Source organism: Mumia zhuanghuii (assembly GCF_042681565.1).
Lineage (GTDB): Bacteria > Actinomycetota > Actinomycetes > Propionibacteriales > Nocardioidaceae > Mumia.
Map to the genome: position 1 here is coordinate 279,318 of NZ_JBHUFT010000002.1, position 55,873 is coordinate 335,190.

Here is a 55,873-nt window from a genome sequence, read left to right on the forward strand (position 1 = left end):
GCGACGGCGGCGACGCGGACTCGTGAAGTCATGGGTCCTCCTAGTGTCGCCTCAGCGTAGTGGAGGGCCACATCGCCCCGGCAGGCCGAAGCGTGATTCCTACGCAGCAGGCTTGAGCAGCCTGCGCAAGGACCGCGAGAGTAGGCCGGGACGTGTCCGGATCCGTTGCCACGGACGCCGCACGTAGGCCGTCGCGAGGGCGGTGCTCGAAACGCCGTCGAGGCCGAGTCGTACGGGCAGACGTCCCGACACCGTCGCCGCGACCGCTCTCACCGAGGGGACCTTCCCAGTGACGTCCAGCGAGGCGGGCACCTCGGTGCCCCCGACAACGATGCTCAGCGCGGCGGCGTCGGGGTCGCGGAGATGGAGGTGAGGGAGATCGACGCTTACGGTGAGGTGGTGGCCGCGTCCCGACACGGCCACCGTTCCGGCGACGTCGTCGAGCAGTCGACGCGTCGCGCCGATGAACAGGGCGAGCCGGCCCTGCTCGTCGTTGACTGGGCGTACGGCGAGGCCGTCGACAAGCGCCGGCGGCGGTGCGGGAGCCTCGAGGCGCCGGCGGCTGGAGTACCCCAGCGCGCGTGTCCGCAGCAGCATCGTCCACCGCCCGGGCGCGAGCGGGGACCCGAGTGCTGCGGTGCCGGGATCGAGCCAAAGCGTTCCCGACGTCACGAGCTCGGTGACCCCATCCCGCTCGGTCGGTTGTAGCCGGAGGCGACCCGGAACGCTCCACTCCGTGCCGACCGTGGCCTGGCGGACGTACAGCTCCACGTCTGCATCCGAGAGGAAGGGGACGACGTCGTGCCGCCTGTCCACGTCGTCGGGCAGATAGAGCGCCTCGCCGCCGGCGACCAGGGCGAGTGCGGAGCCCGTGGCGTCGGCGAGCGTTCCCGTGACGGCGAGGCCGAGACGACCACCCGACCAGATGACCTCGGCGTCGTCGACACGAAGGTGAACGCCTCGGTCGACGTCGGCCAGTGCGACGAGCCCGTCCGCGTCGCCCGCTCGCAGCAGCGCGGCCCGTCGCGCGAGGACGGGCTCGAGACCGTCGTCGAGCGCTGCCGGGATCCGCTTGGCGGCGAGGTCGCCGATGATCCTGATCGCTTCGTCGCGGTACTCAGGGGTCCACTGATCGAACCAGTACGGCCCGAGGCGCTTGAGCATCCGCGTGGAGTACCAGAACTGGACGAGACGGGCACGCTTGGAGCGCTCGATCGGTGCCTGCTCGAGGACGTCGAGCACCTCGGCGAGGCTGTGGAAGTAGACGTCGAGGTCCCCGAGCGAGTCGGAGTTGTTGCTGCCGTCGGGGTAGATGACCCAGCGGTAGCACGGATAGCTCGCGAGGACCGCGACGCGATCGGTCAGGGAGTAGACGTGGGCGAGGAAGACATGGTCCTCCAGCCGCCGCCTGCCCTCGGGGAAGCGGATGCCGTGCTCGCGCAGGAAGGAGGTCCGGAAGAGCTTGTGCGGCGTGATGATAGCCAGCACGTGGTCGTCGAACAGGCCAGCACGGTCGTGGTCGGCGAGGAACGCCTCCGCGCCGATCGTCGCTGCCCCAGCGCGCACCTCCTTGCCGACGACCACGTCCGCGGTGGCCCGGTCCGCAACGGCGACCATGCGCTCCAGCGCTTCGGGGAAGAGCTCGTCGTCGTGGTCAGCGAAGAAGACATAGCGCCCGCGTGCAAGATCCATCCCGACGTTGCGCGGGCGTCCCGGCCATCCGGAGTTGGGGATCCGCTCGATCTGTAGGTTCTTCAGATGTCTGGCCGCCTCGACGAGCCGCTCCCAGGTGTCGTCGGTGGAGCCGTCGTCGACTATCACGATTTCGAACCGATCGGGAGGCAGCGACTGCGCGGTCAGGGAGTCGAGGAGGGGGGCGAGCTTGGGTCCCGTGTTGTAACTCGCAACGACCACGCTCACGTCGATCGACATCGTTTCCTCTCGCGCCGCGGCCTAACAGGAAGCGCCCCGATGGCACTCCCGGGTTCTACCCTAGTCGCGTGAACCTCGGAGCCGGAATGGTGCGCCGTCGTGCGTCCCGCACGCTCGGCCTCCTCCACGGCTGGTGGCGTGAGCACGCTGCCCCGCGCCCCGACGGCCTGCCTAGCGCGCTCGTCCTGTACGGCTTCCCCGTGCTCGTGCTCGTTGTGTTCGCGGTCGCGGTGGTGCTGGGGATCTCGGGGAGCTCGACCGGGATGTGGTGGCGACTGTTCGGGGAGGGCCCCGACCCGGACCTGATCGCGGGTGATCCGCGCGCGATCCGCAGCGACGAGTGGCTCGTCCAGGGCAGCTGGTTGCTCTCGCAGACCAGCCAGGGGTTCCCGGCGACAAACCACGTGTTCCCGGGAGGGATGGACGCGACCGTGATGAACGACGCGCCGTCGTGGGATTGGTCGACCGCGTTCCGTCCGCACCTGTGGGGATCTCTGGTGCTCGGCGTCGACCAGGGCATGGCGTGGCGCTGGTGGCTCCCGGCCTTCGCGCTGCTGGTCGCCGTCCATGCCTTCGTCGTCTCGATGCTTCCACGACAGGCGCTGCTCGGACCTCTCCTTGCGCTCGCCGTGCTATTTCAGCCGCTCGTCCAATGGTGGTGGCTGCCCGTGACGACACTCGCCGTCTCCTTCGCGTTCGCCGCGATGGTCGCGGTCGTGTGGGGGCAGCGCTCCGCGACCCTCACCGGTGTCGTCATCCCGGCGGCGCTTGCGGGTCTCAGCGCCGTCGCCGTGGCGATGAGTATCTACGTTCCGTACATCCTCGCGGTGGCCTACCCGGCATTGGCGTTCGCAGTCGGGTACTGGATGTACGAGTGGCGGGTGACGGGCACGGCGCTGCGGCGCGTGGCCCGACGCGCGATGCCGCTCGTCGGTGCCGCGCTCGTAGTGGTCGCGGTGATGGGCTTGTGGGTGTGGACGCGTCGCGACACGGTCGAGGCGCTGCTCACCACGGTCTATCCCGGGAACCGCCTGACTCCGACCGGCAGGGCAGACCTCGACTACCTCGTCGGTCTGCTCAGCGGCCCGTTCCAGGCGTCCCTCGCGGACGGGCGCTTCGAGGGTCTCGGGACCAACCAGTCCACGTCGTCGGTGGTCCTGTTGCTTAGCTTCTACCTGACGGTCCCGCTCATCTGGGTCGCGTGGGCACAGTGGCGCGGCCGCCGCGTCGTCGACTGGCTGGTGGTGGCGATTGTCGCGGTGCACGTCCTCGTGGTCGCGTTCCTGTTCCTGCCCGGGTGGGACGCGGTAGCGAAGATTCTTCTTCTCGATCGCGCACAGTTCGTGCGCATGCGGGCGGCGTTTCTTCCGTTGCTGGTGGTGGCGGTCGTCGTGCTCGCGGCGCGGCTCGGCAAGCTCGACCGAAGGGCGCCGTGGTGGGCGGCGACAGCCGCGGGTGCCACGGTCGTCCTTCCCACGGCGTGGGTGTGGGACAGGCTGGACGCGGCGGGATCGCCCGTGGTGCCGTCGACGAGCGCGCTTGTCGTCACAGCCGTGCTCACCCTCGCGGTAGTTCTGGTCTGCCTTCAATGCACGCGGGCCGGTGCGGTCCTCGTCCTCGTGGCGTCAGCCGTGATCGGCGCCGGCGTGAACCCGCTGTACCGCGGGGTGTTCGACCTGCGTGACGACACGGTGTCCGGCCGCGCTGTCGAGGAGATCGCTGCCCGCGACCCGCAGGGAGCGTGGGTGGGGGTGGGCTCACCGACGGCGATGGCGACCGTCTTCGCTGCGGGGGTCCGCGGCTACAGCGGCGTCCAGACCTACCCGTCGCGGGTGATGTGGAGTCAGATCGACCCGATGGCCTCGAACCAGCAGGCGTGGAACCGCCTCGCGCACATGCACTGGTCGAAGGGGCGCGGTGAACCTGACCCGCACCAACCCGCGCCCGAGCGGGTAGATGTCATCGCGATGACGCTCGACCCGTGTGGTCGATTCGCGCAGCGGTACGTCCGCTACGTACTTGCTGACAACGTACCGATGCGCGGCCGGTGCGTGGAGGAGCTCGGCGCCTACGCCCAAGGGAGGATGCGCCAGTGGATCTACCGGGTCGTCCCGTACCCCCGGCCGCGTCAGGCGACCGGCGTTGACCGTTCGCGCGAGGCGAACACCCATCGGCGGTAGGCCAGGGCGTTGAGGGGAAGCAGCACCAGCGTGGTGATGAGCTTGCCGCCGAGGAGCGCGGCGCCGCTGTCGCCCAGGAGGTGCTCCAGAGCCGCGGCGAACGCCGGGACCAACAGTGCGACCGCGACGGTGTTCGCGCCGAACAGCGCCATGTAGCGGATGATCTCGCCTGTGTCCGTGGGGGCACCGCCGCCGCGGAACACCGCACGGTTCATGAAGAAGTTGACGACACCCCCGGTCGCGAAGCCGAAGACGGCCGCGAGCGGGATCGCGACGCCGAGACCTCGGCCCAGGCCCCACAGGACGGCGGTGTCCACTAGCCAGCCGAAACCGCCGGCCGTTGCGACACCGGCGACCATCCCGAGCCGGGTGCGCCGCAGGTCGTCTAGGACACGCGATAAATCCAATATCCCGTCCCTTCGTTTCGTACGCGTGCCGCCCCGGTCAGACAGTCAGCCGAGAGCCGGCGGTCCGCGACAACCCAGCCAGGGTCGACCTGGTCGTGGACGACCGGATCGCAGAGGTCGACCGCGAGCCGCATGACGGCGCCTCTGAGCTGCGAGATCGTAACGTCCGTGCCCGGCGGAGCCGGCTCCCAGAGGTACTGCGCGTAGTTGTTCCACAACCGCTCATCGGCAGGCGCGAGGCGGTTCATGAGATCGGTATCAGGGTACGGCGTCGTGCCTGAGACGCTCTGCAGACCCGCAGCTCGGACGATCGCCACCGTGTCCAGCCCGCCTACCACGGCTACTCGCGGGTTCGTCTCGGCCGCCCCGAGGCGGTCGAGTGTCCTCGCCAGCGGGTGCGCGGTGAGCGGAGCGGTCCCTAGCTGGAGAGGGTTCACGATGATCCAGCTGGTGACGGTGTAGGCGGCAAGAAGGGCGGCCGCGGCCGCTGTCCGTCGTGCGGTGACCACAGCCATGAGCGCGCCGCCGAGGAGGGCCCCGCTGACGACCACCTCGAGGGCCGGCGCGAGCGTGTCGTCCCACGGCAGCGCGCGGGCCGACCACGACGCCGTGACGCCGGTGCCGGCCGCGGCAACCGCGACCACGGCCCAGCGGACGCGCGCCGAGAGGCGGGTATCGCCGGCCGCGACCGCGACCAGGAGAACCTGTGCGAACCCGAGCGCGAGCGCCGTCCTCGTCGGCTGGACCCGGTTGAGGGCCGTCACCTGGCCAAGCAGGTCGGGCAGCGGCAGGAACGTCCAGGCCAGGAGAAGCCCGATCGCGGCGAGCAGCAGCACGAGCGTCCAGTGCGCCGGTGCTGCATGGCCGGAGAGCCCGCCGACGGTGGAGTCCTCCGCAGTTGGCGGCCGCAGTCGGTGCCTGCGGACCGTCTCGACGAGCACGACCAGGGCGATCACGACGACGACAGGGACGGAGAACCAGCTCGAGGCCGACTCGGAGAGGTTTGCCCAGGGCCCACCTCGGCCGTCCGCGCCGAGCGTCGCCCCGGCATCGCCAGCGAGCCAGAAGTTCAGCGGTGCGTCGAGCAGCACCGAAAGTGAGCCGGAGCCGGCTTCGGTGATCCGCTGTCCTGGGTAGTAGGTACCGATTGTTGCGCTGATAGCGTCGCGGTTCTGCACGAGCCAGGTGAGCAGCGGGACACCTGCCACGGTCGCGGTCACTCCCAGCAACGCGACGACGTGACGCGCGCCTATGCGCTCGTCGATCACACGACCGAGGACCACGGCGCCGACCACCCAGACCAGCGGTACCTGCCACGGCGGGTAGAGGGCAAGCGCGAATCCGGCACCGGCCAGCCCCGCGAGAGCCGCGTACGTGATCCGCCAGGACTGGGTGCGGGCGCGCACCGCCAGCAGGAACAGGCCCCCCGCGAGCGCTCCGTACCCGACGAAGAGTGACGGGGGCGGAGCAGTCCACCACGCCGCGTACGGGGTGAACGTGGCAGCGATCGCAGTGAGCGCTGAGAGCGCGATCCGCCGGGTCAGGGTCAGGAAGAGCACGTACGAGCCGGCGAGCCCGATGGCGAACGACCACCACCAGCTCCACGCGAACCCCCGGTCCGCTCCGAGGAGGAGGTAGCCCCAGTCCTGTGGCTTCAACATAGTCGACCAGTCACGCGTCGGTCCGCCGTGGGCCGTCGCGGCCTGGTTGATCGGAGCAAGACCGATCCAAGGCGCCCTCGGGAAGTCCTGCTTGACCGAGGAGATCGCGATCGGCGTCCTGAGCCGGTACTCGTCGCTGCGCACCGGACGGGGCTCTCCGAGGATCAGGCCCGGCGGGTCGTCGTCCCCGGACAGCACGGCCATGGATGACCCATTGACGTTGGCCGCGACGAGCAGCAGCAGCGTCAGGCCGACCAGGAGAGGGAAGGCGAGGACTCTCGTCCGGGCCCTGCGATAGGAGCGCGCCGCCGGCGCTGAGCTCATTGCGCAGCGCCCTCGTCGTGCTCGACGCGCTCGCGCAAGATGGCGAGCTCCTCGACGAGTCTCTGGAGGCGCTGCTCGACCCGAGACAGTTCGACGCTGAGCTGGAGGGCGATCAGCAGCAGCAGGGATGCGCCCACGGTGAAGAGGAAGTTCGCCGGGACCGCGAACCCGAAGAGCTCCGACACCCATGCAAGGAAACCTGGGATCACCGCGACGACGACCAGGACCACCCCGACGCCCAGCCACAGGGCTGCGTACTTGAGCAGGAGGCGCCGTCGTACGACCAACTGAAGCACAGCCACCGCGATGGCGATCGCCGCGACCGCGCCGAAGACGGTGCTCGTCATGCGTCGGCCTTTCGTCGGATCAGGCGGGGTAGCGACAGGACGAGCATGGTGACGACACGTGCGAGGTAGATCGTCGAACTCAGTGGGTCCTGACTCGGAATGCCGCCCTGGCGCTCTCGCATGGAGACCCCCACCTGCACGACGCGCAGGTGGTGGCGCTGGGCGATGATCAGCGCCTCGACGGTGTCGCCGAGGTACTCGGGAGGGAGCTCCCGGCTGAGGACGCCCACGGCACGGGGGCCGAACGCCCGGAACCCCGACGTGACGTCGGTCAAGCGTGTGCGGTGCAGTCGCGACATGGTGAACGCGAGCAGACCCATGGCCCACTTTCGTGGACCTCGCACGCGGTAGTCGCCTGCTCCCGCAAACCGCGCGCCGATGACGATGTCGGCGTCGCCGAGGTGCTTGACCAGCAGCTCGATCGCCTCGGGCGGATGCTGTCCGTCGGCGTCGCACTGGACGACCGCGTCCGCGCGGCAGCGTGACGCGACCAGCAGCCCGGTACGGAGCGCCGCGCCGACCCCGGAGTTGTAGGGGAGCCGTATGACCCTGGCGCCGTGTGCACGTGCCACCTCCGCTGATGCGTCGGTCGAGCCGTCGTCGACGACGAGGAGTTCAGCCGTCGGAGCCACCGTGCTCAACTCGGCGAGGACACCAGGGAGCGCCTCCTGCTCGTTGTAGGTGGGCAGCACCACGAGCAGCCTCGGCTGTGTTGTGTGCGTCATACGTACTCTTCCGGTTCGTCTGGTTCGTCTGGTTCGTGTGGCATCACGAGGAGGGTAAGGCGTCAACCACCTGTCGTGCTGCCCCTCGCGCAGGCCAGCCACCCTCCTCGCGTTCGCTGTCGGCGAACATTGCCCTCCGTGGTGTTCGCCCTGCGTGAACACAGGAAGCCTGAAGGCCCGCGATCCCTTGTAATCAGGGAAATCCCAGGTGCTCGCGCGTGCCGCCGACGTTGGCAGCCACGACTAGCATGGAACGGACTGAGGGGCCCGACCTGGAGAAGGGTCTCGGATCAAGGGGAGTTGCATGTTCGAGAGGTTCACCGACCGCGCCCGTCGTGTTGTCGTGCTCGCCCAAGAAGAGGCGCGCATGCTCAGCCACAACTACATCGGCACCGAGCACATCCTTCTTGGTCTCATCCACGAGGGTGAGGGTGTCGCGGCCAAGGCGCTGGAGAACCTCGGCATCTCGCTCGAGGCGGTCCGCGAGCAGGTCGAGGAGATCATCGGCCAGGGCCAGCAGGCGCCGAGCGGCCACATCCCGTTCACCCCGCGTGCCAAGAAGGTCCTCGAGCTCAGCCTCCGCGAGGCGCTCCAGCTCGGCCACAGCTACATCGGCACCGAGCACATCCTGCTCGGCCTGATCCGCGAGGGCGAGGGCGTCGCCGCCCAGGTCCTCGTCAAGCTCGGCGCCGACCTCAACCGAGTGCGCCAGCAGGTCATCCAGCTGCTGTCGGGCTACCAGGGCAAGGAGACCGCGTCCGCCGGGGCTCCTGCCGGCGAGTCCGCGCCGAGCAGCTCACTTGTCCTCGACCAGTTTGGTCGCAACCTCACGCAGGCTGCCCGCGAGGGCAAGCTCGACCCGGTCATCGGGCGTGAGAAGGAGATCGAGCGCGTGATGCAGGTGCTCTCGCGCCGCACCAAGAACAACCCGGTGCTCATCGGTGAGCCCGGCGTCGGCAAGACGACGGTCGTCGAAGGCCTCGCGCAGGATATCGTCCGCGGCGACGTCCCCGAGACGCTCCGCGACAAGCAGATCTACACTCTCGACCTCGGCGCGCTGGTCGCCGGCTCGCGCTATCGCGGTGACTTCGAGGAGCGCCTCAAGAAGGTCCTCAAGGAGATCCGCACCCGCGGCGACATCGTGCTGTTCATCGACGAGATCCACACGCTCGTCGGTGCCGGCGCGGCCGAGGGTGCGATCGACGCCGCCAGCATCCTCAAGCCGATGCTGGCCCGTGGTGAGCTGCAGACCATTGGCGCGACCACGCTCGACGAGTACCGCAAGCACTTCGAGAAGGACGCTGCGCTGGAGCGTCGCTTCCAGCCGATCCAGGTCGCCGAGCCGTCGATCGCGCACACGATCGAGATGCTCAAGGGCCTGCGTGACCGCTACGAGGCGCACCACCGCGTGACGATCACCGACGAGGCTCTGGTCTCGGCCGCGACGCTCGCCGACCGCTACATCTCCGACCGGTTCCTCCCCGACAAGGCCATCGACCTCGTCGACGAGGCCGGCTCGCGGCTGCGCATCCGCCGGATGACCGCACCGCCGGACCTGCGCGACTTCGACGACAAGATCGCCGACGTGCGCCGCCGCAAGGAGAACGCGATCGACGTCCAGGACTTCGAGTCCGCAGCGTCCCTGCGCAACGAGGAGCGCGAGCTCCTGGCCGCCAAGACCGACCGCGAGAAGCAGTGGCGCGCCGGTGACATGGACGAGGTGGCCGAGGTCGATGAGGAGCTCATTGCCGAGGTCCTCGCGCTCGCGACCGGCATCCCGATCGTCAAGCTCTCCGAGGAGGAGTCGACCCGGCTGCTCAACATGGAGTCCGAGCTGCACAAGCGGGTCATCGGTCAGGAAGAGGCCATCAAGGCCCTGTCGCGGGCGATCCGCCGTACGCGTGCCGGCCTCAAGGATCCGCGTCGCCCCGGCGGCTCGTTCATCTTCGCCGGGCCCTCGGGTGTCGGCAAGACCTGGCTGTCCAAGGCGCTCGCCAACTTCCTGTTCGGCGACGACGACGCGCTCATCCAGCTCGACATGAGCGAGTTCTCCGAGAAGCACACCGTCTCGCGGCTGTTCGGCTCGCCTCCCGGCTACGTCGGCTACGAAGAGGGTGGCCAGCTCACCGAGAAGGTGCGCCGCAAGCCGTTCTCGGTCGTGCTGTTCGACGAGGTCGAGAAGGCCCACCCGGACATCTTCAACTCGCTCCTGCAGATCCTGGAGGAGGGTCGACTGACCGACTCACAGGGTCGGGTCATCGACTTCAAGAACACCGTCATCATCATGACGACCAACCTGGGCACGCGAGACATCGCGAAGGGCGTCAACCTCGGCTTCAGCCAGGCCAGCGACGTCCAGGGCTCGTACGACAAGATGAAGGCCAAGGTGTCGGAGGAGCTCAAGCAGCACTTCCGTCCCGAGTTCCTCAACCGTGTCGACGAGATCGTGGTGTTCCCGCCGCTGACGCAGGACGAGATCGTCGACATGGTCGACATGATGCTCGACTCGGTCGAGAAGCGGCTCAAGGACAAGGACATGGCGCTCGAGCTCACGCCGGCCGCCAAGCACCTCCTCGCCTCGCGCGGCTTCGACCCGGTGCTCGGTGCCCGTCCGCTTCGCCGGACGGTCCAGCGCGAGATCGAGGACACCCTCGCCGAGAAGCTGCTCTTCGGGGAGGTCCGTCCCGGCCAGATCGTGCTGGTCGACGTCGAGGGCGAAGGCCCCGCCGCGACCTTCACCTTCAAGGGGGAGGCCAAGGCCGAGCTGCCTGACACGCCTCTCGAGGCAACGGCGGGCAGTGGCAACGGCGGCACCAACGGTGGCACCGCAGCCGCCGGCTGACCGACGTCACGACGACCGAAGGGGACCCCGTACGGGGTCCCCTTCGACGTCTCCGGGGTGCGCTGAGACGCGTGGTAGCGTGAGCCACCGCCCCTGCAGACGACTGGCGCCGCGCGCGCCGAGGTGGATTCTCGTGCCTGATCCCGCGACCCCGACCGGCTCACGACTCGTGATCATCCTGGGGCCCGGTCGGAGCGGGACGAGCTCGATGGCGGGCACGCTCGCGCGGTTGGGTCTTCACGTCCCGAAGCCCGAGGTCCCGCCCAACAAGAGCAACCCTCGCGGCTTCTACGAGCCACAGTGGGTCATCGACTTCCACAAAGAGGTCCTCGACGCCGCCAGTGTCCGCACGCTCGACCTCGCCCCCGACGCTCCGGCTCGCGTCGACGCGGTGGTTCGCAGCGGCGACTACGCCCAGCGCCTGCGCACGTGGCTCGCCGATGCCCTGACCCAGTCGCAGCAGATCATCGTGAAGGACCCGCGGACCGTCCTCCTCTCGCGTCTGTGGCTCGAGACGGCCGAGGATCTCGGGATCACGCCGGGCTTCGTGACGATGATGCGGCACCCGGCGGAGGTCTCCGCGAGCCGCACCATGCACTACACGAAGTCGACCGACGACGACCGCCGCCGTGCCTTGGCCGTCCGCCAGATCGGGGGCTGGGTCAACATCGCCCTCGAGTCGGAGCGGGTGACCCGAGGGGCCCACAGGGTGGTCGTCCGCTACACCGACCTGCTCGAGGACTGGCGAGGCCAGGCCGAGCGCGTACGCCGCGGCCTCGACCTCACGTACGAGCCGGACCTGACGACCGAGCCGCACCCGGTCGACGAGTTCCTCGATGCAGGGCTTCGGCGCAACGTCGTCGACTGGTCGGGGCTCGAGATCCCCGCCGCGCTGGTGGAGCTCGGCGAGGGAGTGTGGCAGGCGTACGCAGCGCTCAGTGCCGCCCCCGGTGACCAGGAGGCCCTCACACCCGACCTCGACGACACCTTCGACGCGCTCGGCGCGGCGTACGCCGCCCAGCACGAGGAGGCTGTCGCCTTCGCCGCGGACCACTATCGCCGCGAGCGGGAGGCCGCGGTCGCCCGCGCACGGCGTCGGTCGGGCCGCGAGAGCGGACTGCGCTCGGTCGCGCGGCGCATCCGTCCTCCGCGGGCGAGCTGAGCTCAGCCGGGCAGACCGTAGACGTCGTCGTCGACCAGGGCCACGAGTCCGTCGTCCAGCAGGCCGTCGAGCGCGCGTTCGCGTTGGGTGGGGTCGTCCCAGACGGCGCGCAGGACCTCACCACCCACGGGCACGTCGGACTCGCGCAGCACGGCGAGCAGACGCCCGCGGCACTGACGGTCCGTGCCTGCATAGGTCTGCACCCGCCGCGCCGGACCCTCGTACGCCGGCCGCCCGGCATCGAACCAGTGGCACCGCGCGCGGATCGGGCAGTCCCCGCACCGCGGCGAACGTGCCGTGCAGACGAGCGCGCCGAGCTCCATCAGTCCGATCGACCAGGTCGCCGCCGTCGAGCGGTCGTCCGGCAGCGCATCCGCCGCGCGTACACGCTCGGCGGCGGTGAGGGCGGGGGAGGGGAGCGCCGACCCGTCGAGGACCCGTGCGAGCACCCGCCGAACGTTCGTGTCGAGCACCGCGTGCCGGTGCCCGTACGCGAACACGGCGACTGCGGCGGCGGTGTACTCACCGACGCCGGGCAGGGCGCGGAGCGTGTCGAGATCCTCGGGGACGACCCCGTCGTGCCGGTCGCGGACCGCGGTGGCGGCAGCATGCAGGCGCAGCGCCCGGCGGGGATAGCCGAGGCGTCCCCAGGCCCGGACCGCCTCGCCGCTCGGCTCGGCGGCCAGCGCCGACGGTGTCGGCCATCGGTCCACCCACTGCTCGTAGACGGGGGCGACCCGCTCCACGGGCGTCTGCTGGAGCATGACCTCGGAGACGAGCACGTGCCAGGCGGTCGTGGACCTGCGGCGCCACGGCAGCTCACGGGCGTGCGTGGCGTACCAGGCGACGACGGCGGTGTGGAGTGAGGAGGAGCTCGGGGCGACCATGGCGAGTCGATCCTGCCACGGCCGTGGTGACGGTTAGCGTGTGGGCGTGAGCTCGGTGATGCGGCCTTCGGGCAAGCTGCCCCCCGGTGTCTACTGGCGTCGACGGATCGTCGTGGCCGTCGTCGTGCTGCTGGTCGTCTGGTTGGTCTCGCGGGTCGTCGGCGGAGGCGACGACGCAGACGCGAAGGCCCCGAAGTCGCCCGCCAGCCCCTCGGCGACGCCGAGCGGGCCCGCGCCGACCACGCCGCCGCCCACACCGCGCAGCCGCAAGGCAAAGGACGTCGAGGTCGGGGTCCGGCTCGGTACGGTCAGCGGGTCCTGCGCCCCTGCCTCGGTCCAGGTCGTCCCGTCGGTCGCCGCCGGGACGCTGGCGGGTCGGGCGATCCCCGTGACCTTGCGGGTCGTCACGTCGGCGAAGGAGCCGTGCACGGTCCGGATCGACCCGACGACCTTCGTCCTTGAGGTGCGTGACTCCGACGGACAGGTCTGGGACACCCAGACCTGTGACCGGATCCGGGGTCTGACGGTCGATGTCCACCCCACCTGGGCGACGGTGGTGGACGTTCCGTGGAGCGGGCGGGCCGACGGTGACGGGTGCGACAAGGAGGGCGCATTCGTGAAGCCCGGAGCGTACGAGGCGAAGGCCGCGCTTCTCGGCGGTGAGCCGGCGATCGGCGAGTTCACGCTCGCCGCGCCTCCGACGCCCACGCCCACACCCACACCCACGCCGCCACCGACGACGAAGCCGACAGCGCCGGCGGCCACGGGCAAGCCCAGCACGAGCCCGTCGACGGCACAGACCCCGTGACGCAGTCCCCGTGAGCGCCCGCGGGGCTGTCGGTCAGACGTAGCGCTCGAGGATGCTCGCCTCGGCGAGGCGTGACAGACCCTCGCGGACACTGCGGGCGCGGAGCTCGCCGACACCCTCGACGGCCTGAAGGTCCTCGATGCTCGCAGCGAGGAGCTTCTGGAGCGTGCCGAAGTGCTCGACCAGACGCTCGATGACGCTGTTGGGGAGCCGGGGGACCTTGGCGAGCAGCCGGTAGCCCCGAGGAGACACCGCCGACTCCAGGTGCTCGCCGGTGCCGAGGCCGAGTGCGCGGGCGATCGCGGCCAGGTCGACGAGGTCGGTGGAGACGATCTCGGAGAGGTCGGCGAGGACCTCGGCCGGGGGCTTGCCCCGACGGCCAGCAGGGGCGTAGTCGCGGACGATCAGCTCGCGCTCGCTCTCCACACCGGTCACGAGCTCGTCGAGCTGGAGCGAGAGGAGGCGTCCGTCCGTCCCGAGCTCGAGCACGTAGTCCTCGATCTCGACGGCGATCCGGGTCACCATCTCGAGCCGTTGTGCGACCGCTGCGACGTCACGCACGGTCACCAGGTCTTCGATCTCGAGCGCCGAGAGTGCGCCGGAGACCTCGTCGAGGCGCAGCTTGTAGCGCTCGAGCGTGGCGAGCGCCTGGTTGGCGCGGCCGAGGATCGCGCCGGCCTCCTCGAGCACGCGGCGGTTGCCTTCGACGTACAGCGCGATGATGTGCATCGACGCCGACACCGAGATGACGGGGACGTTGGTCTGCCTCGCCACCCGGTCGGCCGTGCGGTGCCGGGTGCCGGTCTCGTGCGTGGGGATCGACGGGTCGGGCATGAGGTGGACCCCCGCCTGGAGGATCCGGGTCGCGCCCTTGTCGAGGATGATCGCGCCGTCCATCTTGGCGAGCTCCCGCAGAGCGGTCGGCGTGAACGGCACGTCGAGCACGAAGCCGCCCGTCGACAGGGCGTCGATGTCCTTGTCCTGGCCGAAGACGATCAGTGCGCCGGTGCGTCCTCGAAGGATGCGCTCGAGGCCTTCGCGCAGTGCCGTTCCTGGGGCCACCGAGGCGAGCGTCGCCCGCAGGATCGGCGGCGTGCCGCCCGCTCGATCGTTGATCGACACAGTTCCCCCGCGAGATTGGTTCAATGACTGCGATCAGTGTAGTGGCTGGTCCCCGCACCGACGCCGAGCTCGCGGAGCGCGCCTGCGAGGTCGTCGACCGCGACGACGGACAACCCAGGGACCTTGCGTGCGTCGGGCGTCGCGTCGGCGCCGTCGCGCGGCACGATCGCGCGCCGGAACCCGAGGCGGGCGGCCTCGCGCAGGCGATGCCCCAGGTGGGTCACCCGCCGGACCTCGCCGGCCAGCCCGACCTCGCCGAGCGCGACGAGATCGCTGGGGACGATCGTGTCGGTGGCCGCCGAGGCGACGGCGATGGCGGTCGCGAGGTCAGCGGAGGGTTCGCTGAGCCGTGCCCCGCCCACCGTCGCCGCATAGACGTCGCTGCGCCCGAGGACGAGGCCGCAGCGACGCGACAGCACCGCGAGGATCATCGCCATCCGCGAGCTGTCGAGCCCGCTCGTCGCGCGGCGAGGCTGGGGGAGCTCGGTGGCGGACACGAGCGACTGGACCTCGGCGAGCAGGGGGCGCCTGCCCTCCATCGTCACCGTGATGCAGGTGCCGGCAACCGGCTGGTGGTGGCGCGAGACGAACAGGCCCGTCGGGTCGGGGACCTCGACGATGCCTTCCTCGGACAGGTCGAAGCAGCCGATCTCGTCGACCGGGCCGAAGCGGTTCTTGACGGCACGGAGCAGCCGGAGCCGGGTGTTGCGGTCGCCCTCGAACTGGAGGACCACGTCGACGAGGTGCTCGAGCACGCGGGGACCGGCGATCGAGCCGTCCTTGGTGACGTGGCCGACGAGGACGGTCGGGATGTTGCGGGACTTGGCGACCTGGATGAGTGTCGAGGCGACCTCGCGGACCTGGGTGACACCGCCAGGCACACCGTCGATGCTGCTCGAGCCGATGGTCTGGACGGAGTCGAGAACCAGCAGCGAGGGCTTCACCTCGTCGATGTGGGCGAGGACGGCGCCGAGATCGGTCTCGCTGGCGAGGTAGAGGCTGTCGTGGACGGCCCGCGTACGGTCGGCGCGCAGGCGGATCTGAGCGGTCGACTCCTCGCCGGAGATATAGAGAGTGGTCGCAAGCCCACGGGCCCAGCGCGCGGCCACCTCGAGGAGGAGCGTCGACTTGCCGACGCCGGGCTCACCCGCGAGCAGCACCACCGCCCCCGGGACGAAGCCGCCCCCGAGGACGCGGTCGAGCTCGGCGATGCCGCTGGGACGCGAGCGCGACGACTCGACGTCGATCTGCCCGATCGGGCGCGCGGCTCGGGTGACGGACGTCGGCGTGGTGCGTGCGGTGGCAGGGCCTCCGGTCTCGTCGACCGTGCCCCACGTCTGGCACTCGCCACATCGGCCGACCCACTTCGTGCTCGTCCACCCGCACTCGCTGCACCGGAACGTCGTCGCGCTTCTCGCCATGACGGACACGCTAGGCGAGAGGGGTGACAGGTCGGCAGCGGCTCGCCCGACCTGTGGATCAGAGCCGGCCGCGCCAGGACCGCGCGCTGACGTCTTCGCGGCGCGTCTCGAGGTGGGCGCGGACGGCGGCGTAGATCGGCAGCCACGTCGACGGGACGAGCAACAGCACCGCGCCGATCAGCGGTGGCACGGCGTCGGCGGCCGCGTGGGTGCCGCCCTCGCTGACGAGCAGCCCGGCGGTGAGCACCGCGATCAGCCCGGGGAGATAGCCCCACAGCGCGGGACGCAGCTTGCCCGTCTGGCGCATCAGCGCCAGTGATCCGGCGAAGCAGCACAGCGCCACGACCGCGGCCATGACCGCCGCCGCGTCGTAGCCCGCCGCTCCGGCGCTCTGCGTGACCAGCAGGTTGATCCCCACGACCCCCAGCAATACCGTGGCGGCCATCGACACCACGACGGTTGCGACTGCGCCCAGGTGGCCGGTGATTCCGAGGACACTGCTCATGCTCTCCAGGGTGTGGCGAGCCTGAGCCTCAGACCATCCGTTGTAGTACTCAGTTCAACCAGTTCGGATCTCAATCAGTTCGACCACCTCAGATCCGGACGGTGCCTTCCGGAGTGCCGAAGGTGGCCGCGACGATTCCCGGCATGCCGTTCGGGGCGACCCATCGCACCTCGACGTCGGTCAGCGCGTCGAGGACCGACTCCCCGAGGTACTGCGTCACGCGCGCGGGGTCGCCGGCGATCTCGAGCGAGCCGAGCGACAGTGCCGCGGGGCCCGAGCGTGACGGGTGCTGCTCGTCGGGGACCGCCCACTGGACGACGAACGGCAGCTGAGGGTCCGCCTGCGTTCCTCGTACCCCGATCTGCTTCCACTCGAGGTTGAAGCCGTCGGGGCGTCTGCGGTTGCCGGGCACCGCGTGCCGGCCCATCCGGTGCTCGACCGGCGTCATGTCGTCGACGCGGACGACCCATCCGAGCCAGCCGCCACCGAGCTCGGTCCGTGCGCGCACGGCCTGTCCGAACGGAGCCTTGTCCGACGCGGGGTGGTCGAGCGCGGCCACGACCTCGACGTATTGGTCGCCCACCAACGGCAGGATCATGTTGCGGGTGCCGAAGCGGGGGTGGTTGCCGCCGTCCAGGAACTCCGCGCCGAGAAGCGTGCCGAGCCGGTCGGTGGTCGCGGCGAGGCCGTCTGGCCCGGCGGCGAACGAGAGATGGTCCAGTCGCATGTGCGTCATTGTGACCCGCGACACATACCGCCTCGAGGGTGGGGTCAGGCCCCGGGGTCGGCGCGGTGTCGCGTACGACGGTGCTCGCCGGCAAGGTGCTCCTCGCAGAGCTTGACGAGCTGCTTGTAGCCCTTTGGGCCCATCAGAGCAGTGAGCTCGTCGGCGTTGCTCACGTAGACGGGCTCGAGGCCGACATGCGCCTCGGTGTTGGACGAGCAGTACCAGTCGAGGTCGTGACCGCCCGGCCCCCAGCCGGCCCGGGTGTACTCGCCGATCGCGACCTCCGTGTACGAGGTGCCGTCGCCGCGCTTGACCTCGCGGAACTGGCGGCGGATCGGCAGCTGCCAGCACACGTCCGGCTTGACCGCGACCGGCGACTCGCCGTGGTCGAGGGCCCACTTGTGCAGGGCGCACCCGACGCCGCCGGCGAAGCCCTCACGGTTGTGGAAGATGCACGCGCCCTCGTAAGCGCGGGTCTTGAGCTCGCCGTCCTCGTCGCGCTCGGTCCAGCCGTGCTTGCGCCCCTCCTTGCGGTGCTGCCAGTCCTCGGGGCCGAGCTTCTCGACGTACGGGGCGACCCGCTCGTAGTCCGCCTCGTCGGCGAAGTGCGCACCGAGCGTGCAGCAGCCGACGTCGGGCGCGGAGGCGTAGATCCCGCGGCACCCGTTGCCGAAGATGCAGGTCCAGCGGGACGTGAGCCAGGTGAGATCGCAGCGGAACACCTGGTCGTCGTCGGCGGGGTCCGGGAACTCTGCCCACGTACGGGGGAAGTCGAGCATCACCTCGGGCACGCCTCCACCATAGAACGGATCGCCACATGTGGTCGGTACGCTCGATGTCATGCGCATCGGAGTGCTCGACATCGGCTCGAACACGGGTCACCTGCTCGTGGTCGACGCCTATCGTGGCGCTCCGCCGTTGCCCGCGTTCACCTACAAGGAGCCGCTGCGGCTCGCGGAGCACCTCGACGACGACGGCGCTGTCGACCCGCGCGGGGTCAAGGCGCTGGTGCGGTTCGTGGACGAGGCGCGTGCCGTCGCCTCCGAGAAGGGGTGCTCGGAGGTCATCGCGTTCGCGACGTCGGCGCTGCGTGACGCGGTCAACGCCGACGCGGTGCTCGCGAAGGTCGAGTCCCAGACCGGGGTGCGCCTCGACGTGCTGCCCGGAGACGAGGAGGCGCGGCTGACGTTCCTGGCTGTACGGCGCTGGTTCGGCTGGTCGTCGGGTCGCCTGGGCGTCTTCGACATCGGCGGCGGCTCGCTCGAGATCGCGACCGGGCGCGACGAGACTCCCGACGTCTGCACCTCGCTGTCTCTGGGCGCGGGGCGGCTGACGCGCGAGTGGTTCCCTGACGGGGTCCCCAGCGACGCCCAGTACGACGCCCTGCGGCTGTTCGTCCGCCAGCAGATCGCCGACTCGGTCGGGGCACTGCGCAGGGGTGGCGGGTTCGACCACGTGGTCGCGACCAGCAAGACCTTCCGGTCGCTGGCACGGCTGTCCGGTGCCGCGCCGTCGGAGGCCGGCCCGTACGTCAAGAGGTCGCTGCGCCACGACCTCCTCGTCGCGCACCTCGAGGAGCTGCGCACCATGTCGGTGGCCGAGATCGCCGAGCAGCCGGGGGTCTCGCCGAACCGTGCCCACCAGATGGTGGCCGGTGCGATCGTCGCCGACGCGGTGATGGACCTGTTCGAGCTCCCCGAGCTCGAGATGTGTCCGTGGGCGCTGCGCGAGGGCGTCCTGCTCGAGCGCCACGACCACATGTGAGACACCGCGTAACCTGGAGCAGTGACAGACCCTGTGCCGCCTGTCTCCGTGCCGTCCGCACGGGTGACGCTCTCGACCTCGTCGGTCTATCCCGAGTCGACGGAGGTCGGCTTCGAGATCGCCAAGCGGCTCGGCTACGACGGGGTCGAGGTGATGGTCGGGACGGACGCGACGAGCGCCGACATCGACGCGATCGTCGGGTTGCAGGAGTACCACGAGATCCCCGTCCTCTCCGTCCACGCGCCGTGCCTGCTCATCACGCAGCGCGTCTGGGGGACCGACCACTGGGTCAAGCTCGAGAAGAGCGCGGAGATGGCACGTGCCTGCGGAGCCGGGCTCGTCGTCGTCCACCCACCCTTCCGCTGGCAGCGCGACTACGCGCGCGCGTTCGAGGAGGGTGTGGCCAAGCTGGAGGACAGCACGGGCGTCGTCTTCGCCGTCGAGAACATGTACCCCTGGCGCACCGGCAAGCGGGAGTTCCAGGCGTACGCCCCGGGCTGGGACCCGGTGGTGCTCGGCTACGAGCACGTGACGCTCGACGTCTCCCACTGTGCGACGTCGGGCACCGACCCGCTCGAGATGGCCTCCGACCTCGGACGTCGGTTGGCGCACGTCCACCTCGGTGACGGGACCGGCTCGGCCCGCGACGAGCACTTGGTCCCCGGACGTGGGCACCAGCCCGTCGGCGAGCTGCTCGGCCTGCTCGCCGAGCACGAGTACGCCGGCGACGTCGCCGTCGAGGTGACCACCCGCAAGGCCGCCGACCGCCTCGAGCGCGAGGCCGATCTCGCGGAGGCGCTTGCTTTCACGAGGCTCCATCTGGCCTCTGCGGTCGCCTCGCACGATCTTTGATCGATGCATTTCGGCCCGTCGCGGACCAGTTCCGGTCGTACGCTTCGCCCATGGCGGGAAGGCGGCCGGGCACACCGGACACTCGCGGCGAGATCGTCGCCGCAGCGCGAGCAGAGCTCGCGCAGCGCGGGTACGACGGTACGTCGATCCGCGCCGTGGCTCGCCGGGCCCGTGTCGACCCGGCTCTCGTCCACCACTACTTCAAGGACAAGCAGCGGCTCGTCGCTGCGGCGCTCCAGCTCCCGCACGCCATGAGCGAGGCGATGGAGCCGGTGCTCGAGGCCCCGTACGAGGAGGTCGGCCGCACCTTCGTTCGTGTCCTGCTGACCTCGTGGGACGACCCCGTCAACCGGGAGGCCGTGGTTGCTGCCGCCCGCAGCGGCCTGGGCAGCGCGGAGCAGGGCGAGCTCACCCGTGACTTCGTCCTGAAGGGGCAGATCGCCGCCTTGGTCGAGCGCCACTGCCCGGAGGCCCCGCCGCTGACGTCCGCGCTGCTGGTGTCGCAGATGGTGGGCCTGCTGACGGCACGCTACCTGCTGGCGGTCGAGCCGCTGGCCTCGATGCCGGTCGAGGAGATCGTCGAGGTGGTCGCACCGACAGTGCAGGGCTACCTGGCGCTGCGCTCGTCCGAAGGGGCCGCCGCCACATGACGGACCGGTCGCCGGCCGGACGGAACGACGCCGTGACGGTCGACGGCCTCCGTGTCGTCCGCCAGGGTCGCGAGGTCCTCGCTGACCTTTCGTGCACGGTGCCGGTGGGGACGGTGACGGGGCTGCTGGGGCCGTCGGGCTCGGGCAAGTCCACACTCATGCGATCCGTGGTGGGGGTGCAGACGGTCGACGGCGGCGAGGTCCGCGTCTTGGGCGAGCCTGCAGGGTCCCCGTCGTTGCGCGACCGCGTCGGCTACATGACGCAGAGCCCGAGCGTGTACGGAGGCATCACGGTCGCCGACAACCTGCGCTTCTTCGCGCGGGTCCTGGGGGCCCGTACGGGCGAGGTCGACCGCGTGCTCGACCTCGTCGACCTGACCCGGTACGCCAGCACGCGTGTCGACCGGCTGTCCGGCGGCGAGCGCAGTCGCGTCTCGCTCGCGGCCGCACTGCTCGGATCGCCGCGGCTGCTCGTGCTCGACGAGCCGACGGTGGGCCTCGACCCCGTGCTGCGCGTGCGGTTGTGGGACCTGTTCGCGCGCCTCGCCGCCGACGGCATCTCGTTGCTCGTCTCCAGCCACGTGATGGACGAGGCGCAGCGCTGCGACGGCCTGCTCCTGCTCCGCGACGGGGCCTTGCTCGCCCAGGGCACTCCGGCCGGTCTGCTGCGGCGTACCGGCACGTCCGACGTCGAGGCGGCGTTCCTCGCCCTCGTCGCCGAGAAAGCGGGGTGAGGCGCGATGAACGGCCGCGTCACGGCTGCCGTCACCGTGCGGGTGCTCACCCAGCTCCGCCACGACCGCCGCACGATGGCGCTGATGCTGGTGGTTCCGTGCGTCCTCATGACGCTGCTGTGGTGGGTCTACTCCGACGCCGGGGCGCTGTTCGACGGGATCGGCCCGCAGCTGCTCGGGATCTTCGGTTTCGTCGTGATGTTCCTCGTGACCTCGGTGACGACGCTGGGGGAGCGGACCTCGGGCACGTTGGAGCGCCTGTTCACGCTGCCGATGGCCAAGCTCGACTTCCTCGTCGGGTACGCCTTGGCGTTCGCGGTGGTCGCCCTGGTGCAGGGCGCGCTGGTCGCCGGGCTCTCGGTGTGGCTGCTCGGGCTCGACGTCGCCGGAGGCATGGGGCGGCTGGTCGGGGTCGCGGTGCTCTCCGGCCTGCTGGGGACGGCACTGGGCCTGGCCGTCTCGGCGTTCGCAGCGACGGAGTTCCAGGCCGTGCAGTTCATGCCCGCGTTCGTGCTACCGCAGCTGCTGGTGTGCGGGCTGCTGGTGCCGACCGACCAGCTCCCCGACGTGCTGGAGTGGGTCTCGTACGTGACCCCGCTGACGTACGCGGTGGATGCGGCGTCGCAGGTCGCGGCGCACGCCGACTGGACGAGCGACCTCACCGTCGACGTGCTCGTGCTGGTCGGATTCGTGGTTGCCGCACTGCTGCTCGGCTCGGCGACGCTGCGCCGTCGTACGCCCTGACGCCCGACCGGCACAGGCGGCCGTCCCTCTATCCTCGGATCATGAGCACAGTTGCAGTGGTCGGTGCCGGTGCGATGGGAGAGGCGATCGTCGCCGGGATGCTCGCGCGGGGGTGGCAGCCCGCCGATCTCGTGCTGGCGGTGCGACGGCCGGAGCACGCCGAGGCGCTGCGGGAGTCGTACGGCGTCGAGGTGACCGATGCCGTCACAGCGGCAGCGAAGGCCGACGTGGTGCTCGTCGGCGTCAAGCCGTACGACGTGCACGGGGTCCTCATGCAGATCGGGCCCCGCCTGCGGCCCGATGCACTGGTCGTCTCGCTCGCCGTCGGACTCACGACGGCGCATCTGGAGTCCGCCCTGCCTGAGGGGACGTCGGTCGCCCGGGTCATGCCCAACACGCCGTCGCAGATCGGCGCCGGAGTCTCCGTCATCTCGGCGGGCGCGTCCTGCGACGACGCGCAGCTGGGCGTCGTCGACGACATCATGAGCGCCGTCGGCACCGTGGTCCGGGTGCCCGAGCAGCTCCAGGACGCTGCAGGAGCGGTCTCCGGGTCCGGTCCGGCGTACGTCTTCTTGGCGATCGAGGCGCTGATCGAGGCCGGCGTCCACCTGGGGCTGCCTCGTACGACCTCGACGCAGCTCGCCATGCAGACGTTCGTCGGTGCGTCGCGACTGGCTGCCGAGACCGGTGAGCACCCCGCCGTGCTGCGCGAGCGCGTCACCTCTCCTGGGGGGACGACCGCGGCGGCGCTCGGCGAGCTCGAGGCCCGCGGGATCCGGGCTGCCTTCCTCGCCGCCACGAGGGCCGCTCGCGACCGGTCGACCGAGATCGGCGGCTGACGCGGCCGTCGGGGGACACCGACACGGAGAGACCTGCCTCACACGCCAGGGCTACGCTGGGTGGCATGGATCAGGGACCCGGGAGCGCCAGCGTCGTCTGTGACGATCGCCTGACCGGCTACAACTTCGGGCCCACGCACCCGATGGCGCCGATCCGGGTCGACCTCGCGATGGATCTGGCCACCGAGCTCGGCGTGATCGGCGACGGCCTGCAGAAGGTGGGCGCCGAAGCCGCGTCCGACGAGCTGCTGGCGACCGTGCACACGCCGCGCTACATCGAGGCGGTCCGCGCGGTGAGCGCCGACCCCTCGCGCCCCGACCCTTCGGTCGGCATCGGGACGGACGACAACCCGGCCTTCGCCGACATGCATGCCGCCAGCGCGTTGATCGTCGGCGCGTCCGTTGAGGCCGCGCGGCGGGTGTGGACCGGCGACAGCCTGCACGCACTCAACGTCTGCGGGGGCTTGCACCACGCGATGCCCGACCGGGCGAGCGGATTCTGCATCTACAACGACGTCGCGGTCGCGATCCGCTGGCTGCTCGACCACGGTGCGCAGCGGGTCGCATACGTCGACGTCGACGCCCATCACGGCGACGGCGTCCAGGCGGTCTTCTACGACGACCCCCGGGTCCTCACGGTCTCCCTGCACGAGACACCGCAGACCTTGTTCCCGGGGACGGGCCTGGCCTCCGAGATCGGGGCCGGCGACGCCGAGGGCACCTCGGTCAACGTCGCCCTGCCGCCGGGCACCTCCGACGCCGGCTGGCTGCGGGCCTTTCACGCCGTCGTCCCCCAGGTCGTCCGCGAGTTCAAGCCCGACGTGCTCGTCACCCAGCAGGGCTGCGACTCCCACATGGACGACCCGCTCGCCAACCTCATGCTCAGCGTCGACGGCCAGCGCGCGTCGTACCTCGCGCTGCACGACCTCGCCCAGGAGGTCTGCGAAGGGCGCTGGGTGGCGTACGGAGGGGGCGGCTACGCCGTCCTCGACGTCGTGCCGCGGGCCTGGGCACACCTCATGGCAATCGTCGCGGGGCGCCCGATCGACCCTGAGACCCTCACGCCGGAGGCGTGGCGGCGCCGCGTCGTGGAGATCAAGGGCGGCGGCAGCGCGCCTCTGCGGATGACCGACGGGCGCTCGACGTCGTACCGGGACTGGTCTTCGGGCTACGACCCCGCGAGCTGGCTCGACCGGCAGATCCTCGCCACCCGCAACGAGGTATTTCCGTTCTGGGGCCTCGACCCGATGCCCTGATCTTCTCTCTGCAGGCAGGGGCGTTTGGCGCTCCTGCCCGCAGTGCCCGTACCCTTGGCTGGTCTGCCCCACGCCCGGGGCATGCGTCAGATACAGAGAAGGTGAACCGTGGGTTCTGTCATCAAGAAGCGCCGCAAGCGGATGTCCAAGAAGAAGCACCGCAAGCTTCTCAAGCGCACGCGCGTCCAGCGTCGCAAGCTCGGCAAGTAGCCCTCGGCGCACCGCGATGGGCCGCGTCGTCCTGGTGACCGGCGTCGCGCGCGATCTCGGCTCGAGGCTCGCGCGCCGCCTCGTCGTCACGCCCGGCGTGGACAAGGTGGTCGGGCTGGACGTCTCGCCGCCGAGCGGCGACATGCACGGGATCAAATACGTGCGCGCCGACATCCGCACGCCCGTCGTCGGCAAGGTCCTTGCCGTCGAGGACGTCGACACCGTGGTGCACATGAACGTCGCTCCTCCGCAGCGCCAGCTCGGCTCGCGCAGTGCGGTCAAGGAGATCAACGTCATCGGCACGATGCAGCTGCTCGCCGCGTGCCAGAACTCGCGGACCGTCGAGCGGCTCGTCGTGCAGTCGTCGACGGCTGTGTACGGCACGTCGGCGCGCAACCCGGCGATGTTCACCGAGCAGATGGCGGCGCGCTCCGGCATCGCCGTCGGTTTCCCGAAGGATGCGGTCGACGTCGAGGCGTACGTCCGGGGTTTCGGGCGGCGCCGCCCCGACGTGGCCGTGTCGACCTTTCGGCTGAGCAACGTGCTCGCGGCCGACGTCTTGTCGCCGTTCGGCGAGTACCTCAAGCTGCCGGTCCTCCCGGCGATGCTGGGGTACGACCCGCGGCTGCAGTTCCTTCATCCGTACGACGCGCTCAACGTGCTGGCCCTCGCGGCGACCGGTGACGTCACGGGCAGCTACAACGTCGTCGGGCCGGGGGTGCTCACGCTGAGCCAGATGGCCCGCAGACTCGGGCGCCCGCTGCTGCGACTGCCGTCGGTCGGCTTCAACGGCGTCACCGAGCGCGTGGTGCGGCTGATGAGCTCCGACTTCACGCCCGAGCTGACGAGGTTGTTCATGTACGGCCGGGTGGTCGACGGCAGCAAGCTGGAGCGTGAGCTCCAGTACGAGGTCCTCTACTCCACTCCGCAGACCCTGGACGCGTTCGCCGAGGCGATCGATCCGGGGCTCTTCTCGGCGCTGGGAGGCGCGCGTGGCTGACGTGCCGAAGGACGACGCCCCCCTCGGGACGCGTGGACGCCCAGGGCGAGGGACGGGCAAGGCGACCCCGTCCTCGGCCGCCCGGTCGCTGGCCGGCCCCGCGAAGAAGACGGCTGCCAAGAAGACGGCTGCCAAGAAGACGGCGAAGAAGACCACCGAGGCCGCCGGTTCCCCGGTCGAACCCGAAACGCCCGCCGTCCAGATCGCGCCGAAGGTCGATGTGCCGCCGATCGGGAGCCCGGTCGAGCTCATCTCGGTGACGCCGCAGGAGATGCCGTCGCCGCCCGAGTCCCCGGAGCCGCCCGAGCCGGAGCCGGTCGCGCCACGCCTCGAGCTGATCCGCAACGACGGCGAGGACGACGACGCGGACGCGTCGACCCCCCCTACCGGCATCCCGCTCTCCGACTGGGTGAGCGCGCTGACAGAAGGGGCGCAGAGCGTTCTCGGCGAGGACTGGGAGTCCAAGGCAGCGCAGCTCCTCGCGCAACTGCGCCGACGCCTGACCGGCGACTACGAGATCGACAGCTTCGGTCTCGACCCGCAGCTGCACGCGATCGGGATGGCCGCACTCCGTCCGATCGCCGAGAAGTGGTTCCGGATCGAGGTGCGCGGCGCGGAGCGCATACCGTCCGACGGCGGTGCCCTCGTCGTCGCCAACCACTCCGGCACGATCCCGGTCGACGCCGCGATGACCACGCTCGTCGTGAACGACCACGCGCACCGTACGTTGCGGCTGCTCGGGGCCGACCTCGTCTTCACCCTCCCGTTCGTCGGTGAGCTCGCACGCAAGATGGGAGCCACCCTGGCCTGCAGCGAGGACGCTGAGCGGCTCCTCGCCGAGGGGCACATCGTCGCGGTGTGGCCCGAGGGGTTCAAGGGCGTCGGCAAGCCGTACAGCGAGCGCTACAAGCTGCAGCGCTTCGGCCGCGGCGGCTTCGTGTCGGCCGCGATGCGTGCGGGTGTGCCGATCGTCCCGGTCTCGATCGTCGGGGCCGAGGAGATCTATCCGCTCGTCGGCAACGTGCCGTCGCTGGCGCGGCTGCTCGGGCTGCCGTACATGCCGATCACGCCGTTCTTCCCGTGGCTCGGCCCGCTCGGGATGATCCCGCTGCCGAGCAAGTGGATCATCGAGTTCGGGGACCCGATCCGTACCGACGCCTACCCGCCCGAGGCGGCCGACGACCCGATGCTCGTCTTCAACGTGACCGACCAGGTGCGTGAGACGATCCAGCAGACGCTGTACGCCCTCCTCGTCGACCGCGGCCACCCCTTCATCTGACGCGGGCTAGTGGCGGCGGGCGCGGGCCGCTCCGAGGGCGGCGCCGGTGACGGCCCCCGCGACCGCGGCGCCGACGAGCCCGGCCTTCGCCGCGCGACGCCCCGTGCGGAAGTCGCGGATCATCCAGCCCTCGCGCCTCGCGTGGTCGCGCAGGTGCGCGTCGGGATTGACGGCGCAGGGGTGGCCGACGAGCGAGAGCATGGGCAGGTCGTTGAAGGAGTCGGAGTATGCCGAGCAGCGATCGAGGTCGAGGCCTTCGTCGCGGGTGAGCGCGAGGATCGCGTCCGCCTTGGCGGGGCCGTGAAGCATGTCGCCGACCAGCCGACCGGTGTAGACGCCGTCGACGGACTCCGCCACCGTGCCGAGCGCGCCGGTCAGCCCGAGGCGGCGCGCGATGATGCGGGCGATCTCGACCGGCGCCGCGGTGACCAGCCAGACGCGCTGCCCGTCGTCGAGATGCCGCTGCGCGAGCGCGCGCGTCCCCGGCCAGATCCGGCTCGCCATCGTCTCGTCGAAGATCTCGTCGCCGACCTCCTCGAGCTCGCTGACGCGGTGGCCGGCGATGAACGCCAGCGCCGACGCGCGCGCGGAGTCGACATGCTCAGGGTCTTCGACACCCGCGTAGCGAAAGTATGCCTGCTTCCAGGCGGCGCTGGCGATCTCGCGGGTCGTGAAGAACCGACGCTTGTAGAGCCCGCGGGCGAGGTGGAACAGCGACGCGCCCTGCATGATCGTGTTGTCCACGTCGAAGAACGCGGCTGCCTCGAGATCGGGGGGCACGGCCAGTGTCGACTCGACCTCGGCCGCAGCCGCAGAAGCCTCGCCGGCGAGCATCGAGCGGGCTCGCAGGTTGCGAGGCGGTCGGTACCCGTTCGCGTCCACGGCAAGAGCCTACCGATCGCGTGACCGCGGCAGGCGATCGTGGCTGTGTCAGACTCGTCGCCATGACGGTGAACGTCGCGGAGCTCGCGGGCCGGCTGGCGATGGCCGACCCTCACGGCACAGCATTCGTGGAGGGGTACGGCGCGGAGCGCGCCCTGACCTGGGCGGCCTTCGACGACCAGGTCTCGCGCGTCGCGGCGTGGTTCTCCGGGCAGGGGCTCGTTGCCGGGCAGCGTGTCGCGCTCGTGCTCGGCAACCGCCTCGAGCTGCCCGTCACGTACTTCGCCGCGCTCCGCCTCGGCCTGATCGTGGTCCCGGCGAACCCTCGTGCGCCTCGCGACGAGGTCACCGCGCTGTGCGCCACCACGGGTGTCCGGCTCGTCGTCTGCGAAGCCGAGTGGGCTGACGCGTTCGCCCGGGCCGGGCTGCCGACCGTCGTCACAGGCCACGAGGCCCCGCAGGCTCCCGTACGACCGTTCTCCGAGCTCCTCCAGGTCACGCCCGGCCCCAACGGACTCCCGCCGGCGCCGCCGGATCCCGAGACCACAGCGCTGCTGATGGCGACCTCGGGCACCTCGACCGACCAGCGCGTCGTGATCCTCAGCCATCGCGCCCTGCTGGCCAACATGGAGCAGGTCGCGGCCATCGAGCCCGCACCCGTGCGGCCCGACGACGTCGTCGTGATCATGCTTCCGCTCTTCCACGTCTTCGCGCTCAACGCCGTGCTCGGGCAGGCCGTGCGTCAGGGTGCCTGCAGCGTGCTCGTCGACCGGTTCCACGTCGAGGGGACCCTCGAGGTGCTCGTACGCCACGGGGTGACCGTGGTGCCCCTCGCCCCTCCGGTCGTCGCCGCCTGGTGCGGCCGGCCGGGCGTCCAGGCGGCGCTCGCCGGCGTCCGGCTCCTGCTCAGCGGTGCGGCGCCGATCGAGGCCGATCTCGTCGAGGAGTTCGGCGTAACCTCGGGCCATCCGCTCCAGCAGGGGTACGGCCTCACCGAAGCGGCGCCGGTCGTCACGACCACGCTCGGGCGGCCGCGCGACAAGCCCACGTCGGTCGGTGCTCCGGTCGCGGGCCTCGAGCTCCGCCTGGTCGACAAGGACGGCGCCGATGCCGAGCTCGGTGACCCGGGGGAGATCTGGCTGCGTGGCCCCAACCTGCTCAGCGGGTTCTGGCCCGACGGGTCGGGAGGGCCGCAGGACGACGGCTGGTTCGCCACCGGCGACGTCGGCATCCTCGATGCCGACGGCGATCTGATGCTCGTCGACCGTCTCCGCGATCTCGTCATCGTGTCCGGCTTCAACGTCTTCCCGCGGGAGGTGGAGGAGGTCCTCGCCGACGCGCCCGGCGTGGCGGAGGTGGCCGTCGTGGGTGTCGAGGACCGTGAAACCGGCGAGGCCGTACGGGCGTACGTGGTCGCCTCGCACCCCGATGCCGACGCCGACGAGCTCGCCGCTTCTGCGCTCGAGCACGCCCAGGGCCGCCTGGCTCGGTTCAAGGTTCCTCGTGAGATCGTGGTCGTGGACTCGCTGCCGCACACGACGACCGGCGAGATCTCCAAGAGCCGCCTTCGGGCGGCCGAGGCGCGACGAGGAGTGCTGGGGCTGCAGTGAGCACGGACCCGACAGAGAGCCGGTCAACCGACACGGCACGAGTGGTCGTCTACTCCAAGCCGGGCTGTCACCTGTGCGAGGACGCGGTCGCGCTGGTCGGCCAGGTGTGCGCCGACCTCGGGGTCACGTGGCGCGAGGTCGACATCAGCGGCGACGCCGAGCTGATGCACGTCTATGGCGAGCAGATCCCAGTGACGTTCGTCGACGGACGTCAGCACGACTTCTGGCGGGTCGACCCGACGCGCCTGCGCACGGCCCTCACCGCCTGAGCAGCGAGGACGTGACCCGTCTCACGGTGTCTGGAGCCCGTCCTCGATTTTGTTCTCACGTTCACAAGCTCTTACAGTGGAGCAGCCGGTGTTCACCGGTGTTAACCCGCCGGCAACATTCCGGACCCCCTCCCGCGGTGCCAGGAGCGATGTGAACCAGCTGCGAGCGCAGGCCAACGGCCGGCCCGTCTCGGGAATCCCTGAGGCGACGGTCGCGCGGCTCCCGGTCTATCTACGCGCACTCACCGGTCTTGGTGAGACCGGACTCCGGACGGTGTCGTCCGAACAGCTGGCCGCGGCAGCGGGAGTCAACTCGGCCAAGCTCCGCAAGGACTTGTCTTATCTGGGATCTTATGGCACCCGCGGTGTCGGCTATGACGTGGAGTACCTCCGCTACCAGATCGCGCGCGAGATCGGCGTCAACCAGGACTGGGCCGTCGTCATCATCGGCATCGGCAACCTGGGTCAGGCGCTGTCCAACTACGGCGGGTTCCGCTCACGCGGCTTCCGCATCGTCGCGCTGGTCGACGGCGACCGCAGCCGCGTCGGTGAGGTCCACGGCGACCTCCCGATCCAGCACACCGACGAGCTCGACCGTCTCGTCACCGAGCACGCATGCTCGATCGGCGTGATCGCGACCCCGGGTGACGCCGCGCAAGAGGTCGCCGACCGTCTCGTCGCCGCAGGTGTGACGAGCATCCTCAACTTCGCCCCGGCGGTCCTCGCCGTCCCCGAGGGTGTCGACGTCCGCAAGGTCGACCTGTCGATCGAGCTCCAGATCCTCGCGTACCACGAGCAGCGCAAGCGGGCCCCCGGTGTGGAGGTCGAGGCATGAGCGTCCTCGTCGTCGGCGTCTCGCACCGTAGCGCGCCGGTCTCCGTGCTGGAGCAGGTGGCTCTCGATGGTGAAGAGATCGCCAAGGTCGCCCAGGACGCGCTCGAGGCGAGCCACGTCAGCGAGTCGCTGGTCGTATCCACCTGCAACCGCGTCGAGATCTACGTCGAGGCCGAGCGCTTCCACGGGTCCGTCGAGGACATCTCCGACCTGCTCGTCGAGCGCTCGGGGCTGACCCGCAACGACCTGCTCCGCCACATCTACGTCCACTACGACGACGCTGCCGTCGCCCATCTGTTCTCCGTCGCCGCCGGGCTCGACTCGATGGTCGTCGGCGAGAGCCAGATCCTCGGCCAGGTCCGTACGGCGCTCCAGCGGGGCCAGGACGACGCGACCGTCGGTCCCGCGCTCAACGTGCTCTTCCAGCAGGCGCTGCGCATCGCCAAGCGCGGCCACGCCGAGACCGAGATCGACCGCGCAGGGCCGTCGCTCGTGGCCGCGTCCCTCGAGCTGGTCGCCAAGGCCGGCCACCGCCTGGAGGACATGCGTGTCCTCGTCGTCGGCGCCGGTGCGATGGCGTCCCTCGCTGCGGCCACTGCGGCACGACGTGGCGTGGCGAGTGTGAGCATCGCCAACCGGACCCACGCGAGCGCCGAACGGCTCGCGCTCAGCATCGGCGCCACCGCGGTGCCGTGGACGGAGCTCGACGACGCGCTGGGCGTCGCCGACCTCGTGATCTCCTGCACCGGCGCGACCGGCACGGTGATCGGCGCCGACCAGGTGCGCCGCGCGACCACGGGCCGTGCAGCCCCGTACGTGATGATCGATCTCGCGCTCCCGCGTGACCTCGACGACGACGTCGCCGGCCTGCCCGGTGTCATGGTGCTCGGTCTCGCGGCGCTGCAGGAGATGCTCGCCGACGAGAAGGGCACCGCCGACATCGATGCCGTCCGCGACATCGTCTCGAGCGAGGTGGCGGCGTTCCTTTCGGCGCGGCACGCGGCCAAGGTGACCCCGACCGTGGTGGCACTGCGGTCGATGGCGACCGGTGTCGTGGAGTCCGAGCTCGCGCGGCTCGAAGGACGTCTGCGCGACGTCGATCCCGAGGTGGTCGCCGAGCTGCGTCAGACCGTGCGCCGCGTCGCCGACAAGCTGCTCCACCAGCCGACCGTACGGATCAAGGAGATGGCCGGCCGTCCGGACGCCCTGACGTACGCGAACGCCCTTGCCGACCTCTTCGCGCTCGACCCCGCGTCGATCGAGGCCGTCAGCTCGGTCGACAAGCCGCTCTCGAGCGGAGGTGGTCAGGCATGACCCTCCGTGTCGGTACGAGGGCGAGCGCACTGGCGACGACGCAGTCGGCGCAGGTCGCCGACCGCCTCAGCGAGCTCACCGGCGTCGAGACCACGCTGGTGACGATCTCGACAGAGGGCGACCGCAACAGCAGGCCGCTGACCGACTTCGGCGGTCAGGGCGTGTTCGTGTCGGCGCTGCGCGATGCGTTGCTCGCCGGCGAGGTCGACGTCGCCGTCCACTCCCTGAAGGACCTTCCGACCGCACCCGCCGAGGGCATCGCGCTGGCTGCGGTGCCGCCGCGGGTCGATCCCCGCGACGCCGTCGTGGCGCGTGACGGTCTGACGCTCGGCGAGCTCCCGCCCGGTTCCCGGATCGGGACCGGCTCCCCGCGGCGCGCCGCCCAGCTCAACGCGCTGGGCCTCGGCGTCGAGGTGGTCGGCCTTCGCGGCAACGTCGACACGCGGATCGGCAAGGTCCGCAACGGCGAGCTGGACGCGGTCGTGCTGGCCGCCGCCGGTTTGCGTCGCCTTGGCAGGATCGAGGACGCGACCGAGCTCCTCGACCCGCTGCAAGTTCTCCCCGCACCCGGGCAGGGTGCACTGGCGTGCGAGTGCCGTGCCGACGACAGCGAGGTCGTCGCCCTGCTCGCCCACCTCGACGACGACGCGACCCGCGCCGCCGTCACCGCAGAGCGCAGCCTGCTCGCCTCCTTGGAGGCGGGATGCTCGGCCCCCGTGGGGGCGTGGGCCGAGGTCGTCGACGACGACGGCACCCCCCAGCTGTGGCTCCGCGCCTTCGTCGGAGATCCCTCCGGCGCACCGTCCATCCGACTGTCCGCGACCGGATCCGTCCAGGACCCGGTCGGGATCGGCGAACGTCTCGCTGCCGAGATGCTCGCCGAGGGCGCCGACTCGCTGATGCGAGCCGTGGCCCCATGAAGACACACCCCCGTGAGTCAGTCCCCCTGAGGCAGACGAGGAATGAGAACCGTGAGCACCTCCACCGCCACCCGTAAGCGCAAGGCGAGCGAGCCCGAGCAGGCCGCGCCTGCTGGCAGTGCTGCCGACGACGCGACGGCCCCGGACGCCGTGACGCGTCCCGTCGGCCACGTGAGCTTCGTCGGGGCAGGACCGGGGGACGCCGACCTCCTCACGCTCCGCGCGAAGGAGCTGATCGACGCCGCCGATGTCGTGATCATCGAGTCCCCGGAGCAGGCGGCACTCGTGCCCGAGGGCGCAGATGTCGTCGACGGCGGTCACGGCGAGGACGGCGGGGTGCTGACCCCGTCGGCACGCGGCCGTCTGGTCGTGAAGCACGCCAAGGGTGGCAAGAACGTCGTACGGCTCCTCGTGGGCGACCCGTTCACCTTTGCGACGGGCCCCGAAGAGGCTCAGGCCTGCAACAAGGCGAACATCTCCTTCGAGATCGTTCCCGGCGTCTCGTCGGCGTCGGCCGTCCCGGCGTACGCCGGTGTCCCGCTGACGAGCCGCTCGCACCGCGAGGTCGCCATCGTCCGCATGGGCGAGACCAAGATCGACTGGGCCCCGTACGCCGGTGACCAGACCGTCGTCATCCTCAGCGCCGTCAACACGATCAAGGACGTCGCGAACGGCCTCATGGAGGCCGGCCGTGCCCCCGAGACCCCCGTCGCGATGACGCGGGTCGGGACGACCACCGAGCAGTCGACGCTGGTCTCGACGCTCGAGAAGGTCGCTGCCGACGCCAAGGCCGCCAAGATGGCACCTCCTGCGGTCACGGTGGTCGGCGACGTCGTCAACCTGCGCGACACGCTGTCGTGGTTCGAGACCAAGCCACTGTTCGGCTGGCGCGTCCTGGTGCCCCGCACCAAGGAGCAGGCCGCGACCCTCGCCAACCGTCTGCGCAGCTATGGCGCGGTCTCCGAGGAGGTCCCCACGATCTCCGTCGAGCCCCCGCGCAACCCGCAGCAGATGGACAAGGCCGTGCGCGGCCTCGTCGAGGGCCGGTACGAGTGGGTCGCCTTCACCAGCGTGAACGCCGTCAAGGCCGTCCGCGAGAAATTCGACGAGTACGGTCTGGACGCGCGCGCGTTCTCCGGCCTCAAGGTCGCCGCGGTCGGTGAGAAGACCGCCGAGGCGATTGCCGCCTGGGGCATCCGCCCGGACCTGGTCCCCAGCGGGGAGCAGTCGGCGCGGGGTCTGCTCGAGGACTGGCCGCCGTACGACGCGCTGCTCGACCCGATCAACCGGGTCTTCCTCCCGCGTGCCGACATCGCGACGGAGGCGCTCGTCGCCGGTCTGGTCGAGCTCGGCTGGGAGGTCGACGACGTGACGGCTTACCGCACCGTGCGCGCCGCGCCGCCGCCGGCGCCGACCCGCGAGGCGATCAAGTCCGGCAAGTTCGACGCGGTGGTCTTCACCTCGAGCTCGACGGTCCGCAACCTCGTGGGCATCGCCGGCAAGCCGCACGCCACGACCGTGATCGCCTGCATCGGCCCGGCGACCGCGCAGACCGCCGAGGAGCACGGCCTGCGGGTCGACGTGGTCGCGCCGTCGCCGTCCGCGGAGGTCCTCGCCGACGCGCTCGCGGACTTCGGCGCGAAGCGTCGTCGGACGATGATCGACGCGGGTGACCCGGTCACCAAGCCGTCGCAGCGCACCAAGGGCTCGCGCCGCCGGAGCTGATGATGGTCTCGCGCGACGGCGCCTTCCCCGATGTCCGGCCCCGACGTCTCCGCACCACTGCGGCCATGCGCCGGATGGTGTCGGAGACGTCGGTGGAGCCGCGCCAGCTCGTGCTGCCGATGTTCGTCGCCGAGGGGCTCGCGCAGCCGCGGGAGATCTCGAGCATGCCGGGCGTCGTCCAGCACACGCGTGACTCGGCGCGCAAGGCCGTCGTCGAGGCGGCCGAGCTCGGTCTCGGGGGCGTCATGCTTTTCGGGGTGCCGGAGCGCAAGGACGCGACCGGCTCCGGCGCAGTCGCCGACGACGGCATCCTCAACGTCGCGATCCGTGACGTCCGCGAGGAGGTCGGCGACGCGCTGGTCGTGATGTCGGACCTGTGCCTCGACGAGTTCACGGATCATGGCCACTGCGGCGTCCTGACCGCCGACGGACGGGTGGACAACGATGCGACGCTCGCGATCTACGCCGAGATGGCGCTCGCCCAGGCGCGTGCAGGGGCTCACCTGCTGGGCCCCAGCGGCATGATGGACGGCCAGGTCGGTGTCATCCGCCGGGCGCTGGACCAGGCGGGCCTCACCGACACGGGGGTGCTGGCGTACGCGGCCAAGTACGCGTCGGCGTTCTACGGCCCCTTCCGCGAGGCGGTGTCGTCGTCGCTGGAGGGTGACCGCCGGACGTACCAGCAGGATCCGGCCAACGGCCGCGAGGCGTTGCGAGAGGTGGCCCTCGACATCGCCGAGGGCGCCGACATCGTCATGGTGAAGCCGGCGATGGGCTTCCTCGACGTGGTGGCCTCGGTCCGCGCCGCGGTCGACGTGCCCGTGGCGGCCTACAACATCTCGGGCGAGTACGCGGTGGTCGAGGCCGCCGCCGCCAAGGGCTGGATCGACCGGGATGCCGCGATCGCCGAGACCCTGCTCTCGATCCGGCGCGCGGGCGCCGACATCGTGCTGACCTACTGGGCGAGCGAGTACGCCGCCCGCCTCGCGCGCTGAGGCTCAGACAGCGGCCGACGCGGCAGCCTCGGCGGCTTCCTTGCCGTTCGCGTACGCCGTGACGTAGGCGTCGACGCACTTCTGGAGCGTCTCGCCGCTGACCCCGAGCGTCGCGCAGAACACCTGGGCGAGCTCGGTCGCCGTGGGCTCGGGGTCGGGCTGCGTCGTCGTCGTCGGCGGGTCGGTCGGGTCCGGCTCCGTCGGAGTGCTGGGCTCGGTCGGCGTCGGATCCGTGGGCGTCGTCGGGTCTGTCGGCGTCGTGGGTTCGGTGGGATCCGTCGGCGTCGTCGGATCGGTCGGATCGGTCGGGTCCGTCGGCGTGGTCGGGTCCGTGGGATCGGTCGGCTTGGTCGGCGGGTCCGTCGGTTTCGTCGGCGGAGGCGTCGGCTTGCCGGGCTGGACCGTCAGGCTGCCCTTGGGGGGCTTGACGGGCTTGGGCGGCTTGACGGTGAGCTTCACGATCGTCGGGGTCGGCTGTGAGTTGCCGGCGCCCGGGCCACCCGGGAGCGGGGAGAGCGGCGTGGGACCCAGGGGGCCCAGCGGCAGGGAGGGCGAGCCGGGGAACGGGGCGTTCGGGAGCAGACCGATCGGGTTGGCGGAGCCGTAGCCGCGCGCGATCGTCAGGACCTGGTCGGCGTACGTGGTGGAGCGGTTGTACGACATCAGCGCCGCGCGGGCGCCTGTGTCGGTGCTCAGGTCGTGGCCGCCGACACAGAGGTAGACCGCTGCGCCGAGCGCCGCGTCGTTGATGTTGTTGGGGTTGGCCTTGCCGTCACCGTCGGCGTCGACCCCGACGGAGGTCCACGTGGACGGGATGAACTGCATCGGGCCGACCGCGCGGTCCCAGACCGCGTCGCCATCCCAGGCGCCCTTGTCGGTGTCGGGGATGCGTGCGGTGTTGTTGGTGCCGTTGAGGGGGATCCCGATGATGGCGCGCGTCGTCGCGCCGGTGCTCATGACGGTGGCGCCACCGAACTGGCCGTGGTTGGACTCGACGCGGCCGATCGCGGCGAGCAGCTCCCACGAGAGCTTGCACTCGGGCTTGGTCGCGGCCATGACGCTGGCGGCCCGCTGGTAGGCGGCGAGGGCGGGCGCGGGGATGTCCGAGGGGGCCGAGACCACGGGCGGACCCGCGACCTGGCTCAGTGACTGCTGCTGGACCGGGTCCTGACCGGGCGTGACCTGGAGGTTGGGGCCGCTCACGGGGACCTCGGGGGACCCCTCGTCGTACGCGGTGTAGGCGGCGGCGTCGACCGGACCGCCCTGGCCCGGCATCGCGACGGCGGCGCCCCAGGCGCCGGCGATGAGCGCGCAGGGGAGCAGCGCTGCGGTCGTCTGCCACCAGCTGCTGCTCTTGTCGCCGCGCTCGGTGCGCTCGTCGCGTTCCGCCATTCGCCTCATCACTCCTCGTGAGCCCGATCTCGCGATGTCCCGAACATGTGTTGCCACCACGTGTTCGGAGCCCACCTTAGGGAAGTGCAGGTGATCTGGCTAACAGTCACCTCAAAATTCAGCACTTCCTCAGCCTCCACACTAGACGGGACCTCGGGTCGCTACCGGCCGTCGTTCCCACGTCCGGTCACCATCGCATCACATCTCGGGGCTGCTGGCGAGGGAAGGACCGAAATGACCACCCGATCTGGATGCTTGTCCCGGTCGGGGACAATGGCCGGGTGCCTGGCTCCGAGATCTCGCAGACCTTGTTCGACCGCGCCCGCGCCGTCTCGCCGGGCGGAGTGAACTCGCCCGTCCGCGCCTTCCGCGCCGTGGGTGGGACGCCCCGCTTCATGCGCGAGGGCAAGGGCGCCCGACTCACCGACGTCGACGGCAACTCGTACGTCGACCTTGTCGCGTCGTGGGGCCCGATGCTGCTGGGCCATGCGCACCCCGAGGTCATCGAGGCTGTGCGCGAGGCGGCGGTACGAGGCACCTCCTTCGGCACGCCCAGCGAGCCCGAGGTCGCACTCGCGGAGGAGATCGTCGCTCGGACACCGGTCGACCTCGTGCGCATGGTCTCCTCGGGGACCGAGGCGACCATGTCGGCGATCCGGCTGGCGCGCGGCTGGACCGGCCGCGACCTGATCGTGAAGTTCGCCGGCTGCTACCACGGGCACGTGGACGCGCTGCTCGTCGAGGCCGGCTCGGGCGTCGTGACGTTCGGGCTTCCGGGGACGCCGGGCATCCCCTCCGCCTCGACCGCGCAGACGCTGGTGCTGCCGTACAACGACCGCGAGGCTGTCGCTGCCGCGTTCGCCGAGCACGGCGCCCAGATCGCCTGCGTCATCACCGAGGCGGCGCCGGGCAACATGGGCGCGGTCCCGCCGCTGCCGGGGTTCAACGCATTCCTCGCCGAGACCTGCCGCACGCACGGTGCGCTCTTCGTCTCCGACGAGGTCATGACCGGGTTCCGGGTCAGCCGCAGCGGCCACTGGGGTCTCGACGGCGCTCACGAGGGTTGGGCGCCCGACCTCATGACCTTCGGCAAGGTGATGGGCGGCGGCTTCCCCGCGGCGGCGTTCGGCGGCCGCGAGGAGATCATGCGCCAGCTCGCGCCGGAGGGGCCGGTCTACCAGGCGGGCACCCTCTCCGGGAACCCTGTCGCGACGACGGCCGGGCTGACGACGCTGCGTCTGGCCACCGACGCGGTCTACGCCCACCTCGACGAGGTCTCGGGCACGATCCAGGGCCTGGCGGCCAAGGCGCTCGACGCTGCCGGCGTCCCGCACGTCGTGCAGGCCGCGGGCAACCTGTTCAGCGTCTTCCTCGGTCGTACGGAGCCGGTCGTCGACTTCGCCGACGCCCAGGCCCAGAGCCAGCCGGCGTACAAGGCGTTCTTCCACGCGATGCTCGACCACGGGGTCTACCTGCCTCCCAGTGCGTTCGAGGCGTGGTTCGTCTCCGACGCTCTGGATGCCGACGCGCTCGAGGACATCGAGCGAGCCCTGGAGCCCGCTGCACGTGCCGCTGCGGCGACAATGGCCCCATGAGCAGCAGCGACCGTACGACCGTGCACCTGATGCGGCACGGCGAGGTGCACAACCCCGCAGGCGTCCTTTACGGCCGCCTTCCCGACTACCACCTGTCCGACCTGGGCCGTCAGATGGCCGAGCGTGGGGCCGAGTACTTCGACGGTGAGGACATCACCCACCTCGTCGCCTCCCCCCTCGAGCGGGCGCAGGAGACGATGGAGCCGATCGCCAAGACGCTCGGTCTCGACGTGACGACCGATCCGCGGGTCATCGAGGCAGGCAACCAGTTCGAGGGCAGGACCTTCGGCGTGGGCGACGGCTCGCTGAAGCACCCGAGCGTCTGGTGGATGCTGCGCAACCCGAGCACGCCGTCGTGGGGCGAGCCGTACAAGCAGATCGCCGCGCGCATGCTCGAGGCGATGGCCGACGCGCGCGACGCCGCGCGCGGGCACGAGGCCGTCATCGTCTCGCACCAGCTCCCGATCTGGGTGGCTCGGCTGACCGTCGAGCGCCGCCGCTACCTGCACGACCCGCGCAAGCGCCAGTGCTCGCTGGCCAGCGTCACGTCGGTCACGTACGAGGGCGACGTGCCCGTCGCGGTCGCCTACAACGAGCCGGCCGGCGACCTGATCCCGGCCAAGCTCCGCAAGAAGTTCGTCGGAGGCGCGTGACCGTGCGCCTCGCCCGCCTCGTCGTCACCGCCGCTGCCGTGGCGCTGCTCGCCGGCTGCTCGTCGTCCACGCAGGCCGACGAGACCACGGGTGGTTTCGTCGCCGGCGACGGCTCGATCACGGCCCCGGAGGTGGGCGAGCGCAAGCCCGCTCCCGCGCTCGAGGGGGAGTCGCTCGACGGCGATCCGATCGCCCTAGAGGACTTCGCCGGCAGGACGGTCGTGGTGAACGTGTGGGGCTCGTGGTGCGCGGAGTGCCGTGTCGAGGCGCCGGCGTTCGCGGCGGTCGACGCCGAGACGGGCGACGACGTCCAGTTCCTCGGCATCAACATCCGCGACTCGCGCGCGGCGGCGAAGGCGTACGACGAGAACTTCGGCATCACCTATCCGTCGCTCTACGACCCGTCGGGCAAGACCGTGCTCGGCTTCCGCGACAGCCTGCCCTCGATGGCGGTGCCGACGACGTGGGTGATCGCCTCGGACGGCACCGTCGCCGCGCGCATGCTCGGGTCCGTGTCCGAGTCGACGCTGCGCGGGCTGATCGACGACGCGAAGGCCAGCGATGGGTGACTGGGCGTACGACACCGTGCTCTCGGGCTCGCTGCTGCTCGCGACAGGCGTCGCGCTGCTCGCGGGTCTCGTGTCGTTCTTCTCTCCGTGCGTGGTCCCGCTGCTGCCCGGCTACCTCTCGTACGTCTCCGGCATGACCGCGGCCGAGGTCGCGGCGGACGGCAAGTCCGCCCGTCAGCGCGGACGCCTGGTGCTCGGCGCGGGGCTGTTCGTGCTCGGTTTCAGCGCCGTCTTCGTCTCGTACGGGGTGCTGTTCGGGTCGGTCGGGATGCAGCTGCGCGAGTACGAGCGTCCGATCTCGATCGTCATGGGCATCATCGTGATCTTGCTCGGACTGGCCTTCATGGGGTTCGTCCCGTGGCTGCAGCGTGACGTCCGCGTCCACGCGGTGCCGTCGGTCGGCCTCGCGGTGGCGCCGTTGCTCGGCGTGCTGTTCGCGATCGGGTGGACGCCCTGCATCGGTCCTGCGCTTGGCGCGGTGCTCGGCCTCGCGTACAACGAGGGCACGGCAGGGCGCGGCGCGTTCCTCACCGCCGTCTACTGCCTGGGCCTCGGCGTGCCGTTCCTGCTGGCGGCGTTCGCGTTCAGCCGCTTCGCGCGGGCGACGGCGTGGGTGCGTCGTCACCAGCGGGCGATCTCGCTCGTCGGAGGCGGCCTGCTGGTCGTCGTCGGCGTGCTCCTTGTGACCGGGCTGTGGGGGCAGCTGATGACCGAGCTGACCTCCTGGGTCGGCAGCTTCGAACCGGTGGTGTGATGTCCGAGAAGAGTCGCGGACCGAAGGGCAGGGCCACCGCGCCCGCGCTCTCGCTCCTCGAGACCCTGCGATGGGCGTGGCGCCAGCTCACGTCGATGAAGACGGCGCTGTTCCTGCTGCTGCTGCTCGCGCTCGCCGCGGTGCCGGGGTCGATCGTGCCGCAGCGCGGTGTCGACCCGCGTGCCGTCGCGGCATACGTCGAGCGGCACCCGGACCTCGCCCCGGTGCTCGACAAGCTCGGGGCGTTCCACGTCTACACGTCGGTGTGGTTCAGCGCGATCTACCTCCTGCTCATGGTGTCGCTGATCGGCTGCATCGTGCCGCGCGTCGGTGTGTACGCCCGTGCGCTGCGGGCCCGCCCACCGAAGGCGCCCCGCAACTTCTCGCGCCTGCCCGCGTCGGCCACGTACGAGACGACGGCGGACGTGGAGAAGGTCCTCGACGACGCCGCCAAGAGCCTCGGCCTCGCCCGCAAGGACACCGTCACCGAGACGGACGAGTCCGGGACGGTCGTCGCGGGCGAGGTGCGTGCCGAGAAGGGCTACCTGCGCGAGTTCGGCAACCTGGTCTTCCACGTCAGCCTCGTCGTCGTGCTCGTCGGCGTCGCATCGATGAGCCTGCTCGGCTACCGCGGCAACGCGATCGTCGCCGAGGGCGGCGGCTACTCCAACACGCTCACGCAGTTCGACGAGTTCACCGCGGGTGGGCTGTTCGACACCGACGACCTGCCGCCGTTCTCGATGACGCTCGACGAGTTCGACTCGCGCTTCGAGCTCGAGGGGCCGCAGCGCGGGGCGCCGCGCAGTTTCATCGCGTACGGCACGGTGACTGACAAACCTGGCGAGGAGCCGCGCCCGTACGAGCTCAAGGTCAACCACCCGCTGCGCGTCGACGGCGCGTCGGTCTATCTCGTCGGGCAGGGCTACGCGCCGGTGGTCCGGGTGAAGGACGGCAAGGGGCGTGTGGTGTTCGAGGACGCGGTGCCGTTCCTGCCGTCGGACCCGACGTACACCTCCAACGGTGTCGTGAAGGTGCCGGACGCACGTCCCACGCAGCTCGGCTTCCAGGGGTTCTTCCTGCCGACCGGCGTGTCGACCGGGGATGAGGAGATCCCGATGTCGGCGCACCCGGCGGCCGCGAACCCGGTGCTCGGGCTGTTCGCCTACTACGGAGACCTCGGGCTGGACGACGGCGAGGCGCAGTCGGTCTACGTGCTCGACAAGGACGAGCTGACGCAGTTCATGGGTGACGACGACAAGCCGCTGCGCATCATCCTCACGCCCGGTGAGTCGGTGTCGCTTCCCGACGGCAAGGGCACGGTCGAGTTCGTCGAGCTGCGCCAGTTCGCGCGGTTCCAGTTCAGCGCGCAGCCCGGCGTCATGGTGCCGCTGTGGGGAGTGTCGATCGGCGCGATCGGTCTCGTGCTGTCGCTGATGATCCGTCCGCGTCGTACGTGGGTGCGTGCCCGGCGCCGCGAGGACGGCACGACGCTCGTCGAGGTCGCCGCGCTCGACCGCGTCCCGCGCAGCGACGTCGAGCAGAGCGTCGACGACCTCACGGGGCGTCTCAAGGAACGCACGGGGCATACTGGATCGAGCTACGACACGGTGTCGGAGTCAGAGGCTGCGCCGACGAGTGCTGCACCGACGAAGGCCGCCACGACAAGGGACGAAGCATGACTCTCGAGGACTACGCGAACTTCTCGAACTACGCGATCGCGTCGGCGACGGCGGTGCTCGCGCTCGCCTGGCTCGCGTCCGTCGCGCAGTGGGCGTTCGGCTCGAAGGCCGTCCGCGCGCAGCGCTCCGTGCCGGTCGCGGAGCCCGCGCTCGTTGGTGCCGGTGCCGCGAGCACCGTCGACGGCGCGACCGCCGACGGCGGTGACGCAGTCGTCGCCGAGGAGCGCAGCGACCTCGCCGGACGCATCTCGCTCTCGCTGACCGTCCTGGGCCTGGCGGTCCTGCTGGCCGGGGTCGTCACGCGCGGACTCGCCGCCGAGCGGGTGCCGTGGGGCAACATGTACGAGTTCGCGATGACGGGCATCTCCGTTGTGCTCGTCGGCTACCTCGCGATGGTCGTCTGGATGAAGATCGACTGGCTCGCGCCGCTGGTGCTCGGCTTCTCCGTGGTGATGCTCGGCCTGTCGATGACGGTGTACGTCCCGGCCGGCCCACTGGTGCCGGCGCTCGACTCGTACTGGCTCGTCATCCACGTCGCCTCCGCGATCGTCGCGGGTGCCGGGTTCCTCATCGGTGCGGGCGCGTCGATCCTCTACCTGGTGAAGTCACGAGCCGAGGCGAAGGGCGGCGCGAAGGGTTATCTCTCGCGGCTGCCGAGCGCGGCCTCGATGGACCAGCTCGCCTATCGCGTGACGGCGTTCTCGTTCCCGGTCTGGACGTTCGCCGCGCTGATCTCGGGCCCGATCTGGGCCGAGCACGCGTGGGGACGGCCCTGGGGATGGGACCCCAAGGAGGTCTGGGCGTTCATCACGTGGGTCGCGTACGCCGGCTATCTCCACGCACGCGCGACCGCGGGCTGGAAGGGCAAGGCCGCCGCGATCCTCGCGCTGGTCGCGTTCACGACGTTCATGTTCAGCTTCGTCGGGGTCAACCTGTTCTTCCCCGGCCTGCACTCGTACGCGAAGTAGCCGCGCCGCGCCGCCGGTCAGAGGCCGCGGAGGAAGTCGGGGTCGTCGTCGGGCCCGCGGGTGATCGGTCGCTGCGGACGCGGCGGGCCGGACGGCTTCGTCCGCGACTTGCCGACCGTGAGCCACAGCAGCACCCCGAGCGCGGGGACGAGCGCGAGCAGCACCCACACGGGCTTGGGCAGTGCCCGGATGCGCTCGCGCGGCGTGGCGATCACGTCGAACAGCGTGTAGACCGCGAGTGCGACGACGATGATGATCGGGATCGCCTTTGCCATGCGCCCAGCCTACTCGTGCGGTCGAGGACTCTGCCTAGGCTGGAGGTATGAGCGCATCCCCCCGGCTGGTGACCCTCTCCGACATCGAGCACGCCTCCGAGCGGATCGCCTCGACGTGCCTGCGGACGCCGGTCGTCCCGCTGGTGCAACCCGACGGTGACGTGCCGTTGTGGCTGAAGGCGGAGTCCCTTCAGCCGACCGGGGCGTTCAAGCTCCGCGGCGCGACCAACGCGGTGGCGGTGCTCGACACGGCACAACGCCAGAGGGGCGTCGTGACGCACTCGTCGGGCAACCACGCGCAGGCGGTCGCGTACGCGGCGAGGGCCGCCGGCGTACGTGCCACCATCGTCATCCCCGAGAACGCGCCGTCGCTGAAGGTTGAGGCGACCCGCCGCTGGGGTGCGGAGATCGTGATCGTGCCGCCCTCGGAGCGGCTCGCCCGCGCCGAGCAGATCGCCGCCGAGACCGGCGCCGTCCTGATCCCCCCGTACGACGACCCGGACGTGATCGCGGGCCAGGGAACGGTCGGGCTCGAGATCGTCGAGCAGGTCGCCGATCTCGGCACGGTGCTCGTCCCGGTCAGCGGGGGAGGGCTGGTCAGCGGCATCGCGGCTGCCGTCAAGGCGCTGCGCCCCGACGTGCGCGTGATCGCGGTCGAGCCGGAGCTTGCGGGTGACCTCGCCGAGGGGTGGGCCGCCGGGGAGCGCCGCGTGTGGTCGGTCGCCGACACGTCCCGCACCGTCGCCGACGGGCTGCGGACGGACTCGGTCGGAGTCCTCAACTGGGCACACGTGCAGGCGTTCGTCGACGACGTCGTCACGGTGAGCGAGGACGAGATCCTCGCCGCCGTCGGCACGGTCGTACGAGGTTCCCGGCTGGTCGTCGAGCCGAGCGGCGCGGTCGCCGCCGCAGCAGTCCTGGCGGGGAGAGTCGGCCCGGTGGCCGGGACGACGGTGGCGGTCGCCTCTGGGGGCAACGTGCCGCCGGAGACGCTCGCGCGGCTGCTGGGGTGATCCCGCGAGATCAGACCGTGGTCTGATGGGTGGCCCGCCGAGGGCGCCTACCCTGACGTAGTGAGAGCGATGGTCGGGCGGATTCGGGCGCACCCGGGCTGGGTCGACGCTGCACTGACGGGGATGTTGATCGTCCCGCTGATCCCGTTCGCCCTCGGCATGTCCGCCAGTATCGACGCGGCGTACCAGATCCTGATCTTCCTGCCGCTGGCCTGGCGGCGTTCGGCGCCGGTGGCTTCGTTCGCCGCCGTATCTGCCCTCCTGGCCGGACAGCTGCTCGTGACCGACGTGCCGTACTACGCCGACCTCTCGCTGCTGCTGTCGCTGTACGCGATCGCCGCGTACGGGCCTTTGTGGGCTCGGCGGGCGGGTCTCGGCGTCGGGTTCCTGGGCGCGGTCCTGTCCACGGCCGACTGGTACCGCGACTCCCCGGGCACGAGCACGGTCGCGACCGTCGTGATGATGAGCCTCGTCGTGCTCGCACCATGGGCGATGGGGGCCTACATGCGGACGCGGCGCGAGTACATCGCCGGGCTCGAGGACCGAGCACGGCAGCTCGAGCGCGACGCCGCGCAGCAGGCGACGATCGCCGCCGCCGCGGAACGGGCTCGGATCGCGCGGGAGATGCACGACGTCGTGGCGCACAGCCTGTCCGTGATCGTCGTCCAGGCCGACGGCGCCCTGTACGCGTCGCGGACCCGCCCGGAGGTGGCGGTGGAGACGCTGCAGACCATCTCGCGCACTTCGCGCGCGTCGCTGGCCGAGATGCGAAGGCTGCTCGGGCTGCTGCGGGGGGACGAAGACGCGACCCAGGCCGAGCGGACGCCGATGCCGACGGCGGCCGACATCGGTGGCCTGGTCGAGCAGGTGCGGCGCAGCGGGCTCGATGTCCGTACCGAGCTCGTCGGCGACCCCCGGGAGATCGATCCGGCCGCCGGCCTCACGGTCTACCGGGTGGTGCAGGAGGCACTGACCAACACGTTGAAGCATGCGGCTTCGGGCGTACGGGCGCGGGTGCAGGTCGCGATCGCGGGTGATCACGTGCTCGTCCGCGTCGAGGACGATGGTGGGGCTGCCGCTCCGGCGGGCCGGCTGCCGGATGCCGCGGACGTGGGTCCGGTGCCGTCGGCCGGAGGTGGGCACGGGATCCTCGGGATCAGAGAACGGATCGCCCTCCACGACGGAACCGTCGAGGCGGGCCCGCTGCTCGGGGGCGGGTTCCGGGTCGAGGCGAGGATCCCGTACGACAAGGAGGGCACGTGAGCACGTCGTCAGGTGGTCCGGCGGACCGGCCTCTGCGGGTCTTCCTCGTCGACGACCAGCAGCTCGTCCGGGCGGGCTTCCGGATGCTCGTCGAGTCGCAGCCCGACATGGAGGTCGTGGGCGAGGCGGCCGACGGCCTGGACGCTGTCGAGCGCCTGTCGGTCACCGGCGCGGACGTGGTCCTCATGGACGTGCGAATGCCCCGCATGGACGGCGTCGCCGCGACCCGTGCCCTGACCGAGCGAGGTGTCACGGCACGGGTCGTGGTGCTGACGACCTTCGACCTCGACGAGTACGTGTACGCCGGGCTGCGTGCGGGAGCCTCGGCGTTCCTGCTGAAGGACGCTCCTCCCGAGGTGCTGCTCAGCGCGATCCGTGACGTGCACCGTGGCGACGCCGTGGTCGCGCCGAGTGCCACGCGCCGGATGCTCGACCGGTTCGCCGACCAGCTTCCTGACGACGAGCAGCCACCCGACCCGCGTCTGGAGGCGTTGACCGACCGCGAGCGCGAGGTCCTGCTGCTCATCGCCCAGGGCCTGAGCAACACCGAGATCGCCAGCAGCCTCTTCGTCGCGGAGCCGACCGTGAAGACACACATCGGCCGGCTGCTGTCCAAGACCGGGAGCCGCGACCGGGTCCAGCTCGTGGTCCTCGCGTACGACGCCGGCCTGGTGCGGCCCACACCCTGATCCGTACGACCACGGTATGACGGGGTCGCGCCGGGACCGACCCTCAGGCCGACGCTTCGCGGGGGTGCCCGAACCTAGCGTGACGGCATGACCTCTTCTTCTCGTCCTCGTACTCCCGGAACCACCCTCGAGCCGGAGGGAGCACCGCTCGACGCGATCGCCGTTCGCACCCGCGCGCTCGTCAAGAGTTATGGCCGCGGCGATGCGCAGGTGCGCGCTCTCGACGGTGTCGACCTCGACATCGAGAAGGCCCGGCTGACCGCGATCATGGGCCCCTCGGGCTCCGGCAAGTCGACGCTGATGCACTGCCTCGCGGGTCTGGACACGCCGACCGCAGGCGAGGTGAGCGTCGCCGGCATCGCGCTCGGCAGCCTGGACGACAACGCCCTCACACGGTTCCGCCGTGAGCACGTCGGCTTCGTGTTCCAGGCGTTCAACCTGATCCCGACCCTCACCGCTCGCCAGAACATCCTCTTGCCGCTCGAGCTCGCCAACCGTGAGCCGGACTGGCGGCGCCTCGACCAGCTCGTCGAGGTGCTCGGCTTGGCCGACCGGCTCACCCACCGGCCGCCGGAGCTGTCGGGCGGGCAGCAGCAGCGCGTCGCGATCGCCCGTGCGCTGCTGTCGTCGCCGGACGTGGTCTTCGCGGACGAGCCCACCGGCAACCTGGACAGCCGCTCGAGCGCCGAGGTGCTCGGATTCCTGCGCCGTTCGGTCGACGAGCTCGGCCAGACGGTCGTGATGGTGACGCACGAGCCGACCGCTGCCTCGTACGCCGACCGTGTGGTGCTGCTGCGCGACGGTCAGCTCGCGGGGACGCTGGTGCGTCCGAGCGCCGACGAGGTCGTGGCCGCCATCGCCGGGCTGGCGGGCTGACGTGCGCACCGTGCTGTGGGGGTCGCTGCGCGGCCACGCACGCCGGTACGTCGCGGCGGGGGTCGCGATCGTCATGGCGGTCGCGTTCATGGTCGCGGTCAACGCGCTCAGCGGTGCGGCCCGCGACGGGGCTCGTGCCGAGATCGTGGCGCAGTACGCCGGCGCGGACGCGGTCGTCGATGTCACGGACGCCGATGCGGCAACCGCGGCGCGGGTCGCCGCGGCGGTCTCCGACGTCGACGGTGTCGAGGCGGTCGTCGCCAACCGCAGGTCCTTCGTCAACGTCGTCGCGGGCCCGTCGCGCCACCTGATGAGCATCGGAACCGTCAGCGCGGACGACGGCCTGCGGTGGCAGGACGTCGTCGAGGGCCGGGCACCCGAGGGCCGCGGCGAGGCCCTGGTCTCGAGGTCGACCGCCGAGAGATACGAGGTGGCGGTGGGTGACGTCCTCGCGGTCGAGGGTGACGGTACGTCGCCGGAGGTCGTCGTCACCGGACTCGTGGAGGGTGCGGCAGGCGCACTCGGGTCCTCTCTCTACGTCGACGAGCACACGATGACGACGCTGGGCGACGTCGTGTCCTCGGTCGACGTGTCGGTGCGCGCGGCCGAGGGGGAGGCCGATGCGGTGCATGCCGTGCTGGACGGCTCGGCGGCCGTCGACGGGCACGTCGTGATGACGGGCGACGCCTGGGTCGACGACCAGATCGTCAGCGCGAGCCGCGACATCGACATCATCCAGCGCCTCGTCCTGGTGTTCGCGGCGGTCGCCGCTTTCGTCGGGGCGCTCGTCATCGCCAACACGATCACGATCGTCCTGGCTCAGCGCCGCAGGGAGCTGGCGCTGCTGCGCTGCGTCGGCGCGACCCGCAAGCAGATCGTCCGCTCGCTTCGTACGGAGTCACTGGTGCTCGGTCTCGCCGCGTCGGCGCTCGGCGTCGTCGTCGGCTGGGGGCTGGGGCTGACGGCCGTGGCGGCGATGCGGGCGTGGACCCCCGGCCTCACCCTCGGGTCGGCCTCGCTGACTGTCATGGGCGTGGTCGTGCCCTTCGTGCTCGGTGTCCTCACGGTCGTCGGCGCGACGGTGCTGCCGGCGCGCCGTGTGGCACGGCTCGCACCGCTGGAGGCGCTTCGCCCGCACGAGACCACCGGTCTCGACGGGCGCGCAGGACGGCTGCGGATCGGCGCGGGGGTGCTGCTGTTCGGTGCCGGGGCCGCTGGGCTGGCCGTCGGGACAGGCGACCGCCTTCCTGTCGGGCTCGTCGGAGGCATGCTGTCGTTCCTCGGCGTCGTCGTGCTGGCGCCGCTGATGGTCCCGGCCGCGCTGCGTCTGGTCGGTCCGCTGGTTGGTCGTACTGGCGTGGCAGGTCGCCTCGCGGCGGGCAACGTCGTGCGCAATCCCCGTCGTACGGCGTCGTCGTCCACGGCACTACTCGTCGGCGTCACGCTGATCACGACGGTCGTGGTCGGATCGGCGTCGCTGCGCACGACCGTGGACCGCGACCTGGACGAGTCGTACGCGCTCGACGTCGGTCTGGTCGCGACCGAGGGAGCGCTGCCGGTGGACGTCGAGCGTCAGGTCGCCGCGCTCGACGGTGTCGAGTCCGTCGCGGTCGTGGACGGTGCCCGCATCGAGATGGACGGGCACCGCGTCCTCGCGCTCGAGGTCGATGACGCGGCGCAGGCGGTGATGAGAGGTGATCACGCCGTCCCCGGTCCGGGCGAGATCGTCATCGGAGAAGAGCTCGCGTCCGCGCTCGACCTGTCGTACGGGGAGACAGCGGCCGTACGAGGGGGTGCGGACCTCGTGACGATGCGCCCGCGCGGCGGCGGCGCGGTGGGTGAGGTCGTGCTGGTGGCGCCAGGCACCCTCGCAGGACTCGGTGTCTCCGAGAAGCCCCGCGCGCTGTGGGCCCGCGGAGCCGACGGCGCACCCGCGGAGCAGGTGATGGCCGACGTGGCGACACTCGCGCCCGCGGGCGGGCAGCTGGTCGGTGGCCTGGAGCAGCGCGGGTGGGTGGTGCTGCAGCTCGACGTGGTGCTCGCCGTGACCGTGGGCCTGCTCGCCGTCGCCGTGCTCATCGCCGCAGTCGGGATGGCGGGTGCACTGAGCCTGTCGGTGCTCGAACGCACGCGAGAGAACGCCCTCCTGCGCGCGCTCGGGCTGAGCCGGAGGGGCCTGCGGTTCACGCTCGGCGCGGAGGCGCTGCTGATGGCAGGGGTGGGCGCGGTCCTCGGCACCGTTCTCGGGACGGCGTACGGATGGCTGGGCGTGCGGGCCACCACGGCCGGACTGATGGACGACGTCGGGCTCTCGGTTCCGTGGGGGCAGGTCGCGCTCGTCCTCGCGGCGGTGCTCCTGCTCGGCCTGGCGGCGTCCGTCCTGCCTTCCCGCCGAGCCGCTCGCATCGCACCCGCGGAAGGCATCGCGGCGCTCTGACCGGCTCGTCGGTTTCGGCCTGGCTCGCCGACCCCTCACAATGGAGGCGGGCGATCGCCGCCGCGGGGTACGGCGAGCCAGGACGAGAAAGGTGGGGCCGTCGTCGATGTCGGAGCCGGCGAACGACCGGGTCGGTGAGCTCATCGACGGGCGCTACCGTCTGTTGGCGCTCGTGGGGCGTGGCGGGATGGCCGACGTCTATCGAGCGCGCGACGAGCTGCTCGGGCGGGTGGTCGCCGTCAAGGTGATGCGCGCGGAGGCCGGGATCGAGGCCGAGGACGCGCTGCGGCGGCACGAGATGGAGGCGCGGATCGGCGCCGGCGTCTCGCACCCAGGGGTCGTCATCGTCTTCGACGTGCAGCCCGAGGGCGACCACCCGTACCTCGTCATGGAGTTCGTCCCGGGCCAGACCCTGAGCCGGGCGTTGCTCGGCGGTCCGCTCCCGTCGGAGGCCGTCGCCGACATCGGCGCCCAGCTCGGCGAGGCGCTCGGCGCTATCCACGATGCCGGCGTGATCCACCGCGACGTCAAGCCCTCCAACGTGATGCTCGTGGAGCGGACCGGTGGGTCGTACCAGGTGAAGCTCACCGACTTCGGGGTCTCCCGCTACCTCGAGGGGACGCGGCTGACCTCGCCTGACCTCCTGGTCGGGACGGCGCGCTACCTCAGCCCCGAGCAGGCGGTGCTCGACGACGTAGGCCCGCGCGCCGACGTGTACGCGCTCGGGCTCGTGCTGCTCGAGGCGCTCACCGGCGAGGAAGCCTTCCCAGGGTCGCGCGTCGAGACGCTGTCGGCGCGACTGCACCGTCCGCCGCGGATCCCGGCCGAGCTGGGCGCGGACTGGGCGCTCGTCCTCGGCGCGATGACACGCCGTGACCCCGAGGACCGGCCCGACGCGCGTGGTGCGGCGTCGGCGCTGCGCGCCCTCGCGTCCGGGGGCGACGTCGCAGCCGCGCTCACGGCGGCCGGGGTCGTGATCGGTGACCCGACGGGCGAGGAGACGGTCGTAGGGGGCGAGCCGGTGGACGATGACCCCACAGAGCGCGCGGCGACCGCCGTGGGAGCGACGGCGGTTCTTGCGGGAGCCGCAGCCGCGGCGGCAGCAGAGGCTGCCGCCGATACGGTGCCCGACGAGGGCGCAGAGGCCGACACCGCGGCCGACACGGCTTCCCAGCCGGCGGTCGAAGAGTCGACCCCGGCGCCGACCCCGACCCCGACTCCGGTGCAGACCGGCCCCACCGACGCGGACGGAGCGGATGGAGCGTGGGCGCGACGCGTCCCGTGGATCGTCGTCGCGCTCGTCGTGGTCGCGGCGGTCGCGGCCGTCTGGTGGGCGCTCGCCTCGGGTGATCGCGACCCGGAGTCGCCGACCGACCCGACGACCGATCCGACGACTCCGACGACGACCTCCCAGACGCCGACGACACCACCGTCGACCTCGACCACGGCACCCACGACGCCGACCCCGACGGCGACGCGGACGACCACCCCGCCACCGACGACGCCGACGCAGACCACCCCGACGACGACCGCGCCTCCGACGACGACGCCCCCTCCGACGACGACGCCGCCGCCCTCCACGACCGCGCCGCCCACCACGACCGCGCCCTCCCCGGAGGAGCCGACGCCGAACGACGACGGTGAGGCGCTGCCGACGCCGGGACCCGAGAACACCCCTCCTCGCACCGGTTGAGGTGGCGCGAGGGGGTCGCAGGTACGCTCGCAGCGTGAGTGCTTTCGCCCGTTACACCCTCGCCCGCCTCGGCTTCTTCGTCGTGGCCTTCGTCGTCGTCGGCCTCGTCGCCTCGATCTGGCTCGAGTGGAACTCCGTGACGGGCCTGTGGGTGGCGCTGATCGCGCTGGTCATCTCCGCCGTCGCCTCCCTGGTCCTCCTGCGCGGCATGCGCGACCAGGTCGCTCTCGCCCTCAAGGTGCGGGCCGACAAGATGCACGACCGGTTCGAGGCAGCACGCAGCGCCGAAGACGTGGACTGATCCCGTTGCCGCGCTCGTCGCCCGCCCGTCGGGCCTGGGTCGACGAGGCCGTACGCCGGGTCGACGCCGACGCCAACCGCAGTGCCGACACGCATCTGCACGTCTTCCCGCTGCCCGGCCCACCGGGGATCGAGCTCTATCTCAAGGACGAGTCTGTCCACCCCACGGGCTCGCTGAAGCACCGGCTCGCCCGTTCGTTGTTCCTCTACGCCCTGTGTAACGGCTGGGTCGGCCCCGACACGACGATCGTGGAGGCGTCCAGCGGGTCGACCGCGGTCAGCGAGGCCTACTTCGCCCGTCTCATCGGCGTCCCCTTCGTGGCGGTGATGCCGCGCAGCACGAGCTCGGCAAAGATCAGGCTGATCGAGTGGTACGGAGGCCGTTGCCACTTCGTGGACAGGCCGCCCGACATGTACGCCGAGGCCGCGAGGCTCGCGGCCGAGTGCGGTGGGCACTACATGGACCAGTTCACGTTCGCCGAGCGGGCGACCGACTGGCGGGGCAACAACAACATCGCGGAGTCGGTGTTCGTCCAGATGGCGCACGAGCGCCACCCCGTCCCGCGCTGGATCGTGGTCAGCGCCGGTACGGGAGGGACGTCGGCGACGATCGGGCGCTACGTGCGCTACCAGCGCCACGCGACGCAGGTGATGGTTGCGGATCCGGAGAACTCGGCCTTCCTCGACGGGTGGGACCTGGACACGTCGGACTACACGACCGGCAGCCCCTCCCGGATCGAGGGCATCGGGCGTCCGCGCATCGAGCCGTCGTTCGTCGGCGGTGTCATCGACGACATGCTGAGAGTCCCTGATGCGGCGTCGGTCGCAGCCATGCGGTGGTGCACGCGCCGCCTGGGGCGCAGCGTCGGTGCGTCGACCGGGACGAACCTCTGGGGTGCGCTGACCGTGATCGAGCGGATGCGCCAGGGCGGTGAGAGCGGGAGCGTCGTGACGCTGCTGTGCGACTCGGGCGACCGCTACGCCGCGACGTACTACGACGACGAGTGGCTGACGCTCCACGGCTTGGACATCGCTCCGTACGAGGCGATGCTGGCCTCGTACGAGGAGACCGGCGTCTTCGAGGGCTGAGCGCGGGTCACCGCCCGAGCGACAGCGCCGCCTCGGCGAAGGGGAGCGCGAGCGCCCGGTCGGCCTCGACGAGACCGACACGAGTCCGTCGCCCCAGCAGGTCGTCGACGTCGAGGGCACCCTCGTGCCGTACGGCGAAGGCGAGCTCCGCCGGCGTGGTCGGGATGTGCGGGGCGATCGGTGCGAGGACGTCCTGGTCGCCACCGGCTTCGGCGACTACCGTGAGCGCCTCCGTGCCGTACCGGGCGACCAGGCGCGGTGGGGCGTCGATCGCCGCCAGCGTCGTACGGTCGGCGGCTCCGACGAGCGGGAGGCGTGTCGTGCGAGAAGGGCCTGCCGTCCGGCGCGCAGCGGCCCACCCCGGTGTCGCGAGGGCGGCGTCGACGGCGTCCTCGGCCATCCGCCGGTACGTCGTGAGCTTGCCGCCGACGACGCTGACCAGGCCGTCGTCGCCGGTGAGCACCACGTGCTTGCGTGACAGGTCGGACGTCTGGTCGTCACCGGTGTCGAGCAGCGGTCGCAGGCCAGAGAAGGTCCCGATGACGTCAGCGCGGGTCAGTGGCCGCTGCAGAGCGCGCGAGATCGTGGCGAGCAGGAAGTCGATCTCGGCCTCGCTCGCCGTCGGGACGTCCGGGACCGCGCCGCGGACCTCCTCGTCGGTGAGCCCGACGTAGACCCGGTCGTCGTCGGTCGGCAGCGCGAAGACGAACCGCGTACGGTGCCCCGGGACCGGCGCCATGAGCGCCGACGTGAGCCCGCCGAAGGTCTCGGCCCGTACAACGAGGTGCGTGCCGCGGCTGGGACGCATCGTGATGCCGGGGGCGAGAGTGTCGGCCCACACTCCGGTTGCGTTGACGACGGTGCGCGCGTGGACGGTGAGCGACTCGCCTGTGAGCGTGTCACGCAGCACGGCCCCGCTGCCCGTCACCTCCACGGCCGCGGTACGGGTAAGGACGCGGGCGCCGAGCGCGGCGGCCGTACGAGCGAGGCCGACGACCAGGCGTGCGTCGTCGGCGAGCTGCCCGTCCCAGAAGGCGAAGCCGCCGCGCAGACCCGCGGCGCGGACGGTCGGCGCGACACGCTGGACCTCGAGCGCGGACAGGCGGCGCGAGCGCGGCAGCGTACGGCCCGAGGTGCCGGCGGCACGGCGCAGCGCGTCGCCCGCGAGGTATCCGGCGCGAACCATCGAGGCGGTCAGCGTGTCGACCGAGTCGAGGAGAGGGAAGACGTTGGGCAGCGCGCGGACGAGGTGCGGCGCGGTGCGCTCGATGAGGATGCCACGCTCGACGGCGCTCTCGTACGCGACGCCGACGTCGCCGGTCCCGAGGTAGCGCAGGCCGCCGTGCACGAGCTTGGAGCTCCAGCGGCTCGTGCCGAAGGCGAGGTCGTGCTTCTCGACGAGGATCACCGACAGGCCGCGGGAGGCCGCGTCGAGGGCGACGCCTGCTCCCGTGACGCCGCCGCCGACGACCAGGAGGTCGACCGGCTCGCGCTGCGCGGCGAGGTCGGCGAGGTCGCGGGCGCGCCGCGTGCGGTCGAGGGAGCTCGTGGGGGAGGGGCTCATGTGCGGCCGTCCTCGGGGTCGGGGGAGAGGTACTGGTCGAGGGCGGTGGCGAGCTGGGCGTCGAGGGCGTCCAGCTCCGGACCGGCTCCGGTGGTCGATCCGACGACGACGGGCGCGGTGACCACGAAGGACCACGCCAGCAGGAGGACGGTACGGGCCTGCAGGACAGGGTCGAGAACCCGTACGGAGCCGTCCTCATGGCCGGTGCGCAGCCCGTCCTCGAGCGTGCTGAGCATGTGCGCGGGCGTGCGACCGAGGCGCTGGAAGACGTACGGGACGAGGAGCTCGGGGTCGGACTCGACGATCGCCCGGTGGATCGGGTGGGCGCGGATCGTCGCGATCGTGCGGACGGCCCCGGTGACAAGCCGTTCGCGCGCGGTGGGCAGGTCGTGGGGGACGGACTCGGCCACGACGCGTGCCCACTCGCGGGTCAGCAGCGCGGCGACGACGGCGCGGACGTTCTCCCAGCGCCGATAGAGCGTGCCGCGCGCGACGCCCGCCCGTACGGCCAGGTCGGCCATCGTGAGCCTGTCCAGGCCGACCTCGAGGACGGCGTCGGCGGCCGCGTCGAGGATGCGGTCCTCGGGGATCGCCTTGCCTGACGCGGCCGGCTGGGAGCGGGCCCGCTCAAGATTCGACCGGCCAAGATTCGACCGTACATTTAAACGTTCTGGCATGATGTGTTCAACTTAGCACCGCCTGAGGGTGCGGACGCGTCGAGATCGGAGCACGTCGTATGTCGGAGCTGGACCTTCCTGTGGTGGACTTCGCCCCCGATCGCTGGGGCAACCCGGAGCACGCGATCACGCTCCCCGAGAGCCTCCAAGCCACGCTCGACGCGCTCGGCATCCACCCGCTCGCCGCGCCGGTCGCCCCCGAGGACGTCGCGCTCGGGGCGTCGGCGGTGCCGGCCGCGACCCGTACGGCGCTGGTCGAGGCGCTCGGCGCGCCGTACGTGAGCGACGAAGCCGTCGACCGCCTCCGGCACACCCGGGGCTGGTCGACTCCCGACATCCTCAAGATGCGTGCCGGCGACGCGTCCGATGCCCCCGACCTCGTGCTGCGCCCGGGCGGCCACGACGAGGTCGTCGAGGTCCTGCGGATCTGCAGCGACGCTGCGGTCGCCGTCGTGCCGTACTCCGGCGGCACGTCCGTCGTCGGTGGCCTCACACCCGACCACGAGGGCTTCCACGGTGTGGTCGCGCTCGACCTGGGGCGCCTGGAGGGGCTGACCTCGCTCGATGCCGTGTCGCGGACGGCGACCCTGCGGGCGGGGACGCGAGGCCCTCGCGCCGAGGAGCTGCTGCAGGCCGACGGCTTCACGCTCGGGCACTTCCCGCAGTCGTACGAGGGAGCGTCGATCGGCGGGTACGCGGCCGCGCGCTCGGCGGGTCAGTCCTCGGCGGGGTACGGGCGCTTCGACGACATGGTCGTCGGGCTGGTCCTCGCGACACCCCGCGGCACGCTGGAGCTCGGCACGGCGCCGAAGTCGGCCGCCGGACCGGACCTGCGCCAGCTCGTCCTGGGCTCGGAGGGGACGCTCGGCGCGATCACGTCGGTGACGGTGCGGGTGCGCCCGGTGCCGACGGTGCGCGTGTTCGAGGGGTGGCGCTTCGCGTCGTTCGAGGCGGGGGCCGAGGCGGTGCGCCGGCTCGCGCAGGACGGACCACTGCCGACCGTGCTGCGGCTGTCCGACGAGGTCGAGACGGCGCTCAACCTCGCCGATCCGGCGTCGGCCGGCAGCGGCTCTTCGGGGTGCCTCGCCATCACCGGGTACGAGGGTGCGCCAGACGAGGTCGCCGCGCGCCGCGCCGCCGCGACCTCTGTGCTTCTCGAGCTCGGTGGCGAGCTGCTGGGCGAGGAGGCGGGGGAGAAGTGGCGTACGGGCCGGTTCCACGGGCCGTACCTGCGCGACCCCCTGCTCGATGCCGGCGCCCTCGTCGAGACGCTCGAGACAGTGACGTTCTGGTCGAACGTCCCGCGTCTCAAGCAGGCAGTGACCGAGGCCGTCCAGGGCGCGCTGCTGGTGTACGAGCTGCCGTCGCTGGTGATGTGCCACCTCTCGCACGTGTACGAGACGGGGGCGTCGCTCTACTTCACCGTCGCGTGCCCCCAGTCGGAGGACGCGCTCGCGCAG

General features: G+C 71.2%; 53 protein-coding genes (2 of these 53 only partly in view). 36 read left to right on the forward strand and 17 right to left on the reverse strand.

Annotated features, from left to right (window positions below; genetic code table 11):
* Both ACFSDF_RS04495 and ACFSDF_RS04500 read right to left on the reverse strand, forming a co-directional pair.
* On the reverse strand, window positions 1-32 hold the beginning of the coding sequence (locus tag ACFSDF_RS04495) for a rhamnosyltransferase WsaF family glycosyltransferase (RefSeq protein WP_377156397.1). It extends 1,570 nt beyond the left edge of the window; 32 of the gene's 1,602 nt are visible here — the first part of the coding sequence; it begins with the start codon at window positions 30-32; its stop codon lies off the left edge, out of view.
* Window positions 33-99: 67 nt separating this feature from the next.
* Window positions 100-1,932 carry a glycosyltransferase family 2 protein gene (locus ACFSDF_RS04500; protein ID WP_377156399.1) on the reverse strand — a complete coding sequence of 611 codons (1,833 nt, stop codon included), beginning with the start codon at window positions 1,930-1,932 and terminating at the stop codon, window positions 100-102.
* 68 nt (window positions 1,933-2,000) lie between these two features.
* Here ACFSDF_RS04500 and ACFSDF_RS04505 point away from each other — a divergent pair, with 68 nt between their 5' ends.
* Window positions 2,001-4,112, forward strand: coding sequence for a DUF7657 domain-containing protein (locus ACFSDF_RS04505; protein ID WP_377156401.1), 2,112 nt, complete (start codon window positions 2,001-2,003; stop codon window positions 4,110-4,112).
* On the opposite strand, the gene ACFSDF_RS04510 is transcribed toward ACFSDF_RS04505, so the two are convergent.
* The 4 genes from ACFSDF_RS04510 to ACFSDF_RS04525 are packed head-to-tail and all read right to left on the reverse strand — an operon-like array spanning window position 4,061 to window position 7,576.
* Window positions 4,061-4,519: a GtrA family protein gene (locus ACFSDF_RS04510; protein ID WP_377156403.1), complete on the reverse strand. Its 459-nt coding sequence runs from the start codon at window positions 4,517-4,519 to the stop codon at window positions 4,061-4,063. The two genes, ACFSDF_RS04505 and ACFSDF_RS04510, sit on opposite strands and share 52 nt — an antisense overlap.
* Window positions 4,498-6,504, reverse strand: a complete 2,007-nt coding sequence (locus ACFSDF_RS04515; protein ID WP_377156405.1) for a DUF7657 domain-containing protein — start codon at window positions 6,502-6,504, stop codon at window positions 4,498-4,500. Before ACFSDF_RS04515 ends, ACFSDF_RS04510 begins: the two co-directional genes overlap by 22 nt.
* Window positions 6,501-6,851: a DUF2304 domain-containing protein gene (locus ACFSDF_RS04520; protein ID WP_377156407.1), complete on the reverse strand. Its 351-nt coding sequence runs from the start codon at window positions 6,849-6,851 to the stop codon at window positions 6,501-6,503. The genes ACFSDF_RS04515 and ACFSDF_RS04520 overlap by 4 nt, the downstream gene beginning before the upstream one ends.
* Window positions 6,848-7,576 carry a glycosyltransferase family 2 protein gene (locus tag ACFSDF_RS04525; protein WP_377156409.1) on the reverse strand — a complete coding sequence of 243 codons (729 nt, stop codon included), beginning with the start codon at window positions 7,574-7,576 and terminating at the stop codon, window positions 6,848-6,850. Before ACFSDF_RS04525 ends, ACFSDF_RS04520 begins: the two co-directional genes overlap by 4 nt.
* A 304-nt stretch (window positions 7,577-7,880) precedes the next feature.
* Between ACFSDF_RS04525 and ACFSDF_RS04530 the strand changes: the two genes are divergently transcribed.
* Window positions 7,881-10,418: an ATP-dependent Clp protease ATP-binding subunit gene (locus ACFSDF_RS04530; RefSeq protein WP_167006130.1), complete on the forward strand. Its 2,538-nt coding sequence runs from the start codon at window positions 7,881-7,883 to the stop codon at window positions 10,416-10,418.
* A gap of 133 nt (window positions 10,419-10,551) precedes the next feature.
* Window positions 10,552-11,580: a sulfotransferase family protein gene (locus ACFSDF_RS04535; RefSeq protein ID WP_167006127.1), complete on the forward strand. Its 1,029-nt coding sequence runs from the start codon at window positions 10,552-10,554 to the stop codon at window positions 11,578-11,580.
* Between the two features lie 2 nt (window positions 11,581-11,582).
* Here the strand turns inward: ACFSDF_RS04535 and ACFSDF_RS04540 are convergent, their stop codons facing one another.
* Window positions 11,583-12,467, reverse strand: a complete 885-nt coding sequence (locus ACFSDF_RS04540) for an HhH-GPD family protein (RefSeq protein WP_377156411.1) — start codon at window positions 12,465-12,467, stop codon at window positions 11,583-11,585.
* Window positions 12,468-12,513: 46 nt separating this feature from the next.
* Here ACFSDF_RS04540 and ACFSDF_RS04545 point away from each other — a divergent pair, with 46 nt between their 5' ends.
* Entirely contained in the window at window positions 12,514-13,275 is a 762-nt protein-coding gene (locus ACFSDF_RS04545) for a hypothetical protein (RefSeq protein WP_377156413.1), read from the forward strand.
* Window positions 13,276-13,308: 33 nt separating this feature from the next.
* Here the strand turns inward: ACFSDF_RS04545 and disA are convergent, their stop codons facing one another.
* The 5 genes from disA to ACFSDF_RS04570 all read right to left on the reverse strand — a co-directional run bounded on the left by disA (window position 13,309) and on the right by ACFSDF_RS04570 (window position 17,841).
* The gene (disA, locus tag ACFSDF_RS04550; RefSeq protein WP_167006117.1) at window positions 13,309-14,397 is read right to left on the reverse strand and encodes a DNA integrity scanning diadenylate cyclase DisA; all 1,089 of its coding nucleotides are present in this window, start codon (window positions 14,395-14,397) and stop codon (window positions 13,309-13,311) included.
* A 20-nt stretch (window positions 14,398-14,417) separates the two neighbouring features.
* Entirely contained in the window at window positions 14,418-15,818 is a 1,401-nt protein-coding gene (radA, locus tag ACFSDF_RS04555; protein ID WP_377156416.1) for a DNA repair protein RadA, read from the reverse strand.
* 58 nt (window positions 15,819-15,876) lie between these two features.
* Complete coding sequence (locus ACFSDF_RS04560) at window positions 15,877-16,323, reverse strand: hypothetical protein (RefSeq protein ID WP_167006111.1); 447 nt, start codon at window positions 16,321-16,323, stop codon at window positions 15,877-15,879.
* Between the two features lie 88 nt (window positions 16,324-16,411).
* Window positions 16,412-17,050: a VOC family protein gene (locus ACFSDF_RS04565; RefSeq protein ID WP_377156418.1), complete on the reverse strand. Its 639-nt coding sequence runs from the start codon at window positions 17,048-17,050 to the stop codon at window positions 16,412-16,414.
* A 44-nt stretch (window positions 17,051-17,094) separates the two neighbouring features.
* Entirely contained in the window at window positions 17,095-17,841 is a 747-nt protein-coding gene (locus tag ACFSDF_RS04570) for a DUF3109 family protein (RefSeq protein WP_377156421.1), read from the reverse strand.
* A 49-nt stretch (window positions 17,842-17,890) separates the two neighbouring features.
* On the opposite strand from ACFSDF_RS04570, the gene ACFSDF_RS04575 reads away from it, so the two are divergent.
* The 10 genes from ACFSDF_RS04575 to ACFSDF_RS04620 all read left to right on the forward strand — a co-directional run bounded on the left by ACFSDF_RS04575 (window position 17,891) and on the right by ACFSDF_RS04620 (window position 26,378).
* Window positions 17,891-18,814, forward strand: coding sequence for a Ppx/GppA phosphatase family protein (locus ACFSDF_RS04575; protein WP_377156423.1), 924 nt, complete (start codon window positions 17,891-17,893; stop codon window positions 18,812-18,814).
* A 21-nt stretch (window positions 18,815-18,835) separates the two neighbouring features.
* Window positions 18,836-19,666: a sugar phosphate isomerase/epimerase family protein gene (locus ACFSDF_RS04580; protein WP_167006099.1), complete on the forward strand. Its 831-nt coding sequence runs from the start codon at window positions 18,836-18,838 to the stop codon at window positions 19,664-19,666.
* A 50-nt stretch (window positions 19,667-19,716) separates the two neighbouring features.
* Entirely contained in the window at window positions 19,717-20,316 is a 600-nt protein-coding gene (locus tag ACFSDF_RS04585; RefSeq protein WP_167251511.1) for a TetR/AcrR family transcriptional regulator, read from the forward strand.
* Window positions 20,313-21,050 carry an ABC transporter ATP-binding protein gene (locus ACFSDF_RS04590; RefSeq protein ID WP_167006093.1) on the forward strand — a complete coding sequence of 246 codons (738 nt, stop codon included), beginning with the start codon at window positions 20,313-20,315 and terminating at the stop codon, window positions 21,048-21,050. Before ACFSDF_RS04585 ends, ACFSDF_RS04590 begins: the two co-directional genes overlap by 4 nt.
* Window positions 21,051-21,056: 6 nt before the next feature.
* Window positions 21,057-21,794, forward strand: coding sequence for an ABC transporter permease (locus tag ACFSDF_RS04595; RefSeq protein ID WP_167251512.1), 738 nt, complete (start codon window positions 21,057-21,059; stop codon window positions 21,792-21,794).
* A gap of 41 nt (window positions 21,795-21,835) precedes the next feature.
* Window positions 21,836-22,633 carry a pyrroline-5-carboxylate reductase gene (gene proC, locus ACFSDF_RS04600; protein WP_377156426.1) on the forward strand — a complete coding sequence of 266 codons (798 nt, stop codon included), beginning with the start codon at window positions 21,836-21,838 and terminating at the stop codon, window positions 22,631-22,633.
* A gap of 65 nt (window positions 22,634-22,698) precedes the next feature.
* Window positions 22,699-23,889 carry an acetoin utilization protein AcuC gene (locus ACFSDF_RS04605; protein ID WP_377156428.1) on the forward strand — a complete coding sequence of 397 codons (1,191 nt, stop codon included), beginning with the start codon at window positions 22,699-22,701 and terminating at the stop codon, window positions 23,887-23,889.
* Between the two features lie 108 nt (window positions 23,890-23,997).
* A complete protein-coding gene (locus tag ACFSDF_RS04610) occupies window positions 23,998-24,099 on the forward strand; it encodes a 30S ribosomal protein bS22 (RefSeq protein WP_100414870.1) in 102 nt (33 codons plus the stop codon).
* Window positions 24,100-24,115: 16 nt separating this feature from the next.
* The gene (locus ACFSDF_RS04615; RefSeq protein ID WP_167006082.1) at window positions 24,116-25,099 is read left to right on the forward strand and encodes an NAD-dependent epimerase/dehydratase family protein; all 984 of its coding nucleotides are present in this window, start codon (window positions 24,116-24,118) and stop codon (window positions 25,097-25,099) included.
* On the forward strand, window positions 25,092-26,378 hold the full coding sequence (locus ACFSDF_RS04620) for a lysophospholipid acyltransferase family protein (RefSeq protein WP_377156432.1): 1,287 nt from the start codon (window positions 25,092-25,094) through the stop codon (window positions 26,376-26,378). The genes ACFSDF_RS04615 and ACFSDF_RS04620 overlap by 8 nt, the downstream gene beginning before the upstream one ends.
* Before the next feature lie 6 nt (window positions 26,379-26,384).
* On the opposite strand, the gene ACFSDF_RS04625 is transcribed toward ACFSDF_RS04620, so the two are convergent.
* Entirely contained in the window at window positions 26,385-27,260 is an 876-nt protein-coding gene (locus tag ACFSDF_RS04625; protein ID WP_377156434.1) for an HAD family hydrolase, read from the reverse strand.
* A gap of 62 nt (window positions 27,261-27,322) precedes the next feature.
* Here ACFSDF_RS04625 and ACFSDF_RS04630 point away from each other — a divergent pair, with 62 nt between their 5' ends.
* From ACFSDF_RS04630 to hemB, 7 genes are all read left to right on the forward strand, one after another.
* Window positions 27,323-28,870, forward strand: coding sequence for an AMP-binding protein (locus tag ACFSDF_RS04630; protein ID WP_377156436.1), 1,548 nt, complete (start codon window positions 27,323-27,325; stop codon window positions 28,868-28,870).
* Complete coding sequence (locus ACFSDF_RS04635; protein ID WP_243843039.1) at window positions 28,867-29,139, forward strand: glutaredoxin family protein; 273 nt, start codon at window positions 28,867-28,869, stop codon at window positions 29,137-29,139. The genes ACFSDF_RS04630 and ACFSDF_RS04635 overlap by 4 nt, the downstream gene beginning before the upstream one ends.
* A 151-nt stretch (window positions 29,140-29,290) precedes the next feature.
* Window positions 29,291-29,974 carry a redox-sensing transcriptional repressor Rex gene (locus ACFSDF_RS04640; protein ID WP_167006070.1) on the forward strand — a complete coding sequence of 228 codons (684 nt, stop codon included), beginning with the start codon at window positions 29,291-29,293 and terminating at the stop codon, window positions 29,972-29,974.
* Window positions 29,971-31,287, forward strand: coding sequence for a glutamyl-tRNA reductase (locus ACFSDF_RS04645; RefSeq protein ID WP_167251518.1), 1,317 nt, complete (start codon window positions 29,971-29,973; stop codon window positions 31,285-31,287). Before ACFSDF_RS04640 ends, ACFSDF_RS04645 begins: the two co-directional genes overlap by 4 nt.
* Window positions 31,284-32,207, forward strand: a complete 924-nt coding sequence (gene hemC, locus ACFSDF_RS04650) for a hydroxymethylbilane synthase (RefSeq protein WP_377156439.1) — start codon at window positions 31,284-31,286, stop codon at window positions 32,205-32,207. The genes ACFSDF_RS04645 and hemC overlap by 4 nt, the downstream gene beginning before the upstream one ends.
* 42 nt (window positions 32,208-32,249) lie before the next feature.
* A complete protein-coding gene (cobA, locus tag ACFSDF_RS04655; protein ID WP_377156441.1) occupies window positions 32,250-33,932 on the forward strand; it encodes a uroporphyrinogen-III C-methyltransferase in 1,683 nt (560 codons plus the stop codon).
* Between the two features lie 2 nt (window positions 33,933-33,934).
* Window positions 33,935-34,927 carry a porphobilinogen synthase gene (hemB, locus tag ACFSDF_RS04660; protein ID WP_377156443.1) on the forward strand — a complete coding sequence of 331 codons (993 nt, stop codon included), beginning with the start codon at window positions 33,935-33,937 and terminating at the stop codon, window positions 34,925-34,927.
* A gap of 3 nt (window positions 34,928-34,930) precedes the next feature.
* Here the strand turns inward: hemB and ACFSDF_RS04665 are convergent, their stop codons facing one another.
* Entirely contained in the window at window positions 34,931-36,319 is a 1,389-nt protein-coding gene (locus ACFSDF_RS04665) for a lytic transglycosylase domain-containing protein (RefSeq protein ID WP_377156445.1), read from the reverse strand.
* Window positions 36,320-36,570: 251 nt separating this feature from the next.
* Here ACFSDF_RS04665 and hemL point away from each other — a divergent pair, with 251 nt between their 5' ends.
* Genes hemL through ccsB form a run of 6 tightly spaced genes read left to right on the forward strand, consistent with a single transcriptional unit; the run spans window position 36,571 to window position 42,537 of the window.
* On the forward strand, window positions 36,571-37,914 hold the full coding sequence (gene hemL, locus ACFSDF_RS04670; protein WP_167251526.1) for a glutamate-1-semialdehyde 2,1-aminomutase: 1,344 nt from the start codon (window positions 36,571-36,573) through the stop codon (window positions 37,912-37,914).
* Entirely contained in the window at window positions 37,911-38,567 is a 657-nt protein-coding gene (locus ACFSDF_RS04675) for a histidine phosphatase family protein (protein WP_167251528.1), read from the forward strand. The genes hemL and ACFSDF_RS04675 overlap by 4 nt, the downstream gene beginning before the upstream one ends.
* Window positions 38,564-39,136 carry a TlpA family protein disulfide reductase gene (locus ACFSDF_RS04680; RefSeq protein ID WP_377156448.1) on the forward strand — a complete coding sequence of 191 codons (573 nt, stop codon included), beginning with the start codon at window positions 38,564-38,566 and terminating at the stop codon, window positions 39,134-39,136. Before ACFSDF_RS04675 ends, ACFSDF_RS04680 begins: the two co-directional genes overlap by 4 nt.
* A complete protein-coding gene (locus tag ACFSDF_RS04685) occupies window positions 39,129-39,890 on the forward strand; it encodes a cytochrome c biogenesis CcdA family protein (protein ID WP_167006047.1) in 762 nt (253 codons plus the stop codon). Before ACFSDF_RS04680 ends, ACFSDF_RS04685 begins: the two co-directional genes overlap by 8 nt.
* Complete coding sequence (gene resB / locus ACFSDF_RS04690; RefSeq protein ID WP_167251530.1) at window positions 39,890-41,569, forward strand: cytochrome c biogenesis protein ResB; 1,680 nt, start codon at window positions 39,890-39,892, stop codon at window positions 41,567-41,569. The genes ACFSDF_RS04685 and resB overlap by 1 nt, the downstream gene beginning before the upstream one ends.
* Window positions 41,566-42,537, forward strand: a complete 972-nt coding sequence (gene ccsB / locus ACFSDF_RS04695) for a c-type cytochrome biogenesis protein CcsB (protein WP_167006041.1) — start codon at window positions 41,566-41,568, stop codon at window positions 42,535-42,537. The genes resB and ccsB overlap by 4 nt, the downstream gene beginning before the upstream one ends.
* Window positions 42,538-42,554: 17 nt before the next feature.
* Here ccsB and ACFSDF_RS04700 read toward each other — a convergent pair whose 3' ends face one another.
* Entirely contained in the window at window positions 42,555-42,812 is a 258-nt protein-coding gene (locus ACFSDF_RS04700; RefSeq protein ID WP_167006038.1) for a PLDc N-terminal domain-containing protein, read from the reverse strand.
* 47 nt (window positions 42,813-42,859) lie between these two features.
* Here ACFSDF_RS04700 and ACFSDF_RS04705 point away from each other — a divergent pair, with 47 nt between their 5' ends.
* The 8 genes from ACFSDF_RS04705 to cds1 all read left to right on the forward strand — a co-directional run bounded on the left by ACFSDF_RS04705 (window position 42,860) and on the right by cds1 (window position 52,172).
* Window positions 42,860-43,825 (forward strand): threonine ammonia-lyase, encoded by a 966-nt coding sequence (locus ACFSDF_RS04705; protein WP_377156451.1) that lies wholly within the window; start codon window positions 42,860-42,862, stop codon window positions 43,823-43,825.
* A 69-nt stretch (window positions 43,826-43,894) separates the two neighbouring features.
* On the forward strand, window positions 43,895-45,088 hold the full coding sequence (locus ACFSDF_RS04710; RefSeq protein ID WP_377156625.1) for a sensor histidine kinase: 1,194 nt from the start codon (window positions 43,895-43,897) through the stop codon (window positions 45,086-45,088).
* A complete protein-coding gene (locus ACFSDF_RS04715; RefSeq protein ID WP_167006030.1) occupies window positions 45,085-45,777 on the forward strand; it encodes a response regulator in 693 nt (230 codons plus the stop codon). Before ACFSDF_RS04710 ends, ACFSDF_RS04715 begins: the two co-directional genes overlap by 4 nt.
* An 87-nt stretch (window positions 45,778-45,864) precedes the next feature.
* Window positions 45,865-46,653: an ABC transporter ATP-binding protein gene (locus ACFSDF_RS04720; protein ID WP_377156453.1), complete on the forward strand. Its 789-nt coding sequence runs from the start codon at window positions 45,865-45,867 to the stop codon at window positions 46,651-46,653.
* A 1-nt stretch (window position 46,654) separates the two neighbouring features.
* Window positions 46,655-49,090, forward strand: coding sequence for an FtsX-like permease family protein (locus ACFSDF_RS04725; protein WP_377156455.1), 2,436 nt, complete (start codon window positions 46,655-46,657; stop codon window positions 49,088-49,090).
* 106 nt (window positions 49,091-49,196) lie between these two features.
* Window positions 49,197-50,783: a serine/threonine-protein kinase gene (locus ACFSDF_RS04730; protein ID WP_377156457.1), complete on the forward strand. Its 1,587-nt coding sequence runs from the start codon at window positions 49,197-49,199 to the stop codon at window positions 50,781-50,783.
* A gap of 34 nt (window positions 50,784-50,817) precedes the next feature.
* Window positions 50,818-51,084 (forward strand): DUF4229 domain-containing protein, encoded by a 267-nt coding sequence (locus ACFSDF_RS04735; RefSeq protein ID WP_167006021.1) that lies wholly within the window; start codon window positions 50,818-50,820, stop codon window positions 51,082-51,084.
* 5 nt (window positions 51,085-51,089) lie between these two features.
* Complete coding sequence (gene cds1, locus ACFSDF_RS04740) at window positions 51,090-52,172, forward strand: L-cysteine desulfhydrase Cds1 (RefSeq protein ID WP_377156459.1); 1,083 nt, start codon at window positions 51,090-51,092, stop codon at window positions 52,170-52,172.
* A 7-nt stretch (window positions 52,173-52,179) separates the two neighbouring features.
* On the opposite strand, the gene ACFSDF_RS04745 is transcribed toward cds1, so the two are convergent.
* The gene (locus ACFSDF_RS04745; RefSeq protein WP_167006015.1) at window positions 52,180-53,736 is read right to left on the reverse strand and encodes a glycerol-3-phosphate dehydrogenase/oxidase; all 1,557 of its coding nucleotides are present in this window, start codon (window positions 53,734-53,736) and stop codon (window positions 52,180-52,182) included.
* On the reverse strand, window positions 53,733-54,413 hold the full coding sequence (locus ACFSDF_RS04750; protein WP_377156461.1) for a TetR/AcrR family transcriptional regulator: 681 nt from the start codon (window positions 54,411-54,413) through the stop codon (window positions 53,733-53,735). The genes ACFSDF_RS04745 and ACFSDF_RS04750 overlap by 4 nt, the downstream gene beginning before the upstream one ends.
* A 59-nt stretch (window positions 54,414-54,472) precedes the next feature.
* Between ACFSDF_RS04750 and ACFSDF_RS04755 the strand changes: the two genes are divergently transcribed.
* Window positions 54,473-55,873, forward strand: the 5' portion of a protein-coding gene (locus ACFSDF_RS04755) for an FAD-binding oxidoreductase (protein WP_377156463.1). Its footprint extends 201 nt past the window's final position; the window shows 1,401 of its 1,602 coding nt (coding positions 1-1,401); its start codon is at window positions 54,473-54,475; the stop codon falls past the right edge of the window.

Excerpts from the sequence above, each read along its gene's own strand:
- hemC (WP_377156439.1), top strand. The coding sequence starts at position 31,284 with ATGACCCTCCGTGTCGGTACGAGGGCGAGCGCACTGGCGACGACGCAG.
- radA (WP_377156416.1), bottom strand. The coding sequence starts at position 15,818 with ATGGCGAGAAGCGCGACGACGTTCCGGTGCAGCGAGTGCGGGTGGACG.
- hemB (WP_377156443.1), top strand. The coding sequence starts at position 33,935 with ATGGTCTCGCGCGACGGCGCCTTCCCCGATGTCCGGCCCCGACGTCTC.
- ACFSDF_RS04705 (WP_377156451.1), top strand. The coding sequence starts at position 42,860 with ATGAGCGCATCCCCCCGGCTGGTGACCCTCTCCGACATCGAGCACGCC.
- ACFSDF_RS04520 (WP_377156407.1), bottom strand. The coding sequence starts at position 6,851 with ATGACGAGCACCGTCTTCGGCGCGGTCGCGGCGATCGCCATCGCGGTG.
- proC (WP_377156426.1), top strand. The coding sequence starts at position 21,836 with ATGAGCACAGTTGCAGTGGTCGGTGCCGGTGCGATGGGAGAGGCGATC.
- ACFSDF_RS04575 (WP_377156423.1), top strand. The coding sequence starts at position 17,891 with ATGCGCATCGGAGTGCTCGACATCGGCTCGAACACGGGTCACCTGCTC.
- ACFSDF_RS04700 (WP_167006038.1), bottom strand. The coding sequence starts at position 42,812 with ATGGCAAAGGCGATCCCGATCATCATCGTCGTCGCACTCGCGGTCTAC.
- ACFSDF_RS04500 (WP_377156399.1), bottom strand. The coding sequence starts at position 1,932 with ATGTCGATCGACGTGAGCGTGGTCGTTGCGAGTTACAACACGGGACCC.
- ACFSDF_RS04530 (WP_167006130.1), top strand. The coding sequence starts at position 7,881 with ATGTTCGAGAGGTTCACCGACCGCGCCCGTCGTGTTGTCGTGCTCGCC.
- ACFSDF_RS04565 (WP_377156418.1), bottom strand. The coding sequence starts at position 17,050 with ATGCGACTGGACCATCTCTCGTTCGCCGCCGGGCCAGACGGCCTCGCC.
- hemL (WP_167251526.1), top strand. The coding sequence starts at position 36,571 with ATGCTTGTCCCGGTCGGGGACAATGGCCGGGTGCCTGGCTCCGAGATC.
- ACFSDF_RS04665 (WP_377156445.1), bottom strand. The coding sequence starts at position 36,319 with ATGGCGGAACGCGACGAGCGCACCGAGCGCGGCGACAAGAGCAGCAGC.
- ACFSDF_RS04720 (WP_377156453.1), top strand. The coding sequence starts at position 45,865 with ATGACCTCTTCTTCTCGTCCTCGTACTCCCGGAACCACCCTCGAGCCG.
- resB (WP_167251530.1), top strand. The coding sequence starts at position 39,890 with ATGTCCGAGAAGAGTCGCGGACCGAAGGGCAGGGCCACCGCGCCCGCG.
- ACFSDF_RS04710 (WP_377156625.1), top strand. The coding sequence starts at position 43,895 with ATGGTCGGGCGGATTCGGGCGCACCCGGGCTGGGTCGACGCTGCACTG.
- cobA (WP_377156441.1), top strand. The coding sequence starts at position 32,250 with ATGAGAACCGTGAGCACCTCCACCGCCACCCGTAAGCGCAAGGCGAGC.
- ACFSDF_RS04540 (WP_377156411.1), bottom strand. The coding sequence starts at position 12,467 with ATGGTCGCCCCGAGCTCCTCCTCACTCCACACCGCCGTCGTCGCCTGG.
- ACFSDF_RS04605 (WP_377156428.1), top strand. The coding sequence starts at position 22,699 with ATGGATCAGGGACCCGGGAGCGCCAGCGTCGTCTGTGACGATCGCCTG.
- ACFSDF_RS04590 (WP_167006093.1), top strand. The coding sequence starts at position 20,313 with ATGACGGACCGGTCGCCGGCCGGACGGAACGACGCCGTGACGGTCGAC.
- ACFSDF_RS04630 (WP_377156436.1), top strand. The coding sequence starts at position 27,323 with ATGACGGTGAACGTCGCGGAGCTCGCGGGCCGGCTGGCGATGGCCGAC.
- ACFSDF_RS04730 (WP_377156457.1), top strand. The coding sequence starts at position 49,197 with ATGTCGGAGCCGGCGAACGACCGGGTCGGTGAGCTCATCGACGGGCGC.
- ACFSDF_RS04585 (WP_167251511.1), top strand. The coding sequence starts at position 19,717 with ATGGCGGGAAGGCGGCCGGGCACACCGGACACTCGCGGCGAGATCGTC.
- ACFSDF_RS04525 (WP_377156409.1), bottom strand. The coding sequence starts at position 7,576 with ATGACGCACACAACACAGCCGAGGCTGCTCGTGGTGCTGCCCACCTAC.
- ACFSDF_RS04615 (WP_167006082.1), top strand. The coding sequence starts at position 24,116 with ATGGGCCGCGTCGTCCTGGTGACCGGCGTCGCGCGCGATCTCGGCTCG.
- ACFSDF_RS04595 (WP_167251512.1), top strand. The coding sequence starts at position 21,057 with ATGAACGGCCGCGTCACGGCTGCCGTCACCGTGCGGGTGCTCACCCAG.
- ACFSDF_RS04645 (WP_167251518.1), top strand. The coding sequence starts at position 29,971 with ATGAGCGTCCTCGTCGTCGGCGTCTCGCACCGTAGCGCGCCGGTCTCC.
- ACFSDF_RS04750 (WP_377156461.1), bottom strand. The coding sequence starts at position 54,413 with ATGCCAGAACGTTTAAATGTACGGTCGAATCTTGGCCGGTCGAATCTT.
- ACFSDF_RS04560 (WP_167006111.1), bottom strand. The coding sequence starts at position 16,323 with ATGAGCAGTGTCCTCGGAATCACCGGCCACCTGGGCGCAGTCGCAACC.
- ccsB (WP_167006041.1), top strand. The coding sequence starts at position 41,566 with ATGACTCTCGAGGACTACGCGAACTTCTCGAACTACGCGATCGCGTCG.
- ACFSDF_RS04515 (WP_377156405.1), bottom strand. The coding sequence starts at position 6,504 with ATGAGCTCAGCGCCGGCGGCGCGCTCCTATCGCAGGGCCCGGACGAGA.
- ACFSDF_RS04745 (WP_167006015.1), bottom strand. The coding sequence starts at position 53,736 with ATGAGCCCCTCCCCCACGAGCTCCCTCGACCGCACGCGGCGCGCCCGC.
- ACFSDF_RS04675 (WP_167251528.1), top strand. The coding sequence starts at position 37,911 with ATGAGCAGCAGCGACCGTACGACCGTGCACCTGATGCGGCACGGCGAG.
- ACFSDF_RS04685 (WP_167006047.1), top strand. The coding sequence starts at position 39,129 with ATGGGTGACTGGGCGTACGACACCGTGCTCTCGGGCTCGCTGCTGCTC.